Below are 48,122 nucleotides of genomic sequence, written 5' to 3'. Positions count from 1 at the left end.
GGTCCGCGCCGACGAACTGCCAGCGAGCCAGACCTTCAGGTCCGCCTTACTGGTCGCCTGAAGCGCCGCCAGCAAGGATGGCAGATCGGCCCGGCCCTCACGCCACAGCGCGCGCATGATGTTGGCGACCAGGAGGCGCGCCGTGCTGGTCCAGACATCGCCCTCGTTGTCCTCCTTGGCGGTGATCAGCTGCGCGGCGATGCGGTCGGCGTCGGCCGGGTGGGCGATCTCATCGAACGGATTCCAGAACGCGCCGCGCTGATCGAAAGGATTGAGGATCACGTCGCCGCGCGCCGGGTCGTAGTAGTGAGCCACGAACTCGCCGGAGGTGTCGTAGACGATGGCGCTGTCGCCGCGTCGCTCGATCCCGTCGAGCAGTTGCCGCAAGGCCGTGGTCTTGCCCGAGCCCGTCGAGCCGATCAGCGCGGCATGCCGGGTCTCTAAGTCCTCGGGAAGCGGCACGCTCGCCATATAGAGTGCTGATCGGCTCGCGCGTTTGACCGTCAACCGCGCCAGAGCGCTTTCCGAGACGACCGCTGAGCCGCGAAGCTTTCGGTCGCGGGCCGCGACTTGGCCCCGACGTTCCATCCAATAGGCCCAGATGGCGCTAAGCACTCCACCCAGCAGGGTGCCGGCCAAGGCGCCGCCCGTAGCGTTGATGACGACGGCGCGGCTGGCTTCTTGGAATTCCTGCGATCGAGCGATGCTCTTGGCCGAGATCAGGGCTGGGCCGTCTGGCGTCTGCAAGCTTACGGTCGGCGCCACGGGGCGCCCTTCCGCTATCCACAACTTGAACCTTGCCAGCGCGTAGACGCCGGCTAGGTCGCGAGAGGGCGCGGGCACGTGGTGCAGGATCGAGGTGACGGACATGACCGCCGCCGCGACCGCCACAATCCGCGCATAGGCCAGCCAACGCCGGAGCGCGGCGCCAAGGCTGTGAGCGATCAGGCCCTGACCGGTTTTGAGGGGCGTTGGGCTCATGGCTCGCCTCGCGCCAGATCGCGTTGGCGACGATAGGCTTCGCCCGCTGCTTCACCGAGCGCCTGATCGACCTTGGCCGGATCGGACTCTCCGCGAAGCGCGGCCTTACGCGAGAACTGGTAGGCGGCGGCGCTGGTGAACAGCGTGCGGTCCGTCATCTGTTCGAGCCGGCGGACCCTGACGATCAGTTCGCCCAACGCGTCGGCGGTCTCAGCGCTGGGCTGGTCTGAGTGGGTTGGCCCGCCGCCGACGAGCGCGGCAAGACCGGCCTCGACGGCGCGGATTGCCGCCTGATAGCGAACGACGCCGTGAGAGTCGGCATAGCGCCGGAGCGCTGCGTCCTGGGCTCGCGTCAGCCTCAGGGAGAGACTTACCCGGCTCATGAACGGCCTCCATGGCGCACGCGGTCCGCACACATATAAGAGCCTGTTTTCGTGGCTCCTTCGGCATTGGAGAACTCCAAGCATGCGGTGCGCACGCGCCGCGCGCCGTTCTGGCTCGCCGCAGGGCAGTGCGAATGGTCTGGATCTACCTCCCCCAATTTTCGGATAGATTTTTCACTGCTTTGGCCTGTTGAATTCACTGCCATCGCGAAGCTTCCGGCAGGCTGAAAGCGCTCCGTCGCTCTCATTGTCGGCCGCCGGCAGGGGGCGTCTCGTTGGAAATCTTAGGCCCGGCGCGCGCAATTTGCTTTGCAAGCGCACAGGGAAGCGTTTCGGGAATCCACTTGGGTCCTGAAAGCCTTCCATCAATCAGGGAGAGGAATTCAACGCGATGGATGGTGATGCCGTCATCCCACTCATCCCGGTCAACGTTCCAGAAGACGGGCGAGGCGGTCGGAGCGCCCATAACGCGGAAGACCGACGAGGCGAGTCCCTCGATGTTGGCCGCAGGGCGACTGGGCGATCCCGCGACGCTGACGAAGGCGATATGGCGCTCCCGGCCAACTTTGCAGCGAACGACCAAGCACACGCAGTTGCCGCCATCCTTATTCATGAAGCGGATGAGTTGGTGGGTGGGTAGCCGGTGCCTGACGCGCGGTAAGGTGGCGAGGATTGCATTTAGGACGCCTGAAGAGCTCATCGCGGAGCCTCCTCGCCCTGGGTTTTCGCATCCGCGCCATAACGACGCCGAGGTAGAGCGTTGACCCACGCCTCGATCTCATCGGCGCGCCAACAGATCGAATTGCTGCCAACGATGACGGGGGCGGGGAAATGGCCGCTTCGAACAGCCCGCCAGATTGTGGTGCGGGAGCCGAAGCCGATCGTCTTAATCACCTCAGGGAGTCGGAGGAGTCGCATGGTATCGCCTCGTGTTTCAGAACGAGGCGATCGCAGCTCCATATCGGCTTGGGCGATAGGGGGAATTTGGTCAAGCGCACAACGGAAATTGCGCGGAAATAGTTCAAAAACCCTATATATTACGGTCTATTAGAGCCAAGACGCCCTTCTTCAATCGTTTGTTGAACGCTTCGTTGGCCCCTCTTTGGATTTGATCGGTAACGGAGTTGCGGATGTTTTCACGGACCTTCGGCTCGACTCTGCAAACAATGGCGAGCGCTTGCTCGCGGGTTTTGCCGCTAGCCAACTCGCTGCAGTATTTTTCAAGATAGAGAAAACCCCTCGCTAGCCTCCTGTCCGAGGCACGAAGCTCTTCAATGAAGGCGAGGAGCGTCTCTCGTTCGTCTTTGGTCCAGGTAACGAGCTTGCTTGGTTTAAGGGCGGCAGTTATAAGTAAACGCTCTCTAGCGAATAGACCTGAATCGATATCGGACCGTTTTACAAAAATGTCATGATAGTTCGAGTCTAGTTCTTTAGATTGATGGGCATATGAAGGAATTTCAGGCCCTAATAAGCCCAGCCATCCGAAATTTGCATTCCAATGGCGCTTGTCCAACCCTTTATAGGGTTCGCTCTTATTTCCTCTGCGGGCCTGATAAGCGATAAGCCTGCCACTCTTCAGGCGTTCGTGCAGGATGAACAGTAGCCCGAGTTCCAGTCCTTTTTCCTCATTGCGCGCTAAGATTTTGCGCGGTGTGTCTGGTTTCCTTCTTGCGAAGACCATGCAGGCGGCGGTCGCAACCACAATCGCAACCACAGTGGCGAGCGAAAATGGTGTCGGGACGATAGCGTAGACGATAAGTGCAATTAGGCTGAATAATAGCAAAGATGGCGCAGATATGTTTGCTATAAAAATAGTAATTAAACGACTGGGTAGCAATTCGGCCCATGATGATCCGAAATAGTACTTAAAGCGCCTGTCGTCATCTTTGCAGCAATACATGCCAACAAAATCCGATATGGTAACAAAAGTATCGGAAGGGGAGGGTGTGTTAATTTCTATCTCAAGATCTCCTGCAGTTAGCAAAGGGAATGACATTTCCGCTGGGTCTTGCGGGCTGATTGATAAGTCCCACCACGTGATCCGCCCACGCCGCCAAAGCTACGCGCTTGTCCGGGAGGTAGTCATTGCGATCATAGACGGCGGTAATGGCCGATGCGCCGTCATCAGCGGCATGGGCCAGGATCTTCGCCACCACGAAGCGTCGTATGCCGTAGCGCTCGCTCGTTAGCGTAGTGGCGCCGCTGCGACGGAAATCATGGGGTGTGCCGTGCTTGACGCCATGGCGCTGACAAAGTCGCGCTAGGGCCCGGGTCATGACATCCGGGGAAACATGCCGACTAGGGTCTTCGTGGGCAGGGAATACGAACTCCTTGACCCCGAAGGACAGGCGCGCCTCTCTTAGAAGGCGTAGCGCCGCATCTGAAAGGGGCACTACGTGAGGGCGGCGCGCCTTCATCCGCCCCGCCGGAATGGTCCAGATGCGTGCGTTCTCGTCGATTTCAGGCCAGCGAGCACCCGCGACCTCACCGCGACGACAGAGCGTGAGCAAGGCGAATCCTAGTGCCAGCGAGGTTGAGGGCTCCAGTCGCGCATGCTTGTCTGGTCGGTCTTCACCTCGGATGCGCGGCTCTGAAGCAAGAACCAGGGCCGTCCATATCTTGGCCAAGGCCTGGTCATCAAAGAGCCGATCGCGACTGCGAAGGGCCAAGGGGCGCGTCACGCCATGGGCCGGATTGGCGTCGATCCGCTCCTCATGAACTGCAAAGGCTAGGAGGGCCGATAGAACCCGGCCGATCGACGCCACAGAATCTGGCGCCAGATCGTGGCCCACCGCCAACCGGCGCATGAACGCCTTGATGTCTCTCCGCTTCAGTTCGGTGAATTTCACGTCTCCGAGCTCGCCAACGAGATAGCGCTTCCAGCGGCTCTTTTCGGCGCGCAGCGTGTTGGCGGTCTTTGGCCGGCCTCGACCGCCATGCAGCCCTCGCTCGGCGGCGGCCCAATAGGCCTCGGCCAGCTCGGCCAGTGTCTCGCCTGTCCTGGCGGCAATCTTCGCCTCGGTTCTTTCTTGGGCGGGATCGTCGCCATTGACGACGCGAACGCGAAGCGCGCCGGCCAGGTCGCGCGCTCTAGATAGACCAAGCTCCGGATAGGACCCCAAGGGCATCCGTTTCCGCTTGCCGTTGAGCGACACATACCGAAATTCAAAGGACCGCGTTCCCGTTGGGAAGACCCGCACGATCAGTCCCCGCGCGCCTGACACCGCCAGTTCATAGGTCCGCTCGCTGGGCTTCAATGCCGAAACCTGACGATCCGTTGTGATGGGGCCACTCGTGGCCATGGGTAGCGCCTCCGCTCCCACGGCTCCGTTTGAGGGGCGCTAGTGGGGCAGTGGCGACGCTACAAGATGAGACTCCCTCGCTCAAGCTGAAACGAGTTTAATCCATGTTTTTCAGTATGATAGAAATAATCTGCACCGCCTTGAAACGAGCTGAAATCGCTATCAAAGCGACTCCGAAGGCAAAGGTCACACGTTCGAATCGTGTCGGGTGCGCCAATCTCCAAAAACATCGCTTAAAACGTTGAGTCTTCACCGTCAGGGGAACCGTCTTTCGACGATTGCTGCGCAACTCTGCCAAACAATCGTTCCCACAATCAGCGCGTACGAACGCCCACGTCGGGCTGCTCGGCGCGAAAATCCACTCACGCGGCGTCCAGCTCTAAAGGCCAGCGACGCGACGCAGGCGCAGATCAGAGCTGAGGATCTGCCACCCTTGCCCGCCGACGCATTACTGGCCCTGAACGACGTGCTGCGGCTGCACGCCGCGTTCGTGATGTCGGACCCAGTTTGCCGAACCCTGGCAAATGGCGCCGCGGACTTTCGCCGGCAAAGCCCACAATTGAGATTACGGGAAATTCATTGGGGGCGGAGATTGCTCCTGCGGCAAGATCAGTTGGCCCCCATACCGGTGGCGTGGCTTTCGGGGTGCCCGTGATGTGGAAGCCGGCGAACTGGACCGCGCGGACGGAGTCGCTGCTGTTGGCCGGCCTGACCTGGCTGTGCTTCATAGCGATCGAGTGTGGGCTGAACCCCTCCGGCTGGCCCATGGCCCTCGTCTGGGCTTCTCACGGTCTTGTGCTCACGCTCGTCCTCAACGCGGTGCTTCTGGCGACTAGGAACTGGCCGCCCATCATCAAATTCGCGGTGGCGGCCGTGTCGGTCGTCGTGTTGGGGCTGACGCAGGCTCGGCTCGATATTTGGGTCGCCTCACAGTTTATGCGGATCATGCTGGGTCCGAACTCGGTTCCTGAACTCGTGCGCCTCGATCCCAATGGTCAGGCGACCGACATCAAGATGATGATCAACGTCGCCATCTATCTTTGGATGTTCGGGTTCTTCGCGGCGGCCGTAACGCTGATGATCGCTCGCCGCGCCGCATTCGAGGCCAAGTTCGCGGCGCAGACGGCCCAGCTAGAGGCGCTGCGGCTTCAGTTGGCGCCGCACTTCCTATTCAACGCGCTCAACTCAATTAGCACCCTCATCCTTGTCGGGCGCGCTAAGGAGGCCGAGGAGATGACGAACCGGCTGTCGGCTTTTTTTCGGGCTACGCTGATGACCAGCGGCTCTGACGCGGTCAGCCTGGACGCGGAACTGGGCACGATCAGCGACTATCTCGATGTCGAACGGGTGCGCTTTGGCGACAAGCTTGTGGTTTCGGTGAGCTGTGAGCCAGAACTCYCCGAAGCCGTGGTCCCCGGGCTGATCCTTCAGCCGTTGGTCGAGAACGTCATCAAGCACGCGGTGTCGGCGGCGGATGTCCCCGTGCGGCTCTCAATCACCGCCGCGCGTGTGAATGATCGTCTCAGGATCGCCATCGAGGACGACCATGCCGGGACGCCCGCCGCGGCGCCCATGCAATCCGGCGTCGGGGTGCGCAACACCCGGCAGCGCCTGGCGACGCTCTACGGGAAGGACGCGACCGTGGAGACAGGGCCGATGACCACCCAGGGATATCGCTCCGTGCTGGACTTCCCCCTTCGGTACGACGCCACGCTCTAGGCGCCGCCACCATCGCTTTCGAACACGACTAAGCCCGCGGGTCTCCCGTCAGCCCGACCTCGCGCGCCCAGCACATTCGCCGCGCGGCATGGACGGCGCCTGCCGTCGAAACCGGTTCGTCGATTGTTCGTCGCGGACCGGTCGATTGGTCGCGCGAGGCCTGCGACGCGGCGGAATCCTCTCCATAGCTCCCGGTCACGCATAGCCCGACTACGGGCGTCGCTTTCCCGTCCGTCGGAGCCCCCATGAATTCCGTGCCGCTTTCCTCATTCCGCGCCGTCGATCGTCGTCCCGCCATCAGCCGTTCCGCCCTTCTCGGGGGAGCGGCGCTGCTCGCGATCGCCTATGGCGCCCCGGCGAACGCTCAGCAGGCGGTCTACCTGGATGAAGGAACGCAGGTCGAAAACGTCGAACTCGGGCCGGACGACACCCGGCTGGTCATCGACATCTCGCGCGTCGACCAGGCGACCGGGGTCCTGAATCTGGGCGTCAACGGAGCCAGCGGCCCGGTCGTCACCGGCCACGTGAACGACGGCGGCGGAACCCACCAGGCCTGGCTGCAGGCCACGAGCACCCGAACCGTCAACGTTATCCCGACCCGGCAGGCCAGCAGCTCAACGACGCGCCAGTATGTGTCCGCCGACGGCGTTCAGTTCACTGGAGGCACAGTCTATGAGGCCTCGGGCAATCAGACGGTCCTGACCCTCGGCAATCCCAATCCCGGCGGACCCGCCATGCCGCTCCGGGACGGACCTCTCCTCCTGGCCGGCGACGGCACGGTCAATATCTCCCTTGGTTTGATCGTCGACGATCAGCCGCATGCGACCCAGAGCGCTATCCGCGTGCTGGAAGGATCATCTTCCCAAGCGCGAGGGCAGGGCGGCGACGGCAAGCTGGATGTGGTGATCTCCGGCTATATCCAGGGGGATGCCAACACCGGGGAAGCGTTGGTGGACGTTCAGAACGCATCGAGCGTGCGCCTGGCGAAGGGGGGCACTCTCAGGAACACGGACGGCCCCGCCCTTTACGCAGGGCAGGCCGATGTCACGATCGATGACGACACGCTGATCTGGGTCAGCTACGGCACGGAAACCAACGGCGCCGGGGGGATCGGCGTCTACGCTTCCGGGCAGGTCGTCAACAACGGCGAGATTCGCGCGACCAACGGACTGGGCGGCGGCCGCGCCTCGAACGCCACCGGCGTCCTGCTGTTGAACGGGGGTGTCCTGTACAACAAGACCATCCAGGGCGGTCTCGCGGAGATCAATGGCGGGCGCTACGGCGTCTATCTCTACGCAGGTGACAATCAGGTCTTCAACGAGGGCCTCATCACCAGCGAAAACGGCGCGGGGATCATAGCTGAGGAAGGCACCGCCGTTGTCCGGAACGGCGTGTCGGGCACCCTTCGGGGCAATACCCTGAACAGCTCGAAAGTCGCCTATACCGGCGGTGACGCCTCCCTAGACTTCCTCGTCAACAGCGGGGTCATCGATGGGTCTGTCAAACTCGGCGATTCGGACGACTACTTCCTCTATACCGGAGCCACCAACGGCGTCACCGGCACGATCGATGGCGGGACGGGAAGCTTCGACGCCTACGGCCGCTCGTTCTCCGGCACCGCCAATAACCAGCTTTCGAACGCGATCCTCAACGCCGGCAACAACACCGGGTTCGAGGCGCACGGCATCGAGGCCCGCGGGACCGGCACGGTCGTCACGGCCAAGGCGTCGGAGACGTTGACCAACGGACTGGCGCTCGTCGGCGACGGCACGGTCATCAACGAGGCGGATATCACGGCGGACATGGGCCTGTCGGCGACTCGCGTCGCCAACGTCCCGGGGGGACTGAATGTCGTCAACCGCGGCCGTATAACCGCGGTCGACTACGGCTTCAGGGGCGGCACGGATTTCGCGAGCTTCAGTAACGAGGCGACCGGACGGATTGTTTCACAGGGCTACGCGGTCCATCTGGGCGAAGCCTACGACGGCGACCGCACCCGGCCGATGTCGTTCACGAACGCCGGCTGGCTTGAATCGACTACCTATGTCAGCGCTGTGTTCGCCAACGTCGCCAGCGCCGATGACTCCGTGGCGAGCAGCTTCGTGAACACGGGCACCATTCGGCAAAGCGGCCCGGGTCAGGATCCGACCGAGAGCAACGGGGATGCCGCGCTCTACGTCTATGGCGGGCTGAACAAAGGCCTTCTCCAGTTTTCCAACAGCGGATTCGTGGAGTCCACGGGACTCGGCGGCATCGGCGCCGTGTTCGACGCCGGCAACATGGAGCTCACCAACACCAAGCTGATCGACGCGTCCGGAGCGGGAGGGATGGGCCTGTACGTCAATGCCGCCGGAACGCCCGATATGTACGCTCGAGTCCTCAATGGCGGAACCATCCGCGCGAACGGCGGCGGTTTCAGCGATGGGAACGGCGAGCACGTTCTGGCCGCCGCCCTCGGCGTGCGCGTGGGTGGGACCGGCCGCACGGTCGACGTCACCAATAACGATGTGATCGAGGCCCTCGGAGCCTCCTCGACCGCGGTGCTGGTCAACGGCCGCCAGGGCGAGGCCGCCACCCAGACGTTCAACTTCGTCAACAATCACAACATCCATGGCGCGGCTGACACCGTATTCGCGGTTGGAGAGGAATTCGCCGACCGCAATGTCGATCTTGCCGAGTCCGACCTTGGCAATGACTCCATCGAGCGGACCATCGCCGGGGCGATCCAGACGGTCGGCACGACCGACAATATCCGCAACAACAACCTGATCTCCGGCAACGTCGACCTGGCCGACGGTGACGACCGCTTCGAGCACTATGGCTCGATGCAGGGCGACGTCCGCATGGGAAGCGGCAATGACGCCTTCGTGCTGGGCACGGGTTCCCTGGGCGACGGCAAACGGGTGCTCGGCGGCCTGGGCGACGACACGATCTTCGTCGATATGAATGTGACCGCCGACAGAAAGATCGACGCCGCCCAGTACAAGGGCTTTGAGCGCCTGAATCGTCTGGCGGGCACCGCCGGCGACGCCAAGCTGTTTGTGAACGGGGTCTTCGATGGCCCGACGTTGCATCTGAACGACCTGACGGTTCACATCGCCGTGGGTGATCGTGTAACGGTAGCGACAGGCGGCGTCGCCTTCACGGGCGGCGATGCAGTCGAGCGGATCGTAAACGCGGGCACCGTGCAGGGTTCGATTAAGTTCGGCGGCGGAAACGACGTGTTCGAGAATTCCGGGACGGTCGATCCGTACCAAACCTCATACGTCGGCATGGGCGCGGGCGATGATCGAGTCGTGAATTCGGGCGACATCGGGATGGGCCTGGCCGGGGAAGATGGCGACGACGTCATCACCAATTCCGGCCATGTCCACTATGCAGACCTCGGGACAGGCGACGATGCTTTCACCAACCTGACAGGGGGTGAAATCGGTCATGTGTACGGCGATGAAGGCAACGATACGGTCGTCAACGCCGGTCTGATCACCGGCAATGTCGACCTGGGCGCCGGCGATGACCGGTATGAAGCAATCGGAAGTGGGAAAGTCCTCGGCGCCATCATTGGCGGCGATGGCAACGACACCTTCGTCTTCCGCCTCGCCGGCGCGACCGGCTCCATTCCCGGCGACGTCGATGAGTTCGAGTCCTTCGCGGCCTACGGCCCGGGTACGCTCCAAATGGCGCTGACCCGCAAATTCGACACCCTCGAAATCCTCGACGGCGCCAACCTCGACCTGACCAATACGGCCAACTGGACCGTCGGCCTGATCAAGGGTGACGACAGCGCCCAGACGGTGACGCTCGATTCCGGCTTCACCGGCAGCGTCAAGCTCTATGGCGGCGCCGACACGCTCGAAATGAGCCTCGGCGGCGAGCTGACGGGCGATCTGGACGGCGGCGACGACGCCCAGCACAGCATCGACACCCTCAAGCTGAACCTGACGGCGAACTCGACGATCAACAACCTGTTCGGGTTCGAAGCGGTGCAGGTGACGGGCGCGTCCTCCCTGACGCTGGCGGGCACGCTCGGCGCGGGGCAGAAGATCACCTTCGACGGCGGCGACAACGAGTTCATCATCGCCGAGAACGCGGTCTTCCAGGGCCAGGCCGACGGCGGCGCGGGGACCGACACCCTGCGCATCGACACCGGGGCCGCCAGCAGCCGTACGATCGTCTCGGGTCAGCTAACCGGCTTTGACGACGTGTATGCGACCGGCGCGGGCACGCTGGCCTTCGACGGCGGCAGCTACAACTTCACCGCCTTCGACGCGACAAGCGGCAACGTCTCTGTCGGCGGCGGCGCCACCCTCGTCGCCGGCGGCATCAGCTTCGCCAGTTCGACCGACAACCGCTTCACGCTGGAATTCGGCTCGACCGTTGGAGGTCTGGTCGACGGCGGGGTCGGCGGGCGCGACGTGCTGGCCTTCGTCCAGGCGGCAGGCGAAATCCAGGACCTGGGCGCCGTGCAGGCGTCGAACTTCGAAGTGCTTGCGGCTTCCGGCGCGGGCGAGCTCCACATCAACCGGGACGCAACCTTCGATACGGTCCAGCTAGAAGGCGGCAACATCAAGCTGCTGGACGCCGATCTGACGGCGAACGTGATCGGCGGCGCCGGCAATGACACCTTCGACAACGGCGGCAGGGTGATCGGCAGCATCCTGCTGGGCGACGGCGACGACACCTATGTCGCCCGCACCGGCAGCTCGGTCACGGGCTCGATCGACGGCGGCGTCGGCGGCAACGACACCGTGGTCTACAGCCTCAACGACGGCGCCGGTTCGCTGCTGGAGAACGTCATCAACTTCGAGTCGATCGGAGTGTATGGCCCCGGCACGCTGAACCTGAATCTGGCCGAGGACTTCAACAGCATCAAGCTGATGGACGGCGCCAACCTGACCCTGACCGACAACGGCGGCAAGGTCGTCGAGATCCTCGGCGACAACAGCGCCCAGACGGTGACGATCGGCAGCGCCCTGGTCGGCGGCGTGAAACTGGGCGGCGGCGACGACACCCTCAACCTGACGCTCGGCGGGGTGTTGTCGGGCGCCCTCGACGGCGGCCTGGGCCAGCATGACACCCTGAATCTGGCCCTCACCGCCGTCTCGACCATCAACGGCATGACCGGGTTCGAAATCGCCAACATCTCCGGTGCGCACGCCCTGACGCTCGCGGGCAAACTCGGCGCGGACCAACGCATCAATTTCGACGGCTCCGACAACGAGCTGATCGTCGCGGCCGGCGCGGTGTTCGAGGGGACGGTCGACGGCGGCACGGGCCAGAACCTGCTGCGCGTCCAGTCGGGCGGTTCGGACAGCCGCACGGTGCTGGCCTCCCAGATCCTGCGCTTCCAGGACCTGGTGTCCGAAGGATCGGGCACGCTGGCCCTGACGGGCGGCGAGTACCGCTTCGACTCGGTCGGGATCGTCGGCGGCAGCCTGGAACTGGGCGCCAACACCAATCTGATCTCTGCCGCGGGCGTGGTGTTCGACGAGGCGGATAACCGACTGACGTTGGGCAGCGGGGCCAGCATCGTGGGCCGCGTGGATGCCGGCATCGGGGCCGACACCTTGGCGCTGACTCAAGCCCAGGCCAATCAGCGCCTGTACGGGAGCCTGAACGTCAGCGGGTTCGAGCGCCTCGAAACCGCAGGCGCCGGCGAACTGGTGTTCAACGTGGACGCCGCCTTCGTGAATGGCGTCGGTCTGAACGGCGGGACGACGACCGTCAACGGCAATGCGACGCTTACGGCCCGGGTCAACGGCAGCGACAGCGCCGAAACCTTCGCCATGCTCGGCGTCGTCCATGGCGATGTCGACCTGGGCGGCGGCGACGACCGCCTGGTCGTCGGCGGGGCCAGCGGCTCGGGCCTCCGCTCGGGCGGCGCGGGCAGCAATACGCTCGATTTCCGCACCAACGGGGTTTACGCGGCCCCGACGATCTACAACGCCTCGCTGTACCAAAACTTCGACCAACTGATCGTCAGCGGCGGGGTCGTCTCGATGACCTCCGATTCCAGCTGGAAGTCGCTGTCCATCACCGGCGGGCGCCTTATCGGCCAAGCCGGCACGGTGCTGACCTCCGAGTCGACGATCCAGGTGGCGCACGGCGCGGTCTTCGGCTCGGCCGGAACCGTGAACGCCGACATCAACGTGGCCGGCACCCTGTCGCCGGGCGCTTCGCCGGGCACCATGACGGTGAATGGCGACGTCAACTTCGCGACGGGCTCCAACTTGCTCCTGGAAGTGTCGCCGACGGCGTCGGACCTGCTCCACGTCACCGGCGGTCTGACCATCGCGTCTGGCGCCTCGATCGACATCACCGGCGTCCTCACCAACACGCCTGGGGCCGTTCTTGACCTGGTCGTGGCCGACGGCGGCATCACCGGCCGCTTCAACACGATCAACAAGTCGTCGAGCATCTTCGGCTTCGTCGCCCAGAACGGCAAGAAGCTGCAGATCCGCGGCGAGTTCCAGAACGACGCGGCCTACAGCGGCAATGTCCGGGCCAGCATCGCCTACGCCAACCAGGTGCTCAGCCTGGGCCAGGCGGTTCAAGCGTTCACGGCCGCGGTGCCGGTGCTCGTCGACGCCAACGGGGTGTCGAACGCCAAGGCTTTTGGCCAACTGACCCCCGAGGCCTACGGCTCCGCCGTTCAGATCGGAACCCAGACCGCTCTCTCGCTGATCGACTCGACCCGCGGCTTCCGCTTCGACGCGCCTGAACAGCCCGGACTCTACGGCTTCGCCCAGGCCCTGAGCGGCCGAGGCGAGCTCGGCGGGAACGCTCGGACCGGCGCCGCCGGCGCCGAGATGGACAGCCAGGGCGTCATCACCGGCCTGGGCTACGCCCTGGAGTCAGGTCTGCGCGCTGGCGCGTTTGTCGGCCAGGTCGAGACCGATCAGACCCTGTCCGGCCTGGGAGCCTCGACCGAGGCCGAAGGCTTTGTCGTCGGCGCCTTCGCCGACATGGCGCTGGGGCGGTTCGGCCTGCACGGTATGGCGGCCTACGACAAGGCCGATCTGGAGACCATGCGCAAGCTGGACGTCGCCACGCCTTCGGCCCGAAGCGATTACAACCTGACCACCTGGACGGCTGACGCTAGCGTCGACTATCGGATCCAGGTCCAGGGCGTGGCCCTGGCCCCGAGGATCGGCGTGACCTATGTGCGCGCCGAGCGTGACGGCTTGGTTGAGAGCGGAGCCAATCCGTTCGCCCTGGTCGTCGCCGGCAAGACCCAGTCGGGCTGGTTCGCCGACACCGGCGTGACGGCCAGCGCCGTGACCACGGTCGGCGGCCATGTCCTGAAGCCGTACCTGGATCTGGGCCTGCGTCATCGCCTGAAGGGCGATGCTCTGCTCGTCTCGGGCCGGCTGGCCTCGGCCGGGGAGGGCGCCATCACGGTCTCCGGGCTCGAGACCGGCCAGACCGCGGCTCGTCTGGGCGCGGGCTTCTCGCTCGACCTGGGCCCGCGTGTCCGGGCCAGCGTTCGCTACAACGGCGACTTCGGCGACAACAGCTGGCACGCCGTCAACGCGGGCGTCTCCTTCCGCTTCTGAGCCATTGGGCGCGCTCCTGGAGGGCGCGCCCTTTCCAGTTGGATCGCGGATGGCGATCGACCCTCTAACCCCAAGCAGGTTCCATATGAAGACGTCATTCGTCGCTCTCGCGCTGGCGGCCATGCTGGCGGCCGATCCGGCCCTGGCCGAGCCGGAGAGCTCCGCCGCCCCATACCAAGTGTTGCGGTCCGGCGACCGCAAAATGAGCTGTGAAGCCCTGTCGGTCGAGGTCAACGCCCTCAACGCCACTGTGCTCGCCCAGACCGAGAAGACCCGCAAGGAGGCCAAGGCGAGCCAGGGCCGCTCGGCCGTGGGCAAGGGCCTGCTGTCAGGCCTGGCGAAAGGCGCATCCTTCATGGGCGGCTATTCGAACAGTGTGGGCGGCATGCTGGCGACGACCGCGGCGTCCGGAGTCGCGCAGGAGATGGCGTCCAACGTGGGCAAGGCTCCCGCCACGCCTCCCGCTGCAACCCCGGCCACGCCCGAACAGCAGCGCGTGACCCATCTGACCGGCATCTACAAGCAAAAGGCCTGCTGACGCTCAAGCCGCCGCCATCGTATCGCGGGGCTCCGGAGCTGACGTCACACCCATGAAGATCAGAGCTCAAATCACCATCGATCTCGACGTCGACGACTATGTCGCGGCGGCCGGTCACCAGCGGCGTATCGAGAACCTCTTCCAAGGCATCCGCGCCGATTACGGCGAAGCCTCATTGCAATTGGGCCAAGTGCGTCCGCGCACCGCCATGGCGATGGATGACCGACGCCGGCAGAAGCGGCGGTCGGGCAACCTGGCGGTCTATCATGACGACTGAACCGGCGGTCCGTCGGCGCAACACCGTGTTGGCGGCGCTCGAGACGGCGCGGCGCCGCCATCCGCAGCTCAACATGAAGGGATTGATCGCTTTCCTTTACGTGGCCGAGAACCCGGGCATCCAGATGGTCGAGTTGGCGGAGGTGTCGCAACTCACCCTGCCCACCGCCTCTCGCATCGCCCGCGCCCTGTACGATGCGTCCATGGTCGGCGCCTTGCCGCCCTATGTGGGCCTCCTGCGCATGGAGGGTCCCGAGTTGGGGGAAACCGGCGCCCGAAAGATCGTGCTGACCGAGACGGGACTTGCCCTATGCGCCGAGTTCGATCGTCTGATCGCCTTGGGCAGGCTTATCGGCGAGCAAGTAGGCCGTGCAGACTATCGGGTTGCAGTATAGAAACGAGATAACACTGTAACCAATTCGGCACTTATCTCTAAAATATTGGAGATATATGTCAGCAATATTGACTCGACTCTCCGCAGGGAAAGTAATGACCGCTTACGTTCGGCCGGGGTTGGCCGATACGGGGGCTTCAGGAGGCAATATTGAGCTATGAATTCGAAGGACTCGGCGCGGGGCGTCGAGCCAGGTTGATGACCAGCGCCGTATTCGCGGGGGCGGCCCTGCTGGGCGCGCCGATCGCCGCCACGGTGGTGATCGCCGCCCTGCCGAGCCAGGCCAGCGCCCAGGACTATTCCAGCGGCGTTCTGGCGGGCACCGTCACCGACTCCAGCGGGGCGCCGTTGGCTGGCGCCACGGTCGTGGTCAAGTCCCAGTCACAGGGCGGCGAGCGCAACCTGACCACCGATGAGCGCGGCCAGTTCCGCGCCCCGCTGATCCCGATCGGCGGCTATTCGGTGGCGATCTCCAAGCCCGGCTATCAGTCGACCAAGGACGGCAACCTGGCCGTTCGCCTGGGTTCGCAGTCGAACTACGGCTTCACCCTGGCGGCCGAAGGCGAAGTCGACGCCGTGGTCGTCACCGGCACCGCCAATCCGCAGCTGGACTTTTCGGGCGCCACCACCGGCCTGGTGGTCGATGTCGACACCCTGAGCAAGCAATTGCCGATCGCCCGCAACGTGACCGCCTTGACGCTGCTGGCGCCGTCGGCCGTGCCCGGCGACTCCGCATTCACGGCCCAGGGTCAGGGCCAAGCCTCGGTGAGCGGCGCCTCGGTCGGCGAGAACATTTTTTATATCAACGGCCTGAACATCACCAACTTCATCAACGGTGTCGGCGCCGGCATCGTCCCATTCGATTTCTACAAGACGCTGGAAGTCAAGACGGGGGGCTATCAAGCCGAATACGGCCGCGGCACGGGCGGCATGATCAACGCCGTCACCAAGTCGGGCGGCAATGACTTCACCTTCGCCGTGCACGGCAACTACGAGCCGGGCGCGCTGCGCGAAGAGGCGCCCGACACCTTCCAGACCTCGAGCCACCTGGGCCGCACCGACATCAAGAGCTTGTCGGCGGAAGCCAGCGGTCCGATCATCAAGGACCATCTCTTCTTCTACGGCCTGGTCGACTACACTGACACCCGCACGACCGTGGCGTCGCCGACCGCGGGCTATTACGGCAAACGTCGCGCGAACGATCCCTTCTACGGCCTGAAGCTGGACGGCTTCCTGACCGACCGCCAGCACTTCGAACTGACCTATTTCGACACCACCCAGACGCGCGCCCAGGTCCGCCGGCCTTATTCGCAGTCGGCGACCGGTCAGGACGTGATCGACACCGCCCCAGGCCGCGCCCTGACRGTTTACGACGAATTCGGCGGTCCCAGTTGGGTGGGGCGCTATACCGGCGCGTTCACCGACTGGTTCACCCTGTCGGGCGCCTACGGCAAGACCCGGATCGACAACGGCTCGTTCACCAACCAGACCAACGCGCCGAACGTCCAGGACGCCCGTAGCGGCACCACCAAGACGATCAGCACCCAGACCGCGGCCCTCTTCACGACGCCGTCCCGCGCCGAGCGAGAGTTCTACCGCGTCGACGCCGATTTCTATTTCCACCTGGTGGGCGACCATCACGTACGCGGCGGCGTCGACCACGAGAAGACCAGCTTTCTGAACTTCAGCTCGCGCAACGGCGCCGGCACGGTGTCCAAGCTGGGCCAGAGCTGGCTCTATCGGAAGAATCGCGGGACGACGGTCAACGGGAACGGCTTCGCGCCCGGGCAGGAATATCTCGACCTGCGCACCTTCGACGGCGGCGGCGTCTACGAAGGCGTCAATGAGGCGATGTACATCCAGGACGCCTGGGACGTCACCGATCGCCTGCACCTGAACCTCGGCTACCGCATCGACAAGCTGCTGCAGCAGGACGACAAGGGCAGGGCCTTCTCGAACTTCGACAACGAAAAGGCCCTGCGCCTGGGCTTCACCTGGGATCCGACCGGCGCCCAGACCGACAAGGTCTACGGATCCTACGGCCGCTATTACCTTCCCACCCCGTCCAACACCGCCTATCGCGCGGCGTCGAACAACCTGGATGTCCGGCAATACTACCTGCCGGCCAATGGCGGCCTGACCTTCACGGTCGACCCGATCACGGGCTTGCCGGTCGGCGGCCTGGGGGCGCCGGTCACCCGCGTGACCAACCCCACCTTCACGGCCCTGGGGCCCTGCACCCAGGCGTTCATCGATCGAGGCATCGCGCCGATCACCGCCGGCACCCGCGCCTGTAGCGTGGGCTCCAGCGGCGAGACGCCGCCGCCCGAGTCGATCTCGGCCCTGAACCTGAAATCAACGGCGGAGGACGAGTTCATCGTCGGCTACGAGCACCGCTTCGACAATCTGTGGAAGGCGGGTGTCAGCCTGACCTATCGCAATCTGCTGAGGGCCGCGGATGACGCCGCCATCGACGCCGCCGTCATCGCCTACTGCAAGGCCAACAACCTGCCGATGACCACCGCGGCCGGCGACGGCTGCGAAGACAATTGGGGCGGGACGGGGCAATACCTGATCATCAACCCCGGTTCGGACGTCAAGGCGGTGCTTTACACGCTGCTGCCGGGCGAAACGACCATCCGCACGCTGGACCTGAAGGCCTCCGATCTCGGCTTCCCCAAGGCCAAGCGCGAGTACACCGCCCTGACCTTCACCTTCGAGCGGGCCTTCGACGGCAAGTGGGGTCTGCAGGGCTCGTACGTCCTGTCGGAGTCCAAGGGCAACTACGAAGGCGCGGTGAAGTCCGACACCGGCCAGGCCGACGCGGGGATAACCTCCGACTTCGACCTGGCGGAGCTGGCGGCCGGGACCTACGGGCTGCTGCCCAACCATCACGCCCACCAGTTCAAGGCCTTTGGTTCCTACGCGGTGACCGAGAACCTGCTGCTGGGCGCCAACGCCTCGGTGATCTCGCCGCGCAAGTATGGATGCCAGGGCCTGATCCCCGCCGACCTCCCCGGCGCCTCGACCGCCAACACCTACAATCCGCTGCCGGGCCGCTACTGTGGCGGCAAGCTGATTCCGCGTGGTTCGGCGATGAATGGGGACTGGATCAGTCGCCTGGACGTGTCGCTGCGCTACACGGTTCCGGCCAAGATCATACCGGCCGGCAACCTAGTCCTGCGCGCCGACATCTTCAACGTCCTGAACGCCCAAGGCGCTCAGGAGCTGTATGAAACCGGCGAACTGGCCAGCGGCGGCGTCGATCCGCACTACGGCGAACCGGGCTCCAGCTCGGGCGCGCTCAACTCGGGCTATCAGACCCCGCGCTATGTGCGCTTCGGGTTCGACCTGAGCTTCTAACCCCCTAGCCCCTGCGGAGAGCGAGCCGACCGCAGGGGTTTTGTGTAGGCTCGATCCCATTGTTTCTTCGATCACTACCCCGCGAGACGTCGGTCTCGCGGGGATTTTTTGTCGGCTAGGCAAGCTTGACCCAGCGTATCGCCGGGCGCGGCCTAGCTGCTCCTCGAGTCTTGGGCAGGCCCCTTGGCCGGGGGCGGGTGACCTTGAGGGGCGCTCGGTCAGCGCTTCGCGCGCAAACGCCCGAGGTGGCCTGCGGGCGCGCGGCTCAACATGACGCTCAAAGCAGCCCCCGGTCCGCCGATCCGGGCCGGCGTCGCGCGAAGTGAGCTGGTGGTCGATCGATGCCCCGCATCGCCGGCCGCGATGGCGGCGGGCCCGGCGGACAGGCCGGCAGCGATGTATAGAGGGGCTTGAGCCTGCGGTTCGCGGACCGACGGCAGGGCCTGCTTTCAGCACGGCAGATAGGGCTTAGCGGTTCGTGCTCAGGGCTGTGGGGATAGGGGCCAGCCGAGCGCGTCAGCCGGCTCGCGCCAAGGGCGCGCTGAGCCGGATCCTTGATCGCGGCGCTCTTGGTCGAGAGCAAAAAAATGGCGCGTTCCAGAGTGGAACGCGCCGGTCCTTGTCAGCCGAAGAGCGGCACCGGCCCGCGGCCGCCGCCATTCCAGTTGCCCCAGTTTGGCAGCACATAACTCATGTCGCCGGGCGACACCCCGAACCACTGCGCCACCGCGCCGAAATATTCCTCGTTGGCGATCGTGGGAATCCAGGTGCCTTCCTGCTCGGAGTCGTTGGGACCACCCAGCGCGAGTTCAGGGTAGAGACCGTGAATGGTCTGTGGCTTCAGCGCGCCGCCGATGACGAAATGCGCATTGCCCCAGCCATGGTCCGAACCGTTGGAACCGTTGCCCCGGAAGGTGCGGCCGAAGTCCGACATGGTGACGATGGTCACCTTGTCCTGCAGGCCCAGGTGCTTCATCGCCGCGTAGAAGCTGCTGATGCTCAGCGCCAGGTCGCTCAGCATGTCGGCGTGGGCGCCGAGCACACGGCCGCCGGCCACCTGGTTGGCGTGAGTGTCATAGTCGCCCTGCCCGGCATAGAAGATCTGCCGTTGGTGGCCGAGGCCGGCGCGGCCCTCGATCATGCGCGCGATCAGCCGCAGCTGCCGCGACACCTGGGCGTCCCGGAAATAGCCGTCCGGTTCGTTGAAGAAGTCGTCGACCGTCGTGTTCTCGCCGCGCAGGATCGGGTTCACCTGGGCGCCCGCCGCGTAGGAAGCTTCCAGGCTATTGGCCGTGAGACGCTGCAGCAGGCTGGGGTGGGAGCCGTTGGCGAAGGCCGCCAAGGCGGCGTTGCGCGCCGCCGCCGTCGGGTCGGTGGTCCCCGGGTCGTAGCCGACCCGGTCGAAGGGGGCGTACAGCGGCAGGATCAGCGGCGACGAGGTGTTGCCCATCAAGGACAGGTTCGCGCCGTTGGTCGAGATCAGGGGCGACGCGGCCGAGCGGAAGCTCAGCTTGTCGGCCATGCGGCCCAGGACGCCGTCGGGATGGATGCTGCCCGGGCGCATGCTTTGCCAGTGGGCCTGCTCGTCCGAGTGCGAGCCCAGGTTGCTGGGTCGCCACTCCGGATGGTCGAGGAAGGTCTGGCGGGTTAGCGGCTGAAGCAGGGTGCCCACGTTCAGCACCCACGACATGGCGCCTTCGTTCCACAACGGCAGCAGCGGCGCGAAAGCCGGGTGCATGCCAAAGTTCGTGCCGGGCAGGGGCGTCAGGTCGTCCTTGTGCAGAGCGAGCGCCTCGCCCCGCAGCCGGGTGTAGACCGCGTGGCGATCATCCATCGGCACAAGGGTGTTGAAGCCGTCGTTGCCGCCATAGAGGAAGATCGTCACGACGGCGCGGTAGTCGGACGGGTTCTGGGCCACGGCCGAGGTCATGCCGAGAGCGCCGAGAGCGGCCATGGCGCCCGAACCGAGCGCGAGCCGGCTGAAATCACGTCTGGAAAAGGTCATGGAGGTCACCGGTCGACTTGGAATTGGGGAGAGGTCAGGATGATGTAGAGCCCCGTCTGGGCGCGCCGGCGGGCCAGGGCGGCGCCCTTGCCATCCTTTACCGCCATCATCGCCGTCTTCACCGCGGCGCGTTGGGCGCCGGTCATGGTGTCGTTCAGCAACAGAAGGTTCATCTTGGTGATCATGGCGTCGACGTCCTCCTCGGGCTTTGAGGTGACGATCTCCCACTGCTTCCAGTCGACCTTTGTCCCGGTCTTGCTGCCCAGGCTGGCGTTGGCGCGGTAGTCGCGACCCGTGCCCAGGATGTCGTCCAGGACCGTGTAGTAGAACATGAAGTTGTGGCGCTCGTGGTCCAGCGCCCCGCCCATCAGCTTGCTCGCCGGGCTGACCAGGCCGTCGCCTTGGGCGAGCGGGAAGTCCCAGGGATAGAAGTTGAAGACGCTCGGCGCTTCGAACACGCGCTGGTTCAGGTCCTGGGCCTTGGCGTAGCCGAAGAAGCCGTCGGACGTGGCGTTCATGACCCGCAGGAAGCTCGTCACATAGAGGACCGGCTCCTTGACCTTGCCATAGGACACGTCGGTCTTGTCAGAGCCGCGGGCCTCGGTGTCGAGCAGGATCGCCCTCACCACGGCCTTGAGGTCGCCGCGCACGCCGGCGCCGTTGTCCTCGAAGACGGCCGAAATCCGCCGCACATAACCGGTGCTGGGATTGGCTGTGACCAGATGCTGGATCAGTTGCTTGGAAACATAGGGGGCCACATTGGGCTGCTCGAAGACGGCGGTGATCACCGCGTCCAGGTTCTCGTCCGGCGTGGCGCGGTCCCGAACGGTGCGGCCCAGGAAGCTCTTGGGGCCATTGTCGAAATAGGCGCCCTTGTAGCTGTCCGGATACTGGACCATCGGCACGCCGTAATTGGCCTTGCGCTCATGCCACACGCCCGAGCCGTAGCGGTTGTAGGTCCAGCCGGTCAGGGCTCGCGCCACCTCGTTGACGTCCTGCTCGGTATAGGTGGGCCGGGTCTGGTTGTTGGCGTCGAGGAACAGCGTGCCGTCGGGGTTAAGGGTCGAGGGATAGATCGCGAAGATCTGCATCAGCTCGCGCGCGTAGTTCTGGTTCGGCGCGCCGCGGACCGAAGCGGCCATGTCGAGATAGTCGCCCATGGCCGGGTTGAGGGTCGCCTGCTTGAGGATGGTCTTGTAGTTGCCAAAAGCGTTAGCGAGCAGGATTTGCTGGAACGAGGCGATGCCGGCCGTGTGCTCGACCTTCATGCCGGAGGTCACCACGATCTGTGACAAGGCGAAGGCCACCCGCTGCCGCAGCTGGTCGGGTTTGCTCAACGCGTTCGAATAGAAACGCATCGCCACCGGCTGGGCCCGGAAATAGGTCTGGATGCAGAGGTAGGGATCGGCGGCCGTGTCGCAGTTGGGCTGAGCGTACTTCCCGGTGGTCAGGTCGCTGTAGGTGCTGTCCGAGAGGGCCAATTGTTCGTCGACCCAGGCCTCGGCGCCGACCGCGACGATGCGATCGACCACGGCCTTGTTGGGCCCGAAGGTCGCCTGCTTGGCCAGGCGTACGGCGTCGGCCGGCGAGGTGGGGGCGATAAGGCCTTGGGCGGCGACCGCCTTGGGCTGCGACAGGGACTGGATCGTCAGTCCGGCGCCGACGCCGGCCGCGCCCACCAAGGCGAGAGCGACGCCGTAGCGTGCGATTGTGGTCATGAACACCGTCTGTGTATGGGCAAGCGCCTGCCGTCAGGGGACGGCTGCGCGGGCAAGCCATGCCGTGCGACGCAGGGTGCGTATCGACAGCGTCGATGAATGCGAGCGACGCCGCGACGAACACGCACGGCGGCCGCCCTGCTCACCGATCGTTAAGCAACACCTCGCTCACGCGCCGCCGTCCGTCGTCACGTCCCAGCTGCACGACCACGTCGACCACCTGAGCGACATAGGCGCGGACGTCGTTCCAGCCGATGTTCAAGCCAGCTTGCAGCGTCATCAGGGCGATCTGGTCCAGTGCGCCGCCGGGGCTGTCGGCATGGACCGTGGTGATCGAGCCGGGATGGCCGCTATTGACCGCGCGCAGGAAGCTGAAGGCCTCGCGGCCGCGAAGTTCACCCAGCAAGATCCGGTCGGGCCGCAGCCGAAGGCACGCCTGCAGCAGGTCTTCGGCGGTCACCGACGCTTCGCCTGCCATGCCGCGCACGGCGATCAAGCCCAGGGTGTTGGCGTGGGCGAGTTGAACCTCCGCGGCGTCCTCGATGGCGATCAGCCGCTCGCGCGACGGAATCTCCTTGAGCAGGGCGTTGAGCAGGGTGGTCTTGCCGCTGGCCGTGCCGCCCGACAGCACGATGGTCTTGCGGCGCAGCACCGCCTGGCGAAGGAAGGCGATGATGTCGCCCGCGTCCAGCAGACGCCGTAGTTCAAGACCGTCTCGAGACGGTCCGGCCGCGACGCCGGTGTCCGCCGTTTGGTCGCGATAGTCATCCAGGGTCAGGTCCGCGACCACGTGGCGGCGGATGGCCATGGCGACGTGGCCGCGGGTCGCCGGCGGCGTCACGACCTGGACCCGCGCGCCGTCGGGCAGCGAAGCGGAAAGCAGGGGGTGCTCCCGGCTGACCGCCTGATGGTTCAGGCCCGCGATCTGGCGGGCGAGGCGCAACAGAGTCTGGGCCGAGAGCGCCGGCTCCAGGACGCGTTCCATGTCGTGGCCCGACCGTTCGACCCACAGCTCGCCGGGGCGATTGATCAGGATGTCGGTGACGTCCGGCCGCTTCAGCCACGGAGCCAGCGGGGCCAGATAGCTGTGCAGATAGACCCCGCCCGCGCCGTCGAGGCTCATCGCCGCGCCGCGCTGTCGAACACCAGGTCTCGGGCGACGAACACCCGAATCGGCGTGCCTTGGGCGACCTTGATGGTCGGGGGGATGTCGATCTGCTTTTCCAGCGCGATCTCGGCGATGCGGCTGGCGTCCTGGGCCGAGCCGATCACCACCGTGCCGCCGTCCCGCGCCGTCGCCCCGCCGACCACGGACAACAGGATGGCCGCGCCGAAGCGTTGCAGGAAATGCTGGTCGGTCCGCCCCTGCAGGCCGCCACGGCCCATGTCGTCCACAGCCGGCGAGCCTAGGTCGATGGTCACCCCGTCGGGGCGCAGCAGTCGGGTCCAGACGACGAAGGCCCGCGACTGGCCGGCGGCCACGCCGTTGCGGTACTGCCCCACCAGCTTCGCGCCGCGCGGAATGACCACGGTCTCGCCGTCAAAGGCCCTGACGTCACGCGTCACCACGGCCCGCACGAAGCCGGGCAGGTCCGAATTGAGCGCCGTCTCCAGCACGGCCGGGACGATCGTGCCCTGAGGCGCGGTCAGGCTGGGATGGGCCAGTCGGCTGGATTGCGCCACCTCGACGGCTTCGCCGGAAAGGCGGCGGGCGAAAGCCTCGTCGGCGTTCTTCTTGTCGTCGCCCGGTCCGGTGGCCATCAGGCTCGGCTTCGCCAGCGCAGGGTTGCTTAGCGCCCCTGAGGCCGCTTGCGCGGCGCCCGCGCTGAGGTCCACGACGACCGACGGCGACCGGCGCCGCTGGTCGAGGGCGTTGGCCGCGCCGGTTCCGTCGAAGCGCTGCCTGGGCAAGGGCCGGTCCTCCGGCGGCGCCTCGCCCAGACCGGCCATGTAGGGGGCGGGAATGACCTCCTCCGCGCCGGCGAAGACCTGGGGCGAGGCGACCGGTTCCAAGGGCGGGGGCGGGGGCTCGAAAGCCGCGCTTGGGGTCGTCGCCAGCCCCGCCTTGTCCGCGCGGTGGGCGCTGAGGGTGGCGAAGACCGCCACGCCGGCCAGCACAGCCGCGCCGACGCCGGCCGGGACGATCCAGACCCTCGCGGGCTTGGCCACGGTCGTCGGCTGAATGTTCAGAAGATCCTCGTCGCGCCCGGTCATTTCGCGACGCTCCCGAACAGACGCCAGCGCGACTTGGCGCGAGGCTTGGGGCTCTCGGGACCTGGCGCCGGTTCGCGCCAGCCGTCGTTGTGCAGGGTGAGGCTCGCCTTGCCCCGGCGCAGGACGAAGGCGGGGGAGACCTGGTCGACCACCACATAGTCGCCGCGCACGGTGAAATTGACGACCGACTCCGCCCCGGCGGCGTCGATGGCGAAGACGCCCGGCGTTTCCAGGTCTTCGGCGAAAGTGAACCAGGTCGATCGGCCGTCGTCGAACACCCGCCCCGGCGCCAGGCGGCGGTCGCCGGTATAGCTGTAGGCGGCGTTTCGGGCTTCCGGCGGCGGCGCCATGGGTGCAGCGGGCGCTTCCGCGGTCGCGGGCGCCTCGGGCGGGAACTCGAACCTCAGACCGAAAAGAAGGCGCGGATCGTGAGGACCCGAGGCCGTTCGGGCCGAGAGCTGGAAGTTGTAGCGTCGGCGGTCAGTGACGACGGCCATGTTGGTGACCGCGTCCTTCTCAAGCGGCTTGAGAAACAGCAGGTCGGCCTTGCGGTTGGGCGTGACCTGCCAGCCCAGGCTGTCGCCGATCGACACGTTCTCGATCCGCTCCCCGGGCGCGAACTCGATCATCATCTGGTAGCCCAGGTGCCCGACCAGCTCGACCACGCGCGACGGGTCGTAGAGGGTCGAGCGAATGCGCGGATCAGCTGCGGGTCCCGCCGCCGCCGGGGCGGACCAGAGCAGGGCCACGACACTCAGGGCGACAAGCCGCCTCATGGCGCGAGCCTTGGCCCATAGGGCTGTTGGGCGGCGTTCTCGGCGTCGCGGCGATAGTCGGTGACCTGGAAGCCCAGCGGGTTGGCGAAACGGTCCTCCATCCGGACAGGCGCGCCATTGCGGCGGAAACTGACCACCGACGTCCAGACGCCGGCGGGTTGCGCCTCGTCCTGGCCGCTGTCCAGCCGCAAGGTCTCGAAGCGCACCAGGGCGGTGGTGGCGTTGAGCATCGAGATGTTCTGGATCCGGGCGGTGATCACGCTGGTGGCCGGGACCTGGTTCAGCACGCCCTTGGGATTGGCGCGATCATAGGCGCGCAGCCAGGTCGCGCGCGCCCGGCCGGCCGACCAGGCCGCGACCTTCTGGTAGTTGGCGTTGAGGTCGGCGGCGTCGAAGGTTTCGCGCGCTATGACATATTGCGCCAGGAAGGCCTGGGTGACGGCTTCGTCCTCGCTCAGGGCGCCCAGCTTCACACCGCGCACGGCTTCGACATAGCCCGTGCGCCGGTCCACCGTCAGGGTGTAGGGCACGACGGTCTTAAGTGGTGTCAGCAGGACCAGGGCCACGCCTTCCAGCACCACGGCGACGCAGGCCGCTCCAGCGACGCGCCAGGCTGCACGCAGGCTTCGGGTCCGCTGGGCCTCGGTGTCCTGGGCCCAAGTGTTCGCGGCGGCGTAGTAGGCGTCGCGCTCAGAAGCTGGTCGGCGTCCAAACGTCATGCGGTCCTCTCTGACGAGGGGGTAGGCGCCCGAAGGCGTCGATTGATGCGACCCAGCCTGGCGGGTTCTCCAGCCTCGTTTCGGGTGTCGGCGGTCGTGGAAATGACACCTTCGGAGCTCAACCGCGTTTCGATCGCGGTCCGATGATCTCGGGTTTGCAGGCGACGCGCCGACTCCGCGACAGTGGCGGCGCGGGTGGGGGTTTCGGCGCTCGTGGTCACGGTCGCCAGCGCCGGCGTGGCTGCTGGATCGCGCGGCGGCTCGGGCGCCTTGAGTCGGAAGCTCAACCCAGTCACGGCCATGGCCAGCACCAGGCCGATCTGCACGGCGGCGAACACGAAGATCAGCGCCGCCACGCCGGTCGTGATGGACAGGTCGGCCCGCCCGGCCTCACGCAGCGACGCCAGCAGGGTCAGGCGGGGCTCCAGCAAGGCCAGCAACAGGGCCGTCGCGCCGTTGGCGACCAGCGGGATCAGGGCCGCCGTGATCAGGGCGCGCAGCCACCCGACGAACAGGCCGCGCGTGGCTTCCAGCAGAAACAGGGCGATGAAGATGGGACCGGTGGCGGCCAGGACGCCGACGACGATCTTGGCCGCCAGGGTGACGCCCAAGGTGCTGGCGATCAGGGCGGCCGAAGCGCTCCACAACATCTCGGCCGCCGCCGCCGGACCACCGTGCGGGGCTTCGGCGTCTGGGCCAGCCCCCGCATCCAGGGCGGTGGCGGTCAGTACGATCGCGTCGTACGAGGTCTGCAGAGCCGTCCAGAGGTCGCCTGCCCGGCCTCGCGCGGCGCCCGCCAGGGCCGATGCGAAGGCGTCGGCGCCGCGGAAGGCGGTGTCGAACACCAGCGTCTGAAAGAGCGGCCAGCTGAGGGTCAGCGCCAGGATGACGCTGATGCGCACGGCGATCTGAGGCGTGTCGGCAAGGCGCGGACCTCGTCCGCTCAACAGACCCCAGCCCAGCAGTGCGACATAGAGGGTCAACAACGCGGTGACGATCGCCGGCAGGGGCGAGGGCGGACGGGTCAGGGCGTCGTAGGCGTTCTGGACAAAGACGCGCACGCCGCAATCCACGGCCTGGTTGAGACCGGCGACTAACTGCAGACGCGGGTCGGGGGCAGGGCAGGCGGCCATCATCAGGCGGTCTCGGCGATCAGGATCGGCAACCAGACGGCGGGGTCGTCCCCCAGCGTCTCGCGCAMGGCGTCCAGCCGCCGGACCGAGGCCTCGGCGCCCGACAGCACGACCAGATGTCGCTCCAAGCCCGCGAGATTTAGGCGCGCCACCACGCTGTGGTCGCCGTGCTTGATCAGGAAGCAGCGTGAGGTGTCGGGCAAGGTGCGGACCAGGTCATACTCGTGCCGCGACAGACCGAAGCCGCCGATGTATTCGCGCTCCTGAGCCTTGAGATTGGGCAGGAAGATTTGGGTCGCGGCCTGTTCGATGATCGCCGAGGCGATTTTGCTCTCCAGGGCGTCCGACGCGCTCTGGGTGGCGAAGCCCACCACGCCGTTGCGCTTGCGCACGGTCTTTTGCCAGTCGCGGATGCGCTGGACGAAGACGGCGTCGTCCAGGGCCTTCCAACCCTCATCGACGATGATCAGCGACGGGCGCCCGTCGAGATGCTGCTCGACCCGGTGGAACAGGTACATCATCGTCGGCGTGCGGGTGTCTGGCGCGTCAAGGATGCGGGTCATGTCGAAGCCGACCACGCCGCCGGACAGGTCCAGGCCATCGGTGGCGTTGTCGAACAGCCACGCGTGCTCGCCTTCGCCGCACCAGGCGGACAGCCGCGAGGCCAGGTCGCCGGCTGACGGGCGACGAAGCCCGCGGAACAGTTCCTGGAAATAGCGCAGACGGCGATAGGCCGGCGGCTGGGCGAAATTGGCGTCGATCGCGTCGGCGATCACTGCTCGCTCGTCCGGCGTCAGGGCTTGCCCCCCCGCCGCCAACCATCCGATGAACTCGGTCAGGAAGGCGCGATTAGCGGGATTGTCATCGAGCGCCAGGGGGTTGAAGCCCGTCGGCTCTCCGGGTCGGATACGGTCGTAGCGGCCTCGCACCGCGCGGATGAAGATCTCCGCGCCGCGATCCTTGTCGAAGTAGAAGATGCTGGGCGAGACCTTGCGAGCCTGCGCCGCCAGGAAGGTGAGCAACACGGTCTTGCCGGCGCCCGAGGGGCCAATGACCGTGAAGTTGCCCAGGTCGCCCTTGTGGAAATTGAAGTAGTAGGGCGAGGCCGACGTGGTCTCAAGCACCGTGATCGCCGGGCCCCAGTGGTTTCCCGACGCCTGGCCCAAGGGATAGTTGTGGCAGCTGGCCAGCCCAGCGAAATTGGCCGAAGAGATCAGGGCCCGCCGGGCGATATCCTTGAAGTTGCCGGGGAATTGCGCCCAGAACGCCGGCTCCAGCCCGATGTCCTCGCGCACGGCGATAGCGCCCGCCTCCGTGAAGGCGCCGCGCACTTCGGCGACCGCCGAGTCCAGTTCCGGCAGGCTGTCCGCGCGGACCATGACCGACAGATGGTGCTCGCCGAAACCGACGCGTCCGGAGGCGACTTGGTCCTTGGCCTCGGTCAGCTCGCGGCGCAGGCTGAGGGCGTCGTCGTCGCTGGCGCGCATGCGGCGCAGCGCCAGGTTCATGCGGTCCAGGGTTGGCTGGCGTTCGACGAAGGCGAAGCTTTCGGTCAGCACCATCTCGAACGGCAGTCGCACGACGGCGTCGAGCAGGCCCGCGGACGATCGCGCCGGATAGTCCTTCACCGACACCATCGCCCCGTAGCCCCGGGCCGGTCCGGCCGGCCCGGGCGAGGCCTCGAAGGCGTCCAGGCCGAAGGTCAGCCGGCAAGACGGAGCATGGTGACCAAGGTCGCCCTGCGGCAGCAGGACGGGACGAAAGGCGCCGTTGACCAGGGCGCAGATGAACTCCAGCGGCTCCGAGCACAGCCCCGTCTCGCCGTCGTAGGCGGTCAGGAGCCGCGCGCCGTAGGGCGCCAGGGTGGCCAGGAAGGCGTCGCGGGCGGCCGACAGTTCGCGCAAGTCCAGGGCCTGGTTGGCCGCTTGATGATCGGGGGCGCGGAGCATGTGGTCCAGCCAGCCCGCGCGTCCAGGGAGCGGACGGCGCACGATCGTCAAGAACAGGTCGTTCGCATAGAGCTTGCGAACCGACAGCCGGGCGCGCCAGTCGGCGTCCAGCGCGGCGCTGAACGGATCCTCGAAGCCTCCGTCGAGTTCGACCGCCGCCCGTCGCCGCACGATGTGGTGGTAGATCGCGAAACGCGACGAACCGATCGCCCGCAGCATGGTCTCGCGCACGGTCTTTCGGTAGTTCAGCTCCTCGGTGTCGGCCGTCTCGAACGAGAAGCCGCGCAGATGCAGCACCTGCATCAGCAGGCCGTCGCGCGTCTCCAGGGTGGCGTCGTCGACCTGACGCGCATAGGGCAGGCGATCGCCCACGCGCGCCTCTTTCGGGGCCAGCTTCCCGCCCAGATCCAGCGATCGCAGCAGGCTCATGGCGCGTAGCTGTTGGCTCGCCAGAACGCGTGGTTGCGTACGCGCGGGCAGCGGCTGGCGCGCGTGATCCACAGGTCGAAGATATGGGGATCGCGGGCGCAGGCCATGTAGCCGACCGCCTGCAGGACGGCCGCGAGGGCCAAGGCCCAGAACGACCGCGTGATCAGAAAGGCCTCTACGGTCGCGATCAGATTGAACACCGCGTAGTTGTAGGTCACGCCGCCCAGCATCTGCGGACGGGTCAGGGCCGCGAACACCGGATCAGAATCGAGTTGCCCGGACATGGCCTAGAGACCGCTCGCCACCTGGCGGATGCCGCCGACGATCGCGGCCGCGCCAAACAGCACGAAGCAACCCAGCACGACGATCATGCCGCGCCGCCAATCCAGGCGACCGGTCAGCATCATGAAGCCGATGGCCCCGATGGCGATTACGGCCGCGGCCGTGGCGACATTGCCCATCAGGCTGCCTTGCAGCCAATTCATGGCCGACAGGATCGGCGAGGATCCAGCTGGATCAAGGTCCACCGATTGGGCGGCGGCCGGGCTCGCCGACATCGCGGCGACCATCACATAGAGAAGGGCTCGGTTCATTTCAGGGTCTCAGGGGAGCTGGTCGGCCTCGGCGGCGAGGCGGGACATCACCCGCTCCACATAGGTTCGGGTTTCAGGGTAGGGCGGCACGCCGCCATAGCGGCGCACCGCCGCGGGACCGGCGTTGTAGGCGGCGACGGCCCGCACGGTGTCGCCGTCGAAGTCCCTCAACAGGCGGCGCAGATAGGCCGCGCCGCCCCGGATGTTCTGTGCGGGATCGCGGGCGTCGACCCCTAGCATTCGCGCCGTCGCCGGCATCAACTGCATCACGCCAAGGGCCCCCTTGGGCGAGGCGGCGCGCCCGTCATAGTGAGACTCGACCCAGGCCACGGCCTCTAGGAGGTGCGTGCTGATTTCCGCCTCCGCTCCGGCCTGGGCGAACGCCGCCCTCAGGGGCGGGGGCGCTCGGCGCAAGGGATGCGCAGGCCGGAGCGGAGACGCCGCCGGTCGCCCGGCGAGGAGGATGACGTTGCCGTCAATATCGATCTCGAGGACATCCGCGGTCGCCGATGTCGCGTGGACGCAACCGACCGCGATGACGGCGACGAGCAGATGGAGGGACTTGATCATCATGTCGGGGTCCGGCCCGTGGGCGGACGAAATCCTGTTGGAGACGGCTTGGTGGGCGGCGGGCTAGGCTCGGTCGATGGCCACGCTTGCCATGTCGTAACGCCGCTGGCCGTTGGTGCGCGACCAACGCGCGCCACGATGCGACGAAAGACGGCCTGGGTCGGTCGTGCGACGAATTTGCGATGAACGCCGCGAGCCGCCCGGCGCGGCGGCCAAACGGGATGTTATCGACGCACGAGATCCAAGGTTAAGGAGGCGCGGATGCGTCGTTTCGGACTGACCGCGCGGGCCCTGCTGGTCTTGATGATCGCCATGCAGGCCTCGCCGATGGCGGCGGCTCCCGTCCCATCGTCGACCGCCGAGCCCGGGCGCGAGCAAGGCCGGCGCTTCGAAGCGGTCAGGCTGGGCGACGGGGCGTTGACTTGCGAGGCCTTGATCGCGGAAATCAGCGGTCTGAACGGTCAACTGCAGGACATGCAGCAACAGATGACGCAAGCATCGACCCAGATGGGCCGTAGCGCCATGCAGGCGGCGCAGCGTCGTCCCTCCGGGCTGGGCATGGGCGTGGCGGGATTGGCCAGTTTCGTCCCCGGCGCGGCCTACCTCGCCAGCGCGGCCCAGGCGGCGGGCGCGTTGTCGGCCCAGGCTTCGGCCCGAAACCAGCAGGCGCAGATGGAGGCGCAAATGGAGGCGATCACGGCCAGTTCAGGGAACATGGCCCCCATCGCCGAACGCGTCGCTCACCTGAGCCAGATCTCAAGGGCAAAGTCTTGCTGACGCTTACGCCCTGGTGGGGGCCGTGATGCGGGCAGACGCGAGGAGCGAAGACCTCGGGGCGCCCCGGTGGATGGATGTGCTCACCGTCAAGTTGACCCTTGGCCTATGGGGTCTTTGCCTACTGACCTTTACCGCCTCGATCAGCGTGGCCACCGGCGGACGCTTTCCGCTGTGGATGATCGTCTGGCTCGCGGGGCTCACCGTAGCCGGCTTGACGGGATCGCTGCTCCTGAACGCCCTGGTCAGGGCGCTGAACGGCTGGCCCACTACGCCGAAGTGGGTCGTCCTAACCTTGGCCGCCTTCGCCGCGGCGGGTCTGCAAGCCCTGTTCGATAGTTGGACGGCCGACGTCTTCCACGTGACCTTCGGCAAGGCGGGGCACCAACCCTTCAACCTCGAAGCGCTAGCCTTCAACTGCCTGCTCTACTTCTGGCTCTTCGGGTTCTACACGGCGGCCTTGGAGCTGATCTCGACACATGAGAAAGCCAGCGTCCATGCGCGGCGGGCGGCGGAATATGCTCGGCAAGTGGCCGAGGCGAGGGAACTCGCCCGTGACGCCCAGTTGCAAATGCTGCGTTTTCAGCTGAACCCGCATTTTTTGTTCAACACGCTCAATAACATCTCCTCCCTGGTCGTGTCGGGGCGCACCCAAAAGGCCGAGCTGATGATCGAGGGCCTCAGCCGCTTCCTGCGAGCGTCGCTCACCCCGGCCGAGGACGAGTTCATTCCGCTGAGTCACGAATTGGCGCTCACGGAGGCCTATCTCGATATCGAAGCGATCCGTTTCACCGAGACCCTGGACATTGAAATCAACTGTCCGGCGAGGTTGGAGAACGCCCTGGTGCCAAGCCTTATCCTGCAGCCGCTTGTCGAGAACGCGGTGAAGTACGCGCTAACGCCCTCGAAAGGGCGTAGCCGGCTGCGGATCACGGCCCAGGAACATGGTGAGGTCTTGGTTCTGTCGGTCATTGATGGCGGCGCCTCGGATAAGAACGAACGCTCTGGCTCCGGTATCGGTCTTCGAAACGTCGCGCGGCGGATCGAGGTGCTTTATGGCCAGCGCGGCCAGATGGACGCGCGCCCCTTCGACGGCGGCTTTCGGGCTGAGGTCTCGGTGCCGCTCGCGCGGCGATCCGCGGTCAACGCGGCATGACCTTGCGCGTGCTGTTGGCCGACGACGAACCCCTGGCGCTAGTGCGTCTGGAAGCCTTGCTGGCCCAGATGGCCCACGTCACGATCGTCGGGACCGCCCGCGACGGTGAAGAGGCGGCCGCTCAGATCGAAGCGCTGAAACCGGACCTGGCGCTGCTCGACATCCGGATGCCCAAGCAGAGCGGCCTGTCGCTGGCCAAGGCTTTGCGGGAAACGAACGACGTCGACGTCGTCTTTATCACGGCGTTCGATCAATTCGCGCTGCAAGCCTTCGAGGTCGACGCGGTCGATTACCTTCTCAAGCCGGTGGAGGCCCACCGCCTGGCGATCGCTCTGGATCGCGCGCGACGCCGACGCAGCGCGGTTGCGGTCCCAGGGATCGCAGACCCGACAGCGGACGCGGCGCATCAGGACGACAGTTCGGCGAGGGTCGGCGTCCAGTATATCTGGGCGCCCCATCGCGGGGGGCTCGTTCGCGTCGATGTCTCGTCAATCGACTGGATCGAGGCGGCTCGCGACTACGTCCTCCTACACACCTCCACACGCTCGCACATGGTGCGGGCGACCATGGAGAGCCTGAAGGACCAGATCGATCCGACGACTATGGTCCGGGTCAGCCGTTCGGCCTTCGTGCGTCGCGCGGCCGTCCAGCAGATCAACCGGCAGGGGCGCGCGAGCCATGTCGTCGTCCTGCGGGACGGCACAGCGGTTCGCGTGGGCGTCACCTATGCCCGAGCCGTGATGGCCGCGTTCAACACCGAAAGCGTCGTGGCGCCCGCGCTCTAAGCCCTGGGGCTTGGTCTCACCCGAGCAACCCTCGGTGTTGTCAGGCTAACCAGCGCGTCCAGGATCCGCCGGGCTGGACGCGGCGCGATGATCTTCGTCCCGGGGACGGCGCCGTATCGCCGTTCAAATCGCCAACGGCCGCTCATAGTTCTCCGACGTGTCCGTATTCGCGCGCCAAATTCCCAAATGACCGACCGCGAGCCTGGGCAGGGAATTTCCCTGCGTCGCTTCGCATGCTCAAAGCCGAACCGTCACTCGCTCGTCACGCGTCTGTCACGACGGCCGTTTAGCCCCGCCCCACCAGAAGCGGGGCTTGCAGCATGTTCGGTCGTCATCGTTTCGCCGTGGCCGTCTCGGCCCTGGCCGTCGGCCTCGCCTCATCCGCGCTGGCTGACCCGATCGCGGACACCGCGCCCGCCTCGGCCATGGCCCGCCTGCCGCTCGAGCAGAACGGCGGCGTCTGGGCGGCCGGACACGTGCAGGGCGTCGCCGTCGATGTGCGGGGCGGCTACATCTATTACTCGTTCACCAACCTGCTGGCGAAATACGACTTCAGCGGCAAGCTGATCGGCACGCTGGTCGGCTGGACGGGCCACCTCGGCGACCTGGATTTCAATCCGGCCGACGGCAAGGTCTACGGCTCGCTGGAATACAAGGAAGACAAGGCCTTCTACATCGCCGTGATCGACGTCGCCCGGCTGGACCGGGTCGGCGTCGAGGCGAGCAAGACCGAGATCTTCCGTACCGTCTATCTGCCCGAGGTGGTCAAGGACTACGCCGCCGACCTGAACGGCGACGGCGTCTTCGAGGGCGACGACGGCAAGTTCAAGGGCGACGTCGTCGCCTCGCCCGACCACCGCTACGACTGCTCCGGCATCGACGGCGTCAGCTTCGGCCCCGAATTCGGCCACGCCAACGGCAGGCGCTATCTGACCGTCGCCTACGGCGTCTACGGCAACACGGCGCGCACCGACAACGACCACCAGGTGCTGCTGCAATACGACGTCGCCGACTGGGGCCGCTACGCCAGCCCGCTGACCGAGGCCGCGCCGCACCACCACGGTCCGGCGGCCATGCACGGCAAGTATTTCGTCCGCACCGGCAACACGCGCTACGGCGTCCAGAACCTCGCCTATGACGAAACCCAGCGGCGCTGGTTCATGGGCGTCTATCTGGGCCAGAAGCCGGCCTTCCCCAACTATGGCCTGTACGCCGTCGAAGCGCGCGAGAAGCCGGTCCTGGCCGACCTCGTCGGCGTGCCCGGGACCGGGGGCAAGGGCTGGGAGCGGGGCCTGCTGATCGGCCTCGCCGACGACGGCCTGAAGGATCCCGCCACCGGCGTGCGCGGATGGCGCCAGAAGGCCGATGTCGGCTTCCAGCCCGTCGGCCATGGCCTGGTCTATCTGGCGGTCAATTCCAAGATCGACGGCAAGCAGACGGCCGACCTGACGCTGGCGCGCTGGACCGGCGATCCGGCGGCGCCGCTCGTCCCCGTGACGTCGGAAGACCGGGACGCCCTGGCGGCCGCGCCGGTCGCGCCCTGACATTCGACGCGCCACTGGAGGTTGGAAGGGGCCGATGATCGTCCGCGTGCGTGCAGCCCGGCGTGAGTGTCACAAACGGCGTCTAGGCAGGACGCCGATCGAAGCGGCGCTGTCCCGACGCCGGGCCGCTCCGCTCTCGGGCAATATCCAGCCAGCAGGTCAGGGATGAGCGGCGCCGACAGGCAAAGAACACGGTGGTTCCTGCGGAACATCCTGCCGCATGAGCCCGCGCTCAGAGGCTGGCTTTCGCGGCGCGCCCCGACGGGCCTGGACGCCGACGACATCATCCAGGAGTCCTATACGATCCTGGCCGAGCTGGAGTCCGCCGAGGCCATCCGCCATCCGCGCGCCTACCTGTTCCAGGTCGCGCGCTCGGTCATCATGCGGCATGTGCGCCGCGCGCGCATCGTGCCGATCCACAGCGTCGATGACCTGGAACGGCTCGAACACCCCGAGGACGCCGCCTCGCCTGAGCAATACGCGATCGATCGGGACGAGTTGCGCCAGTTGGCCCGCGCGATCGCGGCGATGCCGCTGAAGACGCGGGAGGCCTTCGTCCTTCGCCGCGTCAACGGCGTGTCGCAGCGCGAGATCGCCGCGCGGATGCGAATATCGGAAAATACCGTCGAGACCCATATTTCACGAGGCATCCTGTTCCTGATTGATTGGTTCGGGCGTAGCGGAAACAACCGGTCCCAAACCTCTAGGAATACGGAAGCGGAGATTGCCTCGTTAGATGGCCCAGCAAGACACCAGTCGCGACATTGATCAGGCCGCATCCGTTTGGGCGGCGAGGCTGGACCGCGGGTCGCTGACACCGGAGGGCCAGGAAGCGCTCGACGCCTGGCTGAGGGGCGATCCCCGCAGCCGAGGCGCGCTGATGCGCGCCCAGGCCTTGTCGATGATGAGCGAGTCCGCCCAGGCGCTGGGATCCGATTTCGATCCCATCGCCTTCGAGGAAACCAAACGCTCGCGGTTCGCGGGCCTGTCCCGTCGCCAGGCCCTGACCTGGACGGGCAGCGTCGTGGCCGCGGCCTCGGTGGCGGCCTTGGCCGTCGGCGTGCCGGCGGCGGGAGCGGTCGTCAGCACCGAGCGGGGCGAGATCCGTCTGGCGCCGCTCAAGGACGGGTCGACCGTGCTGCTGAACACCGACACCCGGATCAGGGTCCGGTACAGTGAGGGCGAGCGCCGCGTGACCCTGCTCAAAGGCGAGGCCTATTTCTCGGTGGCGCGCGACGAGAGGCGGCCCTTCATCGTCGAGGTGAACGGTCGTCGTCTGCGTACGGCCCAGGCGGGATTCCGGGTGCGCAAGCTCGATCACGACCCCGTCGACGTGCTGGTGAACCAGGGGCGGGTCGATGTCGCGGCCCTGAACCCGGCGGCCTCCGCGAGCGCTTGGGCGCTCGACGCCAATACGCGGCTGATCCTGTCCGATCCCATCGGCGGCCTATCCACCGTGGAGCATCCGCAACTGATCGCGCCCGACGTGGTCACCCGCGAACTGGCCTGGCGCGACGGAAAGCTGGCTTTCGAGGGCGAGTCCCTGAGGCAGGCGGCGGCGGCGTTCGCGCGCTACAGCCAGACCCGGATCGAGGTCCGGGACGCGGACCTGGCGCGCGAGCCGGTGACCGGTCTGTTCGCCGCCAACGACCCCGCCGGCTTCAGTCGCGCCGTTGCCCAGGTGTTCGACGCCAGGCTCGAACAGGAGGGCGACAGCATCGTCCTGACCCGGGGCGGCCCTCCCGGCGCCGCGGCGCAATAAGAAGTTTTTGTAACCGATAGTGGAAGCCGCCGACTGGCGGCTCTTAACCCCCGAACCTCGCGACTAACGCGACGACTGGGGGCTACCGGCCAATGAATTCTCGTTATTCCGTCCTCGCCTGCGGGGCCGCCGTCATCGCGCTGGCGATGGCCGCGCCGGCCAGCGCGCAGGAGCGCATCTTCGACATTCCTGCGCAATCCGCCGTTCGCGCCATTCCCGAACTGGCCCGTCAGGGCCAGGTGCAGATCGTGGCGCCCGCGCGCAACCTCGAAGGCATCCGCACGCCGGCCGTGAAGGGCCGGATGGACGTCCGGGCGGCGCTGCGCCTGCTGATCGCCGGCACGCCGCTGCGGATCGATTCCGATGACGGCCAGATCATCACGCTGAAGTCCTCCGTCCAAGGTGCGTCGGGCGCCGGGCAGGCCCAGGGCGCCGGCATGGTGCGCGGCCGCATCCTGAACACCGCGACCGGCGAGTACGTGCGCAACGCCGAGATCCGCGTCGAGGGCACGACGATCGTCGCCTTTTCCGAGGACGGCGGCGACTTTCGCCTGAGCGGCGTGCCGTCCGGCGACGCCACGGTCGTGGTCAAATATACCGGCCTGCAGGAGTCGCGCGCGGTCGCCACCGTCGTGGCGGGCCAGGCGGCGACGCTGGATTTCGCGCTGAACCCGCAGTCCTACGCCGCCAAGGACGGTGAGGTCGAGGCGATCACGATCGTCGCCCGGCGCGAGGGCCAGGCCAGCGCCATCATGGAGCGACGCGCCTCGACCAACGCCAAGAACGTTGTCGCCGCCGACAACTTCGGCGCCCTGACCATGGGCGACGTGGGCGAGTTCATGAAGAACATGCCCGGCCTGTCGCTGGACTACACCGAGGTCGACGCCACCGCCGTCCGCATCGGCGGCCTGGATCCGAAATATTCGACCTTCACCACCGACGGCGCCCGCATGGCGACCGCCACGTCCAACAACAACAACGGCCGTCAGAACTCGTTCGAGCAGATGTCGATCACCGGCATCGACTCGATCGAACTGAACAACACCCTGCAGGCCAGCATGGACGCCGACTCGCCCGGCGGCGCGATCAACCTGCGCAGCAAGTACGCCTTCCAGCGCAACGGCCGTCTGTTGCGCTTCCAACTCGGCGGCGTCGGCACGTCCGACTCCGAGCTCTCGCGGCAGTACCTGCCCGACGACAAGAAGCATTCCAGCATCTTCCCGTCGGCTCAGATCGGCTATGCGGACGTCTTCCTGGACGGCCGTCTCGGCATCGCGTTCAACGCCAGCTACAACGCCAACTTCGTCCAGCAGGATCGCATCCAGACCGACTGGTCCTATCTCGCCAACGGCCGGGTCATTCCCTACCAGGTGATGTGGCGTCCCGGTCCGAAGCTGACCCACCGCCAGGCCGCCAATCTCAGCGTCGACTACAAGCTGACCGACCAGTGGTCCCTCAGCCTGCGCAGCACCTACTCGTTCTACGACGTCGAGTACTTCAATCAGTACACCTATCTGATCTTCGGCACGACGACGGCCTCGCAGACCACGGCGGACTCCACCCCGACCCACATCGTAGTGAACCCGAACGGGACCAACACGCGCCTGCACACCCAGTATTCGCACCGCTACGCGGGCACGCCCTCGTGGCTGTTCGCTCCGAAGCTGGAATACCGCGGCGACACCTGGGAAGCCTTGCTGCGTGGCAGCTATTCCAGCTCGGAATTCAATTTCCGGGACAACAGCGAAGGCTTCTTTCAGCGTACGGACAGCTATCTGACCCGCATCGGCTTCACGCTGGATCGCGCGTCGCAGGATTCCAACGCCTGGACGCTGAACCAGACCGCCGGCCGGGCGTGGGGCGTTCCCTCGAACTTCAACCGGGACGACGACATCGGCAACAACATCCGCACGTCCGAGTCCGACGCGCAGAACCAGATGTACAGCCTCAATCTGGACCTGAAGAAGAAGCTCAATGTCGGACCGGTCCAGCTCAAGGTCCTGGCCGGCGCGACCTATCGGACCAACGTCTGGAAGACCAACGAGGGGTCGTTCCAGCAGTTTCAATATGTCGGCCCGACGCACGACCTGACCCAGAAGGCGCCCGAGGCGTTCATCCCCTGGACCGAAAAGTACCAGTTCCAGATCCACGGCTTCGACGCCGGCAACATGAACGCCCAGAATTGGCGCGCCGACAGCAACTACGCCGTCTACGACATCTACAAGGACCACCCGGACTATTTCGTGCCCGACGCCGTCGGCAACCTGAAGCGCCAGCTGGACAACAACAAGAAGGTCGGCGAGACGGTCAACGCCGCCTATTTCGAGCTCCAGCCGCGGGTCGGCAAGGCGCAGTTCGATCTGGGCCTGCGCTACGAGAGCACGGAGACCGACGCCCGGGTGGCCGACATTCGTCCGGCCAAGGACGTGACCGCCGCCGGCCTGTCGACCAGCACGGTCGCGGGCCTGCTCTACCAGTACCGCAACGGGACCTACACGACCCGCCATGGCGAGTATGACGACTGGTTCCTCAGCGGCGGCGCCAAGTACGACTTCACCAAGAAGCTGGTCGGCCAGCTGGCCTTCAGCCAGTCGATCCTGCGCCCCGACTACGGCAACCTCGGCGGCGTGGTGGGCGTGGACGACAACACCCTGATCGTCACCGTGCCGAACCCGCTGCTGAAGCCCGAGCATTCGACAAAGTACTATGCCAGCCTGCAGTACTTCCTCGAGCCGTCGGGCGTCATCGGCCTGTCCGCCTACCAGCTGGACGTGACCGACATGCAGGTGACCGGCGTCACGGTCGACCCGGAGGATGTCGGCTACAACCCGGGCGACTACGCCGGCTACACCTTCCGCAGCGCCCAGAACCTGCCGGGCACCAGCACCAACAAGGGCCTGACCCTCGAATACGACCAGCAGCTGATCTTCCTGCCGGGGGCGTTGCGGGGCCTGGGCCTTCGGGGCTCGATCACCAAGATCGATCCGGACGGCGTGCGCGTGAACCTGCCCAAGACTGCGGCCAACTGGGGCGTCCGCTACAGCTACGGCAAGTTCGACGTCCAGCTGACCGGCAACGCCCAGGCGAAGTATCGCACCAGCGCTCTGAGCAACACGCCCACCACGGCCAACAACGGCATCCTCTATCACGCCGCTCGCGAGCTGTGGAACGTCAGCGCCAGCTACAAGATCAACAAGAGCTTCGAGGTGATGGTCGCCGGCCGCAACATCTTCAACGCGCCGGACGTCATCTACTCCAACGTCCGCGACCGGGCGCCCAAGCGACGCGCGCGGCCGCCCCTCTCCAGAAATTCCAGCGCGCGGAGACCTGCCGTGGTCCTGAACATTGATCGTCGCAGCCTGGTCGTGGGCGCCGGGCTTGGACTGGGCGCGCTGGTGCTTCCCGCCGGTCGGGCGCTGGCCGCCGAGGTCCTCGGCGCCACCGGCTTCACGCATAACGTGGCCAGCGGCGAGCCCGCCCCCGACGCCATGCTGCTGTGGACCCGCTACGTGCCCGCCACCGGGGACGGCACGGTCCGGCTCGACGTCGAGGTCGCGCTCGATCCGGCGTTCAGCAAGGTGGTTTCGGGCGGGGTGGTGCGCACCGGCGCCTATCGCGACTGGACCGCCAAGATCACCGTCGACGGCCTGAAGCCCGGGACGGTCTACTGGTACCGGTTCGTCGCGCCGGACGGCGGCAAGTCGCCGGTCGGGCGGACCAAGACCCTGCCCGTGGGCGACACGGCCCGCTTCGGACTGGGCGTGTTCTCCTGCTCGAACCTGCCGGTCGGCCTGTTCAACGCCTATGGCCATGCCGCCGCGCGGACCGACCTTGATCTCTGGCTGCACACCGGCGACTACATCTACGAGTACGGCCCCGCCTCGATCCACGCGGACCAGTGGGCCGCCGGCCGGTCGCTGGAGCCGGCGAACGAGATCCTGACGATCACGGACTACCGCCTGCGTTATGCTTGCTACCGCGCCGACCCCGACCTGCAGCGGCTGCACCAAGTGGCCCCGATGGTCGCCTTCTGGGACGACCACGAGTCCGCCAACGACAGCTGGGAAGGCGGGGCGCAGAACCATCAGTCCGCGACCGAAGGCGACTGGAACGTGCGGCGCGCCGCGGCGATGCAGGTCTATCGCGAGTGGATGCCGGTCTCGGACGAGCCCTGGAAGGCCTATCCGATCGGATCGCTGGCCACGCTCTACCGCACCGAATCGCGCCTGCTGGGCCGCACTCGCCCGGCCGACATCGGGGCCGCCTTCCGGGCGGAAGATCCCGACGCGGCGCTGAAGGCCTTCCGCGACGGCCCCTGGCGGGATCCCTCGGCGACGATGCTCGGCTCGGCCCAGGAAAGCTGGCTGGCGCACGAACTGAAGACCAACGCCCGCTCCACCGCCTGGCAGATGGTCGGCATGGGCACGATCATCGGGCGGACGGTGATGCCGCGGGACGCCGTGAGTTGGCTGCGTCCCGAGGTCCCCGAGAAGAAGGTCAACGGCTACCGGAACAACATCCGCGCCGCCAAGCTGGGCCTGCCGATGTGGATGGACCGCTGGGACGGCTATCCGGCCGCGCGGTCGCGTCTGCTGCAGTCGGCGCAACAGGCGGACGCCGATCTGGTGATGCTGGCCGGCGACAGCCACAACGCCTGGGCCTATGGGCTGGTCGAGGACGGCCGTCCCGCAGGCGTCGAGTTCGCCGGCCAGGCCGTCACCTCGGGCGGCGCCGAGGGCGACTTCGGGGCCGACCCCAAGATCGTCGCCCAGGGCTTCATGGCCGCCAATCCCGAGCTGAAATGGGCCGATACCAGCCAGCGTGGCTACATGATGATTGAGGTCACCCCCCAGCGCGTGACGGGCGAGTGGCTGTTCATGAGGACGATCAAGGCCCGCGACACCGCGCTGGCGGGTTCGCATCGGATGCAGGTCGACCGTGGACGGAGGGTTTTCAACGGCTAGGCCAGGTGGACCCGGGGCGGCGCGCATATTCCGCCAACGACCTTCTGGCGTCGATCAGCGTCGATCGATGTTTCGCCGTTGAAACATTCCCGGGTTAGGGTCGTGCGGTAATGAGCCCGCCACAAGGGCTCGCGCCCTCCCGATCCCCTCCCGATCCGACGGAGACTGCTCGCATGTGTGACGACGATATCCACCCCGGCCTCGTACACGACCCGCGCCTGTCGCGCCGGGCCTTCGGCCTGGCCGCCGCCGCGCTCGGCGGGGTCGCCGCGACCTCCGCGGGCGCCCAGAGCCCGGTGGTCGAGAAGGACGTCGAGATCAAGACGCCCGACGGCGTGACCGACGCCGCCCTGTTCTATCCCGAAGGCAAGGGGAAGTGGCCGGCCGTGGTGATCTGGCCGGACGTTCTGAGCCTGCGGCCGGTGTTCCGCGACATGGGCAAGCGGCTGGCCGCGGCCGGCTACGTGGTGCTGGTCGTCAACCTCTACTACCGGGTCAAGAAGGCGCCGGTGATCGAGCAGACCTTCGACTTCTCCAAGCCCGACGACCGCGCCAAGCTGGCCCCGATGCGGGCCACGGTGACGCCCGAGGGCGCCGAGCGCGACGCCGTGGCCTATGTCGCCTTCCTCGACGCCCAGCCCCAGACCAACAAGGCCAAGAAGGTCGGGGTCCAGGGCTACTGCATGGGCGGCCCGCTGGCGTTCCGCACCGCCGCGGCGGTCCCGGGCCGCATCGGCGCGGTGGCCAGCTTCCATGGCGGCGGCCTGTTCACCGACCAGCCGAACAGCCCGCACCTGCTGATCCCCAAGACCCACGCCCAGTTCCTGATCGAGGTCGCCGACAACGACGACAAGCAGGATCCCACCGTGAAGGACAAGCTGAAGGCCGCCTTCGCCGAGGCCAAGCGTCCGGCCCAGATCGAGGTCTTCGAGGGCGCGGCCCACGGTTGGACCGTCAAGGGCAGCGCCGTCTACAACGAGGCCGCCGCCGAGAAGGCGTGGTCCAACCTGCTGGCGCTCTACAAGAAGGCCCTGGCCTGACGATCCGAAAAGGAGAGCGTGGCGCCGGCGACGGCGACACGCTCCAGGATCCGAGGTCGATGGCGGTCGGGAGGTCAAGCTCGGCGGCCATCACGCCGAAGCTGTCCTTCGCGGGTCAGAAACTCAGGCTGAGCGACGCGCCGTAGGTGCGGGGCTTGCCGGGGAAGCGGACCACGACGTTGGCGTTGCTGCTGACCGCGCTCCAGTAATATTCGTCGGTCAGGTTGCGGCCCCAGAGCGACAGCTCCCAGCCCTTGGCCGGATCCGAGACGCCGACGCTGGCGTTGACCAGGCCGTAGCCGTCGATCGCGAACAGCGGATTGCCCTCCAGGTCGGCCGACGATTTGCCCTGCCAGCGGCCGTTCAAGGCCGCCTGCAGCTTCAGGCCGCTGTTCAGGTCATGATCGAACAGGGCGGTCAGCCCGCCCTGAAACTTGGGACTGTAGAGGAAGGGCCGGCCGTCGAAGCTCTGCGGCTGGCCGGCGGCGTTGATGCCCGTATAGCCCTTCACCTCGGTGTGGAGCCAGGTGGCCGAGGCGATCAGGGTCAGGTCGCGCAGGGGCCGCCAGGTGATGTCGCCGTCCAGGCCGTAGGCGAGGGACTCCGGCACGTTGGCCAGGCGCGCGAGGGCCGTATAGATCGGGTCGGCGAAATAGACGCTCAGCTGCTTGTCCGTGTAGTCATAGTAGAAGACGCCGACATTGGCCTGGAGCCTGTGGTCCAGCAGGGCGGCCTTCATGCCGACCTCGTAGGCGGTCAACAGCTCCTGGGTGGCCGGGGCGTTCTGGGTCGAGATGTTGGCGGCGTTGATCGGTGTGACGCCGGCCTTGGCCCCGCGTGAGATCGAGCCGTACAGCAGCACGTCCTCGGTCGCCTTCCAGTCCAGGGCCGCGCGCCAGGCCAGGTTGTCCTCGTCGAGACGTGAGGTGACCAGGCCGAAGGCCTTCTTGGCCGGGTCCAAGGTGTTGCACTGGCCCTGGCTGATCGGCGCGGTCAGGCCGTAGGCGGCGAAGAACAGCGCCCGGTTCACGACATTGACGTTGGGCAGCATGTTGCCGTTGAAGTCGCGCGAGCAGCCGGCGTAGTCCTGCTTGTCCTGGCTGTAGCGGACGCCGAGGGTCAGCTTCAGGTCGTCCGTCAGCTGATGATCGACATTGGCGAACAGGCTCCAGGTGTCGGTCTCGATATTGCCGACGTCCTCATAGGTGCGGAACGACTGGCTCATCTGCAGAGCGGTGTAGCCGCCGCTGTTGAACGGCGTGGCCAGCAAGGTCGAGCCGTAGAACCGCACCAGGCCGACATTGGCGTTCTGGCCCAGCAGGGTGCGGTTGCTGTCCAGGATCTCGTCGTGGGCGATATAGCCGCCGACCAGCCAGGCGCCCTTGTCGGTCTTGCCCTCGAAGTGCAGCTCCTCGGCCGCCGACTCGATCTCGCCATGGGCCTTCTGGACCAGGATCTCGTATGGCGCGCCGCTCCAGTCGAACACCGCGTCGCGGGTGAGTTCGTTGTAGCTGGTCAGCGAGACCAGTCGGACCGAGTCGGTCAGGTCCCAGACCACCTTCAGCTTGAGCGCGTCCATCCGGTCGTCTTCGCGGGCCGGACCGGCGACGCCCAGGCCCGTGCCGATGTCCGCGCCGCGGGCGGCGGGCGCGGCCCAGTCGGCCTGGCTGGCCTTGGTCGGCGCGTGGGTGGCGATGTAGTTCACCAGGCCCGGAGCGTTGAACGGGCTGGCCGCCGTGGCCGGGGTGAAGCCGATCCCCTGGGCGGCCACGGTGTCGGACGTGTTGGTCCAGCCGGAATACGAGAAATCGATCTCGACCTTGTCGCCCGGCTGGAAGGCCAGGGCGCCGCGCCAGCCCAGGCGATGGTTCTCGCCCTGGCGGTCGCCGCGCGTGTTGCTGACCTGCCAACCCTCGTCGCTGTCCTCGGAGCGGAAGGCCAGGCGGCCCTGCAGCCCCTTGGCGAGCGGCCCGCTGACATGGCCTTCGAAATTGTGGGTCTGGTCGTTGCCGACCTCGCCGGTGATCGAGCCCTCGAAGGTCTCGGTCGGCTTGTTGGTGACGAAGTCGATCAGGCCGGCGGTGGTGTTGCGGCCGTAGAGCGTGCCCTGCGGCCCTTTAAGCACCTCGACCCGCTCCAGGTCGAAGATCGGGCCGGTGTTCATGAACGGATAGGCGTAGGCGACCTCGTCGACATAAGTGCCGACCGTCGAGGTGGCCGACAGGTTGATGGTGTTGAAGCCGATGCCGCGCAGCGTATAGGTCGGCACGCCCTGATAGCTCTGCGAGACCGTGAAGCTGGGGGCGATGGCCGACAGGTCCTTGGGGTCGGTGACCCGCAGTTGCTGCAGGGTCTCGCCGCTGAAGGCCTGGATCGGCATGCCGACGCTGTTGGCGGTCTCCTCGCGCCGCTGGGCGGTGACGACCAGGGTCTCGATGGTGAAGGGTTCGGTCTTCTGGGCTTGGGCTTGGGCCTGCGCCGCGGCGGGCAAAGCCGCCAGCAGGGCCAGTGCCGACGCGCCGAGCGTCAGCGCCAAACGCGATGGTCCGGACATGCTTGTTCCTCCCTCATCGCCGCGCCTTCATGGGACGCTGGCTTTGGAGGGAGCGTGCGGGTCCGGCGTTGGGCGAACAAGCTATCGGAAATGATAGGGGGGCCGATCAGAGGCCCAGGATCTGGCGGGCGATGATGTYGCGCTGRATCTCGYTGGAGCCGCCGTAGATCGAGGCCGCGCGGTTGTTCAGATAGCGGGCCATGGTGGTCAGGCCGTGCTCGGGGCCGATCGGCGTCAGGTTCGAGCCCGCCGTCCGGGCCTGAGGCTGATGCGGGGCGACATAGGGGCCCAGCGTGTCGGTCGCCAGTTCGTCGAGGCGCTGCAGGGCCTCGGACCCTTGCAGTTTGAGCAGGGATGAGGCGGGGCCGGGACCGCCGCCGCCGGCCAGGGCGCTGAGCACCCGCCGCTCGGAGATGTCGATGGCCAGGGTCGCGATCTCGGCTTCGGCCAGGCGGCGGCGATGGTGCGGGTCGTCCAGCAGGCGCTCGGTCTCGTCACCGGCCTCCAGTCCGGCGCAGGTCCGCAGGCGCTCCAGCATGGCCTCGAGTCCGGGCGCGTAGCCGCCGCCGCGCTCGAAGGTCAGCAGGTGCTTGGCGACCGCCCAGCCCTGGTTCTCCTCGCCCAGCCGGTCGGCCGCCGGCGTGCGGGCGCCGTCGAAGAACACCTGGTTGACCTCGTGCTCGCCGGCCAGGGTGACGATCGGCTCCACCTTGATGCGGGGATTGTCCATGTCGATCAGCAGGAAGGTGATCCCGGCCTGGGGGCGGCCTTCGGCCGAGGTGCGGACCAGGCAGAACATCCGGTTGGCCCAGTGGGCGTGGGTGGTCCACAGCTTCGAGCCGGTCAGGACGTAGTCGTCGCCGTCTCGCTCGGCCCGCAGCGACAGGGCCGCCAGGTCCGAGCCCGCGCCGGGCTCGGAATAGCCCTGGCACCAGTAGTCCTCGCCCGACAGGATGCGGGGCAGGTAGCGGGCCTTCTGGGCGGGGGTTCCGAACGCCATGATCGCCGGGGCCACCATCTTCAGCCCCATCGGCGCCAGGGCGGGCGCGCCGGCCCGGGCGCACTCGGCGGCGAAGACGTGGCGCTGCATCTCGCTCCAGCCGGGACCGCCGTAGTCCTCCGGCCACGATGGCGCGGCCCAGCCCTGGGCGTGGAGGATCTTCTGCCAGGCCAGGCTGTGATCCTTGTCGCAGAACACGCTGGTCATCCGCTGTCCGGCCTGGACCAGCTCCGGCGTCAGGCGGGCGGAGAGGAAGGCGCGGACCGCGTCGCGAAAGGCCAGGTCTTCGGTCGAAAGTTCAAGCTCCACCCCACACACCTCGCCGCGCGGGCGCAACGCTGTCGCCCGCCGGGAAGCTCGCCAAGGGGGCCGCCCCGCGCAAGCTATCGGAACTGATAGGGGGCTTCCGTTAGGGATCGTTGCGCGCCGCGCCCGGCGGGGTCATCGTCCAGGGGTTGCGGTGAACAAGGGTGGGACCATGAGCGCCGAACGCGCGCCGGCGGCCGCGGATCTGGAGCTGGTCGAACGGCTGGCGCGCGAGATCGACGCGCTGGGCCGCGCGGTCGGCCTGCCGTTCATCGCCGTCAGCGCCGATATTTCAAGTCCCCGACCGATGGTCGGGACTGACGCAAAACCCCTGGCCGAGACCCTGTTCCGCTGGATCGACCCGACGCTGGAATACTGGCGCGACCGGGCCTTCGCCCTGCGCGCGCCGTTCGTCTTCGCCACCCGTCTGACCTCCGAGCCGTTCTATTTCCAGGACGGCCGCCTGCAGACTTGGCGGCCGACCGGCTGGACCCAGGCGATGGGGGCGATCGACCCGGGCGACATGTTCGGCGTCGCCACCGCGATCGTCGCCCCGGCCTATCAGCCACGCGGAGTGATCGGGGCGGTGGTCTGGGCCTCGCCGGATCCGGACGTCGACGTGGGGAAGATCTTCGCGGCCCGGGCCGGCGAGTTCCACCTGTTGGCCTTGCGCCTGACCGGCGCCTATCAGGAGGCGGCGCTGGGCGCGCGCAAGGACACCGCGCGGCTGACCCGGCGTGAGATCCAGTGCCTGAAATGGGCCGCGGCGGGCAAGACCGACGGCGAGATCGCCGCCATCGTCCAGATCGCCACCCCGACCGTCCGCTTTCACATGATCAACGCCGCCGACAAGCTGGGCGTGGCCGGTCGCTCCCAGACCGTCCACCGGGCGGCGACGCTGGGCTATATCGGCGCGGTCGCCGGCGGCTAGGCGATCCCTGACGGACGTGGTTATGGCGGGATTGTTCAAGGCGGGGCGGCGGCCAGGCTTCAGTCTAGCGCTTCAACTTGGAGGTTCGTCATGAAACGTCTGTTCTTGCCGGTCGTCGCGCTGCTGTCCCTGGCCGTCGCCGCCCACGCCGAAGTCCCCGCCTTTCCGGCTTCGTTCAAGACCCAGGAAATCACCACCAACGGCACGACGATCCATGTCCGGGTCGGCGGCCAGGGCCCGGCCGTCGTGCTGCTGCACGGCTATGGCGAAACCGGCGACATGTGGGCGCCGATGGCCGCCGACCTGGCACGCGACCACACCGTGGTGGTCCCCGACCTGCGCGGCATGGGCCTCTCGACCAAGCCGGCCGGCGGCTACGACAAGAAGACGCAAGCCGGCGACGTGGCCGGCGTGCTGGGCGCCTTGAAGATCGACAAGACCGACGTCGTCGCCCACGACATCGGCAACATGGTCGCCTACGCCTTCACGGTGCAGAACCAGAAGCGGGTGACCCGCCTGGTGCTGATCGACGCCCCGGTGCCCGGCGTCGGTCCGTGGGAAGAGATCCTCAAGAGCCCGCTGCTCTGGCACTTCCGGTTCGGCGGTCCCGACATGGAGCGCCTGGTCGCCGGCCGCGAGCGGATCTATCTGGACCGCTTCTGGAACGAGTTCTCGGCCGACCCCAAGA

Annotated in this window: 35 protein-coding genes; 16 read left to right on the top strand and 19 right to left on the bottom strand. The window is 66.7% G+C overall.

All coding sequences use genetic code 11. The features are described 5' to 3' along the window. The 6 genes from AC1DZ6_RS00175 to AC1DZ6_RS00150 form a co-directional block, all read right to left on the bottom strand. The coding region (locus AC1DZ6_RS00175) for a type IV secretion system DNA-binding domain-containing protein (RefSeq protein ID WP_477095173.1) at positions 1-981 on the bottom strand (981 nt) is incomplete at its 3' end. Further along, positions 978-1,364: a hypothetical protein gene (locus AC1DZ6_RS00170; RefSeq protein WP_477095172.1), complete on the bottom strand. Its 387-nt coding sequence runs from the start codon at positions 1,362-1,364 to the stop codon at positions 978-980. The genes AC1DZ6_RS00175 and AC1DZ6_RS00170, both read right to left, overlap by 4 nt. A 244-nt stretch (positions 1,365-1,608) precedes the next feature. Beyond that, positions 1,609-2,064 carry a hypothetical protein gene (locus tag AC1DZ6_RS00165; protein ID WP_477095171.1) on the bottom strand — a complete coding sequence of 152 codons (456 nt, stop codon included), beginning with the start codon at positions 2,062-2,064 and terminating at the stop codon, positions 1,609-1,611. Continuing rightward, positions 2,061-2,282 carry a helix-turn-helix transcriptional regulator gene (locus AC1DZ6_RS00160; protein WP_477095170.1) on the bottom strand — a complete coding sequence of 74 codons (222 nt, stop codon included), beginning with the start codon at positions 2,280-2,282 and terminating at the stop codon, positions 2,061-2,063. The genes AC1DZ6_RS00165 and AC1DZ6_RS00160 overlap by 4 nt, the downstream gene beginning before the upstream one ends. Positions 2,283-2,394: 112 nt before the next feature. Further along, positions 2,395-3,360: a hypothetical protein gene (locus AC1DZ6_RS00155; protein ID WP_477095169.1), complete on the bottom strand. Its 966-nt coding sequence runs from the start codon at positions 3,358-3,360 to the stop codon at positions 2,395-2,397. Continuing rightward, the gene (locus AC1DZ6_RS00150) at positions 3,326-4,666 is read right to left on the bottom strand and encodes a tyrosine-type recombinase/integrase (protein WP_477095168.1); all 1,341 of its coding nucleotides are present in this window, start codon (positions 4,664-4,666) and stop codon (positions 3,326-3,328) included. Before AC1DZ6_RS00150 ends, AC1DZ6_RS00155 begins: the two co-directional genes overlap by 35 nt. A 699-nt stretch (positions 4,667-5,365) precedes the next feature. On the opposite strand from AC1DZ6_RS00150, the gene AC1DZ6_RS00145 reads away from it, so the two are divergent. From AC1DZ6_RS00145 to AC1DZ6_RS00120, 6 genes are all read left to right on the top strand, one after another. Next, positions 5,366-6,385 (top strand): sensor histidine kinase, encoded by a 1,020-nt coding sequence (locus AC1DZ6_RS00145; protein WP_477095167.1) that lies wholly within the window; start codon positions 5,366-5,368, stop codon positions 6,383-6,385. Between the two features lie 245 nt (positions 6,386-6,630). Next, positions 6,631-13,941, top strand: coding sequence for a hypothetical protein (locus AC1DZ6_RS00140; RefSeq protein ID WP_477095166.1), 7,311 nt, complete (start codon positions 6,631-6,633; stop codon positions 13,939-13,941). Positions 13,942-14,026: 85 nt separating this feature from the next. Then, positions 14,027-14,479, top strand: coding sequence for a hypothetical protein (locus AC1DZ6_RS00135; RefSeq protein ID WP_477095165.1), 453 nt, complete (start codon positions 14,027-14,029; stop codon positions 14,477-14,479). 52 nt (positions 14,480-14,531) lie between these two features. Continuing rightward, positions 14,532-14,756: a hypothetical protein gene (locus tag AC1DZ6_RS00130; protein WP_477095164.1), complete on the top strand. Its 225-nt coding sequence runs from the start codon at positions 14,532-14,534 to the stop codon at positions 14,754-14,756. Beyond that, positions 14,746-15,150, top strand: coding sequence for a MarR family transcriptional regulator (locus tag AC1DZ6_RS00125; protein ID WP_477095163.1), 405 nt, complete (start codon positions 14,746-14,748; stop codon positions 15,148-15,150). The genes AC1DZ6_RS00130 and AC1DZ6_RS00125 overlap by 11 nt, the downstream gene beginning before the upstream one ends. A gap of 197 nt (positions 15,151-15,347) precedes the next feature. Continuing rightward, entirely contained in the window at positions 15,348-18,512 is a 3,165-nt protein-coding gene (locus tag AC1DZ6_RS00120) for a TonB-dependent receptor (RefSeq protein ID WP_477095162.1), read from the top strand. Positions 18,513-19,134: 622 nt separating this feature from the next. Here the strand turns inward: AC1DZ6_RS00120 and AC1DZ6_RS00115 are convergent. From AC1DZ6_RS00115 to AC1DZ6_RS00065, 11 genes are all read right to left on the bottom strand, one after another. Beyond that, positions 19,135-20,517 carry a DUF1501 domain-containing protein gene (locus AC1DZ6_RS00115; protein WP_477095161.1) on the bottom strand — a complete coding sequence of 461 codons (1,383 nt, stop codon included), beginning with the start codon at positions 20,515-20,517 and terminating at the stop codon, positions 19,135-19,137. Positions 20,518-20,522: 5 nt separating this feature from the next. Continuing rightward, the gene (locus tag AC1DZ6_RS00110) at positions 20,523-22,235 is read right to left on the bottom strand and encodes a DUF1800 domain-containing protein (protein WP_477095160.1); all 1,713 of its coding nucleotides are present in this window, start codon (positions 22,233-22,235) and stop codon (positions 20,523-20,525) included. Between the two features lie 142 nt (positions 22,236-22,377). Then, a complete protein-coding gene (gene virB11, locus AC1DZ6_RS00105) occupies positions 22,378-23,358 on the bottom strand; it encodes a P-type DNA transfer ATPase VirB11 (RefSeq protein WP_477095159.1) in 981 nt (326 codons plus the stop codon). Beyond that, on the bottom strand, positions 23,355-24,449 hold the full coding sequence (locus tag AC1DZ6_RS00100) for a TrbI/VirB10 family protein (RefSeq protein WP_477095158.1): 1,095 nt from the start codon (positions 24,447-24,449) through the stop codon (positions 23,355-23,357). Before AC1DZ6_RS00100 ends, virB11 begins: the two co-directional genes overlap by 4 nt. Next, the gene (locus AC1DZ6_RS00095) at positions 24,446-25,225 is read right to left on the bottom strand and encodes a TrbG/VirB9 family P-type conjugative transfer protein (RefSeq protein ID WP_477095157.1); all 780 of its coding nucleotides are present in this window, start codon (positions 25,223-25,225) and stop codon (positions 24,446-24,448) included. The genes AC1DZ6_RS00100 and AC1DZ6_RS00095 overlap by 4 nt, the downstream gene beginning before the upstream one ends. After that, on the bottom strand, positions 25,222-25,944 hold the full coding sequence (locus AC1DZ6_RS00090) for a VirB8 family type IV secretion system protein (RefSeq protein WP_477095156.1): 723 nt from the start codon (positions 25,942-25,944) through the stop codon (positions 25,222-25,224). Before AC1DZ6_RS00090 ends, AC1DZ6_RS00095 begins: the two co-directional genes overlap by 4 nt. After that, entirely contained in the window at positions 25,941-27,005 is a 1,065-nt protein-coding gene (locus AC1DZ6_RS00085) for a TrbL/VirB6 family protein (protein ID WP_477095155.1), read from the bottom strand. Before AC1DZ6_RS00085 ends, AC1DZ6_RS00090 begins: the two co-directional genes overlap by 4 nt. Before the next feature lie 74 nt (positions 27,006-27,079). Then, on the bottom strand, positions 27,080-29,455 hold the full coding sequence (locus AC1DZ6_RS00080) for a VirB4 family type IV secretion/conjugal transfer ATPase (protein WP_477095154.1): 2,376 nt from the start codon (positions 29,453-29,455) through the stop codon (positions 27,080-27,082). Continuing rightward, on the bottom strand, positions 29,452-29,739 hold the full coding sequence (locus AC1DZ6_RS00075) for a VirB3 family type IV secretion system protein (RefSeq protein ID WP_477095153.1): 288 nt from the start codon (positions 29,737-29,739) through the stop codon (positions 29,452-29,454). Before AC1DZ6_RS00075 ends, AC1DZ6_RS00080 begins: the two co-directional genes overlap by 4 nt. A 3-nt stretch (positions 29,740-29,742) precedes the next feature. Next, positions 29,743-30,048, bottom strand: a complete 306-nt coding sequence (locus tag AC1DZ6_RS00070) for a TrbC/VirB2 family protein (RefSeq protein WP_477095152.1) — start codon at positions 30,046-30,048, stop codon at positions 29,743-29,745. 9 nt (positions 30,049-30,057) lie between these two features. Beyond that, complete coding sequence (locus AC1DZ6_RS00065) at positions 30,058-30,621, bottom strand: lytic transglycosylase domain-containing protein (RefSeq protein ID WP_477095151.1); 564 nt, start codon at positions 30,619-30,621, stop codon at positions 30,058-30,060. Between the two features lie 258 nt (positions 30,622-30,879). On the opposite strand from AC1DZ6_RS00065, the gene AC1DZ6_RS00060 reads away from it, so the two are divergent. The 8 genes from AC1DZ6_RS00060 (at position 30,880) to AC1DZ6_RS00025 (ending at position 42,643) form a co-directional block, all read left to right on the top strand. Continuing rightward, entirely contained in the window at positions 30,880-31,395 is a 516-nt protein-coding gene (locus tag AC1DZ6_RS00060) for a hypothetical protein (RefSeq protein ID WP_477095150.1), read from the top strand. Positions 31,396-31,465: 70 nt separating this feature from the next. Beyond that, positions 31,466-32,548, top strand: a complete 1,083-nt coding sequence (locus AC1DZ6_RS00055) for a sensor histidine kinase (RefSeq protein ID WP_477095149.1) — start codon at positions 31,466-31,468, stop codon at positions 32,546-32,548. Next, positions 32,545-33,333: a LytR/AlgR family response regulator transcription factor gene (locus AC1DZ6_RS00050; protein WP_477095148.1), complete on the top strand. Its 789-nt coding sequence runs from the start codon at positions 32,545-32,547 to the stop codon at positions 33,331-33,333. Before AC1DZ6_RS00055 ends, AC1DZ6_RS00050 begins: the two co-directional genes overlap by 4 nt. 320 nt (positions 33,334-33,653) lie before the next feature. Then, positions 33,654-34,877: a hypothetical protein gene (locus AC1DZ6_RS00045; RefSeq protein WP_477095147.1), complete on the top strand. Its 1,224-nt coding sequence runs from the start codon at positions 33,654-33,656 to the stop codon at positions 34,875-34,877. Positions 34,878-35,042: 165 nt separating this feature from the next. Then, positions 35,043-35,645 carry an RNA polymerase sigma factor gene (locus tag AC1DZ6_RS00040; RefSeq protein WP_477095146.1) on the top strand — a complete coding sequence of 201 codons (603 nt, stop codon included), beginning with the start codon at positions 35,043-35,045 and terminating at the stop codon, positions 35,643-35,645. Next, complete coding sequence (locus AC1DZ6_RS00035) at positions 35,614-36,639, top strand: FecR family protein (RefSeq protein WP_477095145.1); 1,026 nt, start codon at positions 35,614-35,616, stop codon at positions 36,637-36,639. The genes AC1DZ6_RS00040 and AC1DZ6_RS00035 overlap by 32 nt, the downstream gene beginning before the upstream one ends. Positions 36,640-36,731: 92 nt before the next feature. Then, positions 36,732-41,603 carry an alkaline phosphatase D family protein gene (locus AC1DZ6_RS00030; RefSeq protein ID WP_477095144.1) on the top strand — a complete coding sequence of 1,624 codons (4,872 nt, stop codon included), beginning with the start codon at positions 36,732-36,734 and terminating at the stop codon, positions 41,601-41,603. A 173-nt stretch (positions 41,604-41,776) separates the two neighbouring features. Then, positions 41,777-42,643: a dienelactone hydrolase family protein gene (locus tag AC1DZ6_RS00025; RefSeq protein ID WP_477095143.1), complete on the top strand. Its 867-nt coding sequence runs from the start codon at positions 41,777-41,779 to the stop codon at positions 42,641-42,643. Between the two features lie 115 nt (positions 42,644-42,758). Here AC1DZ6_RS00025 and AC1DZ6_RS00020 read toward each other — a convergent pair whose 3' ends face one another. Together AC1DZ6_RS00020 and AC1DZ6_RS00015 are read right to left on the bottom strand one after the other, a co-directional pair. Next, on the bottom strand, positions 42,759-45,197 hold the full coding sequence (locus AC1DZ6_RS00020; protein ID WP_477095142.1) for a TonB-dependent receptor: 2,439 nt from the start codon (positions 45,195-45,197) through the stop codon (positions 42,759-42,761). A gap of 106 nt (positions 45,198-45,303) precedes the next feature. Continuing rightward, positions 45,304-46,506, bottom strand: a complete 1,203-nt coding sequence (locus AC1DZ6_RS00015; protein WP_477095141.1) for an acyl-CoA dehydrogenase family protein — start codon at positions 46,504-46,506, stop codon at positions 45,304-45,306. Positions 46,507-46,675: 169 nt separating this feature from the next. Between AC1DZ6_RS00015 and AC1DZ6_RS00010 the strand changes: the two genes are divergently transcribed. Beyond that, positions 46,676-47,434, top strand: a complete 759-nt coding sequence (locus tag AC1DZ6_RS00010; protein ID WP_477095140.1) for a helix-turn-helix transcriptional regulator — start codon at positions 46,676-46,678, stop codon at positions 47,432-47,434. A 90-nt stretch (positions 47,435-47,524) separates the two neighbouring features. Further along, positions 47,525-48,122 (top strand): alpha/beta fold hydrolase (locus AC1DZ6_RS00005; protein ID WP_477095139.1); only part of this gene is annotated, 598 nt, incomplete at its 3' end.

This window comes from Caulobacter sp. P1_B12_2 (assembly GCF_056406675.1).
The sequence above is the reverse complement of the archived record's forward strand: the minus strand, read 5'-3'. Positions and strand labels throughout refer to the sequence as shown.

Excerpts from the sequence above, each read along its gene's own strand:
- AC1DZ6_RS00055 (WP_477095149.1), top strand. The coding sequence starts at position 31,466 with ATGGATGTGCTCACCGTCAAGTTGACCCTTGGCCTATGGGGTCTTTGC.
- AC1DZ6_RS00165 (WP_477095171.1), bottom strand. The coding sequence starts at position 2,064 with ATGAGCTCTTCAGGCGTCCTAAATGCAATCCTCGCCACCTTACCGCGC.
- virB11 (WP_477095159.1), bottom strand. The coding sequence starts at position 23,358 with ATGAGCCTCGACGGCGCGGGCGGGGTCTATCTGCACAGCTATCTGGCC.
- AC1DZ6_RS00170 (WP_477095172.1), bottom strand. The coding sequence starts at position 1,364 with ATGAGCCGGGTAAGTCTCTCCCTGAGGCTGACGCGAGCCCAGGACGCA.
- AC1DZ6_RS00040 (WP_477095146.1), top strand. The coding sequence starts at position 35,043 with ATGAGCGGCGCCGACAGGCAAAGAACACGGTGGTTCCTGCGGAACATC.
- AC1DZ6_RS00065 (WP_477095151.1), bottom strand. The coding sequence starts at position 30,621 with ATGATGATCAAGTCCCTCCATCTGCTCGTCGCCGTCATCGCGGTCGGT.
- AC1DZ6_RS00020 (WP_477095142.1), bottom strand. The coding sequence starts at position 45,197 with ATGTCCGGACCATCGCGTTTGGCGCTGACGCTCGGCGCGTCGGCACTG.
- AC1DZ6_RS00100 (WP_477095158.1), bottom strand. The coding sequence starts at position 24,449 with ATGACCGGGCGCGACGAGGATCTTCTGAACATTCAGCCGACGACCGTG.
- AC1DZ6_RS00010 (WP_477095140.1), top strand. The coding sequence starts at position 46,676 with ATGAGCGCCGAACGCGCGCCGGCGGCCGCGGATCTGGAGCTGGTCGAA.
- AC1DZ6_RS00130 (WP_477095164.1), top strand. The coding sequence starts at position 14,532 with ATGAAGATCAGAGCTCAAATCACCATCGATCTCGACGTCGACGACTAT.
- AC1DZ6_RS00155 (WP_477095169.1), bottom strand. The coding sequence starts at position 3,360 with ATGTCATTCCCTTTGCTAACTGCAGGAGATCTTGAGATAGAAATTAAC.
- AC1DZ6_RS00135 (WP_477095165.1), top strand. The coding sequence starts at position 14,027 with ATGAAGACGTCATTCGTCGCTCTCGCGCTGGCGGCCATGCTGGCGGCC.
- AC1DZ6_RS00140 (WP_477095166.1), top strand. The coding sequence starts at position 6,631 with ATGAATTCCGTGCCGCTTTCCTCATTCCGCGCCGTCGATCGTCGTCCC.
- AC1DZ6_RS00030 (WP_477095144.1), top strand. The coding sequence starts at position 36,732 with ATGAATTCTCGTTATTCCGTCCTCGCCTGCGGGGCCGCCGTCATCGCG.
- AC1DZ6_RS00115 (WP_477095161.1), bottom strand. The coding sequence starts at position 20,517 with ATGACCTTTTCCAGACGTGATTTCAGCCGGCTCGCGCTCGGTTCGGGC.
- AC1DZ6_RS00090 (WP_477095156.1), bottom strand. The coding sequence starts at position 25,944 with ATGACGTTTGGACGCCGACCAGCTTCTGAGCGCGACGCCTACTACGCC.
- AC1DZ6_RS00060 (WP_477095150.1), top strand. The coding sequence starts at position 30,880 with ATGCGTCGTTTCGGACTGACCGCGCGGGCCCTGCTGGTCTTGATGATC.
- AC1DZ6_RS00070 (WP_477095152.1), bottom strand. The coding sequence starts at position 30,048 with ATGAACCGAGCCCTTCTCTATGTGATGGTCGCCGCGATGTCGGCGAGC.
- AC1DZ6_RS00160 (WP_477095170.1), bottom strand. The coding sequence starts at position 2,282 with ATGCGACTCCTCCGACTCCCTGAGGTGATTAAGACGATCGGCTTCGGC.
- AC1DZ6_RS00035 (WP_477095145.1), top strand. The coding sequence starts at position 35,614 with ATGGCCCAGCAAGACACCAGTCGCGACATTGATCAGGCCGCATCCGTT.
- AC1DZ6_RS00025 (WP_477095143.1), top strand. The coding sequence starts at position 41,777 with ATGTGTGACGACGATATCCACCCCGGCCTCGTACACGACCCGCGCCTG.
- AC1DZ6_RS00050 (WP_477095148.1), top strand. The coding sequence starts at position 32,545 with ATGACCTTGCGCGTGCTGTTGGCCGACGACGAACCCCTGGCGCTAGTG.
- AC1DZ6_RS00095 (WP_477095157.1), bottom strand. The coding sequence starts at position 25,225 with ATGAGGCGGCTTGTCGCCCTGAGTGTCGTGGCCCTGCTCTGGTCCGCC.
- AC1DZ6_RS00075 (WP_477095153.1), bottom strand. The coding sequence starts at position 29,739 with ATGTCCGGGCAACTCGATTCTGATCCGGTGTTCGCGGCCCTGACCCGT.
- AC1DZ6_RS00150 (WP_477095168.1), bottom strand. The coding sequence starts at position 4,666 with ATGGCCACGAGTGGCCCCATCACAACGGATCGTCAGGTTTCGGCATTG.
- AC1DZ6_RS00045 (WP_477095147.1), top strand. The coding sequence starts at position 33,654 with ATGTTCGGTCGTCATCGTTTCGCCGTGGCCGTCTCGGCCCTGGCCGTC.
- AC1DZ6_RS00125 (WP_477095163.1), top strand. The coding sequence starts at position 14,746 with ATGACGACTGAACCGGCGGTCCGTCGGCGCAACACCGTGTTGGCGGCG.
- AC1DZ6_RS00110 (WP_477095160.1), bottom strand. The coding sequence starts at position 22,235 with ATGACCACAATCGCACGCTACGGCGTCGCTCTCGCCTTGGTGGGCGCG.